A 56917-nucleotide genomic window follows, 5' to 3' on the forward strand; every position below is an offset into this window, starting at 1 on the left:
TCCATCTCCAACTGTTGAAGATAGGCGGGCAATCGCGCCAGCCGTTGTTCATAAGGCAAGACCGCGCGGGTCGGATAGCCGCAAACCTGCCGGTGCCAGATCCCCACCAGTGCCAGCATCAGGGGCATGTTTCCACGCCCCTGCGCCTGACAGAAATGTTCGTCCATCGCCCGTGCGCCCGCCAGCATCTGATCAAACCGGTCCGGGCCAATCGCGATCATCAGGGACAGCCCGATCGGCCCCCACATGGAGTAACGTCCTCCAACCCAGTCTTCGAACCCGAAAACACGCTCATCCGCGATGCCCCATTCGGTCGTCCTTTCCAGATTTGACGACAGTGCGGCGAAATGCAGCCCCACCGAAGCCTGCCCCACCTCGCGCGCCAGCCAGTCGCGCGCGGTGGCGGCGTTGGTCATGGTTTCAATGGTGGTGAAGGTCTTGGACGCCACGATCACCAGCGTTTCCGACGGGTTGAGCGGCGCCAGCACATCCGCGATCTGCGCCTCATCGACATTCGAGACGAAATGCACACGCGGCCCGTCGTGATAGGGCGACAGGGCCAGCGTCGCCATCGCCGGGCCAAGGTCCGACCCGCCGATGCCGATATTCACCACATCACGAAACCGCCCGCCCCCCGGCGCACGGATCTGGCCCGACCGCAGGCGAGAGGCGAAATCGCGCATCCGCGCCAGGGTCTCGTGCACTGCGGGGATCACATCGGTCCCGTCCACCTCGATCCGGGTGTCGCCACCGGCGCGCAGGGCCACGTGCAAGACCGCGCGATCCTCGGTCAGATTGATCTTTTCGCCCGAAAACATGGCCGACCGCCGTGTGGTCACCTGCGCTTCGTCTGCCAGCGCCAGAAGAAGGTCTACGCCTTCGTCATCAAGAGCGGTCTTGGACCAGTCGAAAACAAGTCCCAAAGCCTGTGTTGAAAACGTCCTTGCCCGATTTTCATCGTCAAACAGATCCGCGATCCGGCGCGTCCGACAGGCCGCGTGATAGGCTTTCAAATCGCTGAAACTCATGCTTTTCCTCAAAAAACTGTTGGCCCCGGATCAGGCCGCCCAATGAACCGTCATATCGGCCAGAACCGCCTTGACCGGGGCGTCAAGGGCATCGGCTGCATCCATCGCCGCCGCCAATGCGGCGCGCTTGCCTTCGCCCATGATCAGCAGATGCTTGGACATGGCGCCGTTCAGCACCGGTGCGGTCAGGGTGATGCGTGGTTCGTCCGCACCGGGGGCGCGCATGGGCAGAAGCACCGGGGCCTTCGCCGACAGGGCATCGGACAGACGATCGGCGCCGGGAAACAGGCTGGCGGTGTGCATGTCTTCGCCCATGCCCAGCAATGCAACCGCCAGCGGCAGGGCATCCTCGACCCCTTTTGTCAGCGTGTTCAGACAGTCTTCGGGCGCCGCCGAGCCACCGTAAAGCGGGATCAGGCGCGCCGCAGCGGCCTTGTCGACCAGCAGGCGGGATTTCAGAAGCGCGGTGTTTGACCGGGGATGATCCTCGGCCACCCAGCGTTCATCGGTCAGCATCACATCCACCCGCCCCCAGTCCAGATCGACGCCCGACAAGGCCTCAAAAACCGGGCCGGGCGAAGAACCGCCAGGCACCGCCAGCGCGGCGCGGTCCCCGTGGTCCAATGCCATCGCCAGTTCGGACGCGATCTTGTCGGCAAGGTCCAGCATCATCATGTCGCGATCGGCATATTCGACCAGTTTCATTCGCGGATCTCCCTCCAGCGGCGTCCATCCTTGTGCAGCAGCATAAGCGCCTCTTCCGGCCCCGTCGAGAACGGGTCATAGGGCTTGGGCTTGTCGCCCCGAACTTCCCACCCGGCGATGATCGGATCGGTCCAGGCCCAGGCGGCTTCGACCTCGTCGCCGCGCATGAACAGGGTCTGGTTGCCGCGGATCACATCCATGATCAGCCGCTCATAGGCGTCCGGGGCATCGGCGGCCTCTTCCCCCAAGGCGTCGGCGAAGGTCATGTCAAGCGGCACATCAATCAGGCGCATCCCGCCCAGTCCCGGCTCCTTGATCGTGACCTTCAGGTCCATGCCTTCATTGGGTTGCAGGCGGATAGACAATTCGTTGGCGGACTGGCCAGTGTCTTCTTCGAAAATCGAATGCGGTGGCTCCTTGAAGCGCACGACAATCTCCGACATTCGCCCCCGCATCCGTTTGCCGGTGCGCAGATAGAACGGCGTGCCATTCCAGCGCCAGTTCGAGATATGCACCTTCATTGCCACGAAACTTTCGGTCGTGCTGGCATCGGTTTCGGCATCTTCCAGATACGAGGCCACAGTGTTGCTGCCGCGATACTGCCCGCGCACGATGTCATCGGTGGCGACCGGGTCCAGCGCGCGGATGATCTTGAGCTTTTCGTCGCGCACCGCGTTGGGTTCAAACTTTGACGGCGGCTCCATCGCGGTCAGGCACAGTAGTTGCATCAGGTGGTTCTGCACCATGTCGCGCATCGCGCCCGACCTGTCATAATAACTGCCGCGCCCTTCGACGCCCACGGTTTCGGCCACGGTGATCTGGATGTGATCCACATATTGCGCGTTCCAAAGCGGTTCAAACAGCATGTTGCCAAAGCGCAGCGCCATCAGGTTCTGCACGGTTTCCTTGCCCAGATAATGGTCGATGCGATAGATCTGATGTTCGGCAAAATGCTGCGCCAAAGTATCGTTCAGCGCCTGCGCGCTGGCCTGATCGTGGCCGAAAGGTTTTTCGACGACGATCCGCGCCTCGGGCCCGGCGATGCCATGGGTGTGCAGCCGTTCGGCAATGGCCCCGAACAGACTTGGCCCGACCGAGAAATAGAAGGCCTGCACCACGTCCTGTCGCACAACAGCGTTCAGATCTGACCACCCCTGCGTCCCCGTCGCATCCAGTTGAACAAAGCTCAAACGTGCAAGAAAGCCTTTCAGATCCTTTGGATCACATTTCTTTTTGGGCACAAACTCGCGCACGGCATTTTCGACAAAAACGCGATAGCCTTCGGCGTCCATTTCCCCCCGTGCAGCCCCGATAATCCGCGCATCATCGGGCATCTGGCCATCCTGATGCCGCCGGTAGAGCCCCGGCAAGATCTTCCGGCGGGCAAGATCACCCGTGCCCCCAAAAATCACAAGATCGAACGGATCGACGGGAATGACGCGCGAGACCATGGGCTGCTCCATTTGCTGTTAGCGCTAACGGGTTCTGTCACGGCTTCTAAACATCCCGTGCCGCGAAGTCTAGCATTCATCGGCCCCACCTCAAGCGAAAGTGGTGATCGTGAGCGGTCAGACTGTCATTACGCACAGAAGTTCGAACATGATCGACGCCCCCAGATAGGCGGTCGCACCCGCGGCATCGAAGGGGGGCGAGACCTCGACCAGATCGGCCCCGACGATCGTCACCCCTTGCAACTCGCGCACCACCTCGATCGCCTGATATGAATTTGGGCCGCCCACCTCGGGCGTGCCTGTGCCGGGGGCGAAGGCGGGGTCCACAAAATCGATATCATAGCTGACATAGGTCTCGCCCGTCCCGGCAATATCGCGCGCCTCGCTCATCACATCGGCAACGCCGCGCGTGTGAAACTCCTCGATCGGGATCACCCGGATACCGACGCTTTCGGCGAAATCCCGGTCCTCGTTGTCATAGGCGGTGCCGCGAATGCCGATCATCACCACGCGCTGCGGATCCAGCAACCCCTCCTCCACCGCGCGGCGGAAAGGGGTTCCGTGCGTGTACATGGTGCCGTCGAAATAGGAATGATACAGGTCCGTATGGCTGTCGAAGTGGATCATGCCAAGGGGGCGATCCTTGGCCAACGCTCGCAGAATCGGCAGGGTGCACAGGTGGTCACCCCCGGCGGTCAACGGGCGGACATTTGCCGCCCTCACCCGCGCATAGAACGTCTCCATCCGTTGCAAACTGTCCATCAGATCAGCGGGGTTCGGGGCCACATCACCCAGATCGGCGCAGTTCGCGGCCTCGAACGGTCGCGCGCCGGTCGCCCCGTTCTGCGCACGGATCATGGTGGACATATCGCGCAATTGTCGCGGGCCGTGGCGCGGGCCTGGCCGGTTCGTCGTGCCCCCATCCCACGGCGCGCCAATCAGCCCGATCTGCACGTCGGGAAATCGGGGATGGTCAAAATCGACATGTGGCAGACGCATGAAGGTCGGCACACCGGCAAAGCGCGGCAGATCGAATCCAGAAATCGGTGTGAAGAACGGATCAGACATGGCGAAGCTCCCTTTTCATGAAGGCAGGCTATCGCCTTGCGCGGTCACCGTCACGCCTCCAGTTCCGCATCCCAATAGAGGAAGTCCATCCAGCTTTCATGCAAATGGCCGGGCGGGAACTTGCGCCCGATGTTGCGCAGCTCTTCCGCGGCAGGCTGGCGCGGCGGTTTGCGCAGGTTCAGCCCGGAAAATCGCAGGGGCTTTGACCCTTTGCGCAGGTTGCATTTCTGGCAGGCGGCCACGACATTTTCCCAACTGGTCACGCCACCTGCGGCCCGTGGCACCACATGATCAAAGGTCAGATCCCCCTTGGCCCCGCAATACTGGCAACAGAATTCGTCCCTCAAAAAAAGATTAAAGCGCGTGAAGGCCACGCGCTTTTGAGGTTTGACATAGTCTTTCAGGACAACGACCGAAGGGATCCGTATCTCAAGCGACGGGCTTCGGACCACCTCGTCATATTCGGCCAATATGTTGACCCGGTCCAGCACGGCAGCTTTCACCGCCTCCTGCCAGGGCCACAGGGACAAGGGGTAGTATGACAGGGGCCGGTAATCGGCATTGAGCACAAGGGCTGCATTGGTTCTGGCCCCGCCGCCTTCGCGCACAAACTCTGTCCTGAAATCGCCATCCATCTCGCGTCAATCCTCGCCCGTACTGGCCCTTGGTCAGGCCACCGGGGCGGGGACGCCCGCCCCATGCTCTAAGGTTGACTATATATAGGATGATCAACCTGACAAGCCCCATCATGTTGGGGTAACACGAGTATGAAGTCGCGGTATGACAACGGCATGACGACGATGTGAGGGGAAAAACTATTCCTTAGCGGCCGATTTGATGCCCAGTTTGTCCTGTATAAAGCTCAGCGCGACCGACAAGCCGTCCATCGCGATCCCGTGGCCTGTGCCTTTCATGATGAAACCATAGGTCTCGAACCCGTTGGCCTGAAGGATTTCGCCGCTTTCCGAGAAATGCCCCGGCGGCACCATGTCGTCCTGATCGCCATGCACCAAAAGCACGGGCGGCTTGGACTTGATGTGATCGGCAAACTGGTCAGGCTCCAGCATCCTTCCCGAAAACGCGACGATCCCGGCAATCGGTTCGTCCCGGCGCGGGATCACACGCAACGCCATCATGGTGCCTTGAGAGAAGCCGAAAACGATGAGTTGCTCGGGGCTTATCCCCTCATCTTCAAGCACCTGATCCAGAAAGGCGTCGATGTCCTGCGCGGCCTGATTGGCGCCTTTCATGCTGTCTTCTTCCGACGAGCCGTCAAGCCAGGGAATGGGAAACCACTGAAAGCCGAACGGATTGCCCGCGCATTTCTCGGGCGCGTCGGGGGCGATGAACACCGTATCCGGCAGATGTTCCGACAACGGGTCCGCCAGGCCCAACAGGTCGGCCCCGTCCGCGCCATAGCCATGCAGGAACACCACCACCGATTTGGTGTTGCCCGAGGCCGCCGGGCGGCGTTTCGCATCCAGTATTCGGTTCATCAGCGGATCCCTTCGCGTTGCTTTTCCAGTCGGTAATAGGCCCAGAGCAGCCGGGCCGCAACGCCTCTCCACGGAGACCACGCTTCGGCAAGCGACCGCATCTCTTTCTCCGCCGGGCGCGCGGGCAGGTTGAACAGCAGCCTTGCGGCTTCCTGGAGGGCCAGATCACCCGCCGGAAACACATCCGCCCGCGCCAGCGCGAACAGCGCATAGATCTCGGCCGTCCATGTCCCGATTCCCGGCACGGCGGTCAGCGTGGTGATCACCTGATCCGACGACATCCTGCGCAAAGCGGGATAGTCGATCCCCGCCCCCGCCAACGCATGCGCATAGCGGATCTTAGGGCGTGACAGGCCCAAGGCGGCCAAATCATCGGCGCTTGCAGAGGCAACCGCGTCCGGCGTCACCATGCCCGCGCCTTCGACCCGCGCCCAGATCGCAGTGGCTGACGCGGTCGAGACCTGTTGCCCCACGATGGCAAACATCAGGGCCCCGAACCCGTCATCGCGCAGGCGCAGCGGAATGTCGTCTATCTGATTGTGCACAAGTTGAAAGGCAGGCTCTGCCGCACAGAGCCATTTCGCCCCTTCGCGCAGGCAATCCGGCCCGTGGATCAGGCGGTCTGTTTGGTCAGCCACGCCAGCGCCTCATCCGGGGTTTCCACATGGTCACAATCTTGCATCGCCGGGCGATCCAGCAACGCAACGGGGCGCCCCAAGGCGCGGGCAGCATCCAGTTTCGCACGTGTCGGCCCGCCTGAATTACGCGCCACAACCCAATCAATTGCATAGGTTTTAAGCAGTCGCATCTCATAAGCCAGCACGAAAGGCGGCTGCCCGATGATCCAGCTGCCGTCATAGGGAAACGGATCATCGGTCCGATCCACGCGCCTGCAGAACAGCGTCCTGTCCTTGGCAAATTCGGACCATTCATCAATGGATTGCGCGCCGGTTGCCAGAAAAACACGGGCACCCTTGGGAACCAGTCTTTCCACGTCTTCCCTGGCCGCCGCCGCATGCCACAGATCGCCGTCCTGTGCCCGCCAGGCAGGGCGCAAAACGCGAAGATACCGCAGCCCGAGCCGCCGCGCGATGGACAGCGTCCGACTGGAAATCCGGGTCGCGAACGGGTGGGTTGCGTCAATCACCGTGTCGAATTTACCGTCTTTCAGATAGCGCTCCTGCGCCTCTTCACCTCCGAACCCGCCCCTGCGCGTCTGAATGGGGAACAATCTGGGTTCGTCCGTGACACCGGCCAATGACGCCATGGCGTCAATCCCCTCTGCGGCCAATCGGTCCGCGATTGCCCGCGCTTCCTGCGTCCCTGCCAGCAGAAGGAGTTTCACGACGCCCGTCCGATCACGGTGCCGCTTCGGTCAATCATCACGACATCAAGTCTTATATCGGCCTCCCGCAGCATCTTGACAGCTTCATCCCGGGCCCGTTCCACGATCACATCAGACATTCTTTTTCCATGTTTTTCATATGCTTCCAGGGCAGTATTCATGCTATCGACCTCTGGATCCCCCAACCAGTCAGAAAGCTGGTGGAAATCCACCTGACTGCGGCCTGAATGCAGGTCGCGCGCGCCTTGGGCCAGTTTCGTCAATTTACCAATGCCTCCACCGATGGTTGCGCGCCGGATCGGATGGCGCGCAAGGTATTTCAACATTCCCCCAACAAAATCCCCCATATCAAGCATGGCCCCATCCGGTAGGCTATAAAGCGCCTGCACGACCCGTTCCGAGGTCGCGCCGGTGCAGCCCGCCACATGGGTCAGCCCCTCGGCGCGGGCCACGTCGATGCCCCGATGGATCGAGGCGATCCACGCCGCACAGGAAAACGGGCGCACGATGCCCGTGGTGCCCAGGATCGACAGGCCGCCCTTGATCCCCAAACGCGGATTCCATGTCTTTTCTGCCAGTTGCGCGCCATTCCTCACAGAAATCGTCACATCCAGATCAGGGCTTTTCCCGAACGTCTCTGCCGCTTCGTGGACAACCCCTTTCATCATCTGGCGCGGCACGGGGTTGATCGCGGGCTCGCCCGGCGGGATCGGCAGGCCGGGCTTGGTCACGATACCCACGCCATCGCCTGCCAGAAAGCGGATACCCTGCCCGGCCCGGCCGGTGGCGACCCGCGCGCGGATCAGGGCGCCATGGGTCACGTCCGGGTCATCGCCCGCGTCCTTGATGATCGCGGCCTCGGCCCAGCTGTCTGCCTGCCCAGCCTCTTCGACGACAAATGTCGGTGTTTCGCCTCTGGGTAGGGTGATCGTCACGCGATCCGGCACACCGCCCCCCCACAGCCCCTCAAGCGCGGCTTTCACCGCTGCGGTCGCGCAGGCGCCCGTGGTCCAGCCGCGTCGGAGTTTTGAGGGCAAATCACTGGTCATCGCGCCGACTATAGGCCGAGGTCGCAGCGCCGCCAATCCACCGATTGAGGTCGCATCGGCGCTTTTCGTCCCTCGCGCCCCGGTGCATAAGAAGCGAATGACCGACTCGCATCAATACACCCTGCCCCGCCTGCCGGGCACAGACTGGCCGCAGATGCAGCCCGGTTGGGTATGGCTGGTGGGTGCCGGTCCCGGAGATCCCGGGCTGTTGACCATCCATGCGGTCAATGCACTGTCACAAGCGGATGTGATTGTGCATGACGCGCTGGTTGCGCCCGAAATCCTGTCCTGGGCGCGACCTGAGACCGAGGTCATCTATGCAGGCAAGCGCGGCGGGAAACCGTCGGCCAAACAGCGCGACATCTCGTTACAACTGGTCGATCTGGCGCGTGCGGGCAAGAAAGTGTTGCGCCTGAAAGGCGGCGATCCTTTTGTGTTCGGACGTGGTGGTGAGGAAGGCCAGACGCTCGTTCAACATGGCGTGCCGATCCGCATCATTCCCGGCATTTCGGCGGGGATCGGCGGGCTGGCCTATGCGGGCATCCCGGTGACTCATCGCGACGTGAACCAATCGGTGACCTTCGTGACAGGCCATGATCAGTCGGGCGACACGCCCGGTTCGCTGGACTGGGCCGCGATTGCCCGCGGCTCGCAGGTGATCGTGATCTATATGGGCATGAAGCATCTGGACCGGATTCGTGCCGCGCTGATGGAGGCTGGGCGCCCCGTGGATGAACCCGTCGCCATCACCTCAAACGCGACCACGCCCGATCAACGCGTTCTGGAAACCACCCTTGGCACCTGTGTCGAGGACGCCGCGCGTGATGGCATCGAAGCCCCTGCGATCATCTGCGTCGGCCGTGCCGTTCTGATGCGTCAGGCGCTGGACTGGCAGGCGCTGGCGGCCGGGATGGCCCCGCGCAACACCGACCCGCTGGGCCGTGGCCGCCCGGCCGAGGATCGCTGATGACCTGCTTGGGTCAGAGGGGTCTGATCCTCTCCGCGCCATCCTCGGGCAGCGGCAAGACCACACTGACGCTCGGCCTTCTGCGCGCCTTGTCGCGCCGGGGTGTGGACGTGAGCGGTGCGAAATCCGGACCCGACTATATCGACCCACGCTTCCACGTCGCCGCCTGCGGGCGCGACTGCCCCAACCTAGACGCCTGGGCGATGCAGCCGTCTCGGATCCAAAACCTCGCCACTTCTGGCGCAGACCTTTTGTTGATCGAAGGCGCGATGGGGTTGTTCGATGGAGCACCACCGGACGGGCGCGGCGCCACAGCGGATCTGGCGCGCCAGCTTGGCTTGCCCGTCGTGATGGTCGTCGATTGCGCGAGACTGGCCCATTCGGTCACGCCGCTGGTCGCGGGCTTCGCCGCCCATGACAGGGATGTGCACCTGGCGGGGGTGATCCTGAACAATGTCGGCAGTCCGCGCCATGAAACGATGCTGCGTTCTGCCTTGAAAGACAGCCGGATCCCGGTGCTGGGCACCGTGCATCGGCAAGCGGGGATGGAGCATCCGTCGCGCCATCTGGGACTGGTGCAGGCGGGCGAGCACCCTGACCTGCAGGCCTATCTGAACCGCGTGGCCGACGCGGTCGAGGCTGCGATCGACCTTGACGCTTTGACAGAACTGGCGGAACCGATCCCGGCGCTGGCACAAACCGGCCCGCAAGTATCCGCGCCCGGAAAGCGGATCGCCATCGCGTCGGACCGCGCCTTCGCCTTCGCCTATCCGCATATTCTGGCCGACTGGCAGGCAGAGGGTGCGGTGATCCTGCCGTTTTCGCCGCTTTCCGATGAAACCCCGGACCCAACCGCGGATTTCATCTTCCTGCCCGGCGGGTATCCCGAACTGCACACCGAAACACTCGCCACAGCCCGGACGTTCAGGGCCGGAATGCGCGCCGCGACCTGCCCGATCTATGGCGAATGCGGGGGCTACATGGTGCTGGGCCACGCGATCACCGACAAAGACGGAAACAAGCACGAAATGCTGGGGCTGTTGGACCTGGAAACCAGCTTTGCAACGCGCAAGCTGCATCTGGGGTATCGGTCGCTGACCGCCACGCACGGCCCGTTCGCGGGCGATTGGACGGCGCATGAGTTTCATTACGTCACCACCCTGCGGGCCGAGGGAACGCCGCTGTTCATCGCCTGTGACGCCGAAGGCAACGCCCTGCCCCCCATGGGGCTGATCCGGGGCCATGTCTCCGGCAGCTTTGCCCATCTGATTGACCGCGCCTGACCAAGGGCGATCAAATGCCGCGTCCGGCGCGGTTTTTTCCGTCTGGTCAAATCTCCCGCTCACAGATACGCATATGCGCATGAGTGACGCGACCCTGACCCCGACCGACGACGCCCGCGCCAAGCGCAATGTGACCATCCTGGTGCTGGCGCAAGCCATCCTGGGATCGCAAATGCCGATGATCTTCACCATGGCGGGGCTGGCCGGGCAATCGCTCGCGTCGAACCCCTGCTGGGCGACGCTGCCGATTTCGCTGATGGTGGGTGGCTCGATGGTGTTTGCCAACCCGGTGGCCTGGGTGATGCAGACCTTCGGGCGGCGCGTGGGCTTCTGGCTGGGCACACTGGGCGGATCGCTGGGCGCCGCGATCAGCGCCTATGCCCTGACACAGGCGGATTTCACCATCTTCCTGATCGGGTCCTTCCTGATGGGGCTGTATCAGTCGGCACAGGGGTTCTATCGCTTTGCCGCCGCCGACACGGCCTCGCCCGCCTTCCGGCCCAAGGCGATATCCTATGTGATGGCGGGGGGGCTGGCCTCGGCGATCATCGGCCCGCAATTGTTCAATGCCACCAATGACATGCTGGTGGTGCCGTTTCTGGGCGCCTATTTGACCATCATCGCGATCAACATTCTGGGTGCGTTTCTGTTCCTTGGGCTGGACATTCCCAAACCGCCCAAACCCACGGCTGACGATCCCAAGGGCCGCACAAGGCGCGAGCTTCTGCGCGACCCGGTGATTGCGGTGGCAATCATCTGCGGCATGGTCTCTTACGCGCTGATGAACCTTGTCATGACCTCGACCCCCTTGGCGGTGGTCGGCTGCGGGTTTGAGACCGACATGGCGGGCAATGTCGTCACCGCCCACGTGCTGGCGATGTTCGTGCCCAGCTTCTTCACCGGTCACCTGATCGCGCGCTTCGGCACCCGCAAGGTGATCGCCACCGGGCTGGCCATCCTTGGCTTTGCCGGCGTTGTCGCCCTGCAGGGGGTCGAGTTGGAGAACTTCTTCATCGCCCTGATCCTTCTGGGCATCGGCTGGAATTTCGGCTTCATCGGCGCCACCTCGATGCTCGCAGGCGCCCACGCGCCCGAGGAACGTGGCCGCGTGCAGGGCATGAACGACATGATCGTCTTCGGCTGCGTGACCATCGCGTCGCTGGCGTCAGGCGGGCTGATGAACTGCTCAGGCGGCTCGACGGTCGAGGGCTGGAACGCCGTCAACATCGCCATGGTGCCGTTCCTGGCGCTGGCGGGTGCGTCGCTGATCTGGCTGATGCTGCGGCCGCAGGAGGATGTGGTGTGAGGGGATGTCGGCTCAGAGCCCGAAGTACCAGATGCTGCGCCATAATCGAACGACTGCTTCCAAGTTGCAGCCACGTTGCGCTATCGAACTGCTCATAGAACGCAGAGAGCAGTTTTCGTTAATCATTTTGCAGTAAGTCTTGCTAAACCATTGCGCGGAGTGTCGATGCAACAGAAATTCAGTGACTTCCTAAGGCATGGCGGTAGTGGCCAATACGTCCTGTCGCAGCGGCATGGAAGAACCATTGGCCAAAATCTGACACTTTCTCTCAAGTCAACTATCCCGAGCTACTCTGCTCTACGGGCCGACTTTAGCAACCGTCTAGATCAAGCGGCTGCCGAAAATGCCCGGATGTTGCTGAATGCTTTGACGCCCCCAGATACAGTGCCGAACGTGATCGAGGCTGATCTAAGGGACGTGTCAGACGCCAAAGAAAAAGCGCTAATCGCATGGGACACGCGACTTGAGAACATATTCAATGAATACCAAAACCACCCACAGCGATTGAGACCGCTGCGCTCGGCCATGGAAGAACGCTTGCTGCGGGCGTTTGCTGGTCTGATCAACCAGCTCCGACAAGAAGACCTTGGTATTGAGCAGTATACTTGGCGCTCACAAGACGACACTAAAGTGCGTGATGGCCATGCAGAACATGACGACCAAGTGTTTCGTTGGGATGATCCCCCGGCGGGCGGGCATCCTGGCGAAGCACATAACTGTAGGTGCTATGCGGAACCCATTGCGCCAGCCCATCAAAGCGTTGTAGTACTAGCGGATTTTGACGACAGTGTTCCCCTACAAGATTTATTGGAGCATGAAGCTCGCGGCGGGCATACCATCGCTCAACATGTTGGAAGGAGCGACGACTTCCTGCTCAGGTCTGTCACAACCCCACGCGCTAGCTCCCCATTTCTCAGCCTTTACCGCTATCGCCACGGGTCATTTCCATCGCTTGAAGCTGCACGCAAGTTGACGAATTCCAACCTTGCTAACAATGCTGCCGTGGTCGAAGACGTTGTTAGCGGAAGAAGAAAAAGGGCGTTCTTAACAAGCGAATTCTCTTCGCCGACAGGAACGGAGGCGTTCCGAATGACCCAACGACGCTCATCTCCCGTAATTCTTCGACAGACGTTCGGCATCGGAACTGTTATTGAGCACGCCCCAGATATGCCCGATGGCTTTATCATTATCACTTCGTATCCAAGGAGAGACTGACATGAAGCCACCACAGTCCTTTTATGACTTTACGCTGCAGCTTCACCAGGACTTAGACCTTGTCTATCCGGGATGGGATTCTGACAGGTCCGGTGTGCGTTATGAGATTTATAAGGATTTTCGGCAGGGATACGGTGATCAAGCCGTCCGGGAACTGGCCAAGTATGGTAAGGAACTCTTGGCTGATAACGAGGCGGATCTAGGCACACTCTGGTTCAATGAATCCAAGGCCGACTGGGTTATTCCAGATGAGGGTGTTCGTTTCCTGCTCAAAGACTTTGTGGACTGGGCGGCTTCGCTATCTTAGGCCGCTTTTGAACGAAGGAACTCCAAATGCAGCCATTGGCGCAGTCGCAGCGAAAGCTCGCTCCGTCCCGCAAAGCAGCCTTCTGCTCACCCCACCCGTCCTTTGCGCCCCCCACGCCGCTTGGGTGCCGTCGCCTCCTCCAGCGCCAGTTTCATCACCTCGGTCATCGGGTGCTCCGGCGCGTCGGCACCAAAATGGGTCAGCAGGGTCTTGATCCGCTCGGCCTGCGGCATCTCGTGGTCGTCGAACAGCGCCCAGTCCAGGAAGATGGAGCGGCATTCCTCGATCCGGATGCCGTCAATGCGGTAGCTTTCGCGGATCAGGCCGCGCGGGTCGATGGCTTTGATGAGGTCGGTCATGTTGCCCCCCGGTGTGGCGACCCGTAATCAGTTCGGGGGTGACGCCAGCACCTCGTCTATGGCGCGGGCGGCGGCCCTTGCCCTGGTCTCCAGTTCCTTGACCAGCGCCGCCTCACTTTCGGCACCGGTCTCGCGCATAAGTAAGTCCTGACCGCCCTTCCCCAGCGCGTCAAGGTCCAATGGATCATCGGACAACAGTTTCGACACCGCCTGAAGCCGCCACATCAAATCGTGGCTGTCGGCCATCGCCTGCCCCTGTGCGGGCGTGAACCAGCCAAGCGCCACGCCCTGTTCGATCTGCGCGGCCGGGTCGCGCGCGGTGTCGTGAGACAAAAGGGCCGCCGCCTGCGCGACCAGTTCCACGTCCTGCAAATGCCCGACGCCCAGCTTGGCATCCAGCGCGCCACCGCCGGTTTTTGCCTCGGCAATGCGGCCCCGCATGTCGATCACGTCCGCCACCACCTTTGCCGGGTAGCGGTCAAAGGCCATGACCTCGGCGCGGGCCGCGTCATAGGCCCGGGCCACGCTGTCCGGGCCGGTCACGACACGCGCGCGGGTCAGCGCCAGATGTTCCCAGGTCCAGGCCTCGTCGCGCTGATAGGCACGGAAGCTGTCAATCGAGGTTGCGACCGGCCCCTGACGGCCCGAGGGGCGCAGGCGCATGTCGACCTCGTAAAGCCGCCCCTCGGCCATTGGCGCGGACAGGGCGGTCAGGAAGGCCTGTGTCAGGCGGGCATAGTAGGTGCGGGTGGCCAGGGGACGGCGGCCGTCGGACATCTCTTCGCCCTGGGGGTCGTAGATCACGATCAGGTCAAGGTCCGAGGTTGCCGTCAGGCTGCGCGCGCCCAGTGATCCCATACCGATGATCGCCGCCCCCGCGCCCGGCGGGTCGCCGTGTTTGGCCGCGAAATTCTCGACCACCACCGGCCATATCGCGCGGATCACCGCGTCCGCCAGATCGCTGTATTGCGTGCCTGACTCGCGCGCCGTGATCAGCCCGCGCAACAGATGCACACCCACGCGGAAATGCCATTCCTTCATCCAGCGCCGGGTGCCATCCAATCGTGCTTCGTAATCCGGCCAGTCCTGCAATCGGTCTTCCAGTTGTGCCTGAAGCGCTTCGGCCCCCGGCCAGTCTTCGAAAAATCCGCCGCCGATCACCGCATCCAACACCTGTGCATTGTGCCCCAGATACGCCGCCAGAGCTGGTGCCGTGGCCGCGATATCGATGATCAAGTCTACCAATGTCGGGTTGGCTTCGAACAGGGAAAACAGTTGCACACCGGCGGGCAGACGCGACAGGAAGCCGTCGAAATGGATCAGCGCGTCATGCGGCCGCGGGGCCTCGGCAAGTCGGGCCAGCAGGTCCGGTTTCAGCCGGTTGAAGATTTCGACCGCGCGGGCCGAGCGCAGGCAGGGATAACTTTCCCAGCGGCGCACAATCTCGGCTTCGGTTTCGTCCAGCTCGCGCGTGTCGGCGGCAGAGCCGTCGGGGGCAAAGAAGCTTTCCGTCACCGTATGCACTTCGGACAGGGCGTCATGAATGCGCGCTTTCAGCGCCTCGGTATCGCCTTCCCCCATCATGCGCGCCAGCCGGTCGAACCCCTCATCGGTCGATGGCAGCTTGTGCGTCTGGGCGTCCCGCATCATCTGCACCCGGTGTTCGACCTCGCGGTGGAAGCGGTAGTGATCGGTCAGGGTCCCGGCCACATCGGTGGGGATCCACCCTTTGTCCGCCAACGCCGCCAACCCATCCACGGTGCCACGAACGCGCAGGTCTTCGTCGCGCCCACCCGCGATGATCTGGCGGGTCTGGGTGAAGAACTCGATCTCGCGGATGCCGCCGCGCCCCAGCTTCATGTCATGGCTTGGCAAGGTGATGTCACCATACAGGCCTTTGTGTTCGCGGATCCGCAGGCGCATGTCATGGGCGTCCTGAATGGCGGCAAAATCCAGATGCTTGCGCCAGATGAACGGGCGCAAACGGGTCAGATAAGCCTCGCCCGCAGCAATATCCCCGCCGCACGGACGCGCCTTGATATGAGCGGCGCGCTCCCACGTGCGGCCAAGGCTTTCATAATACCGTTCGGCAGCCTCCATCGAGACGCAGACCGGCGTCACCGCCGGATCGGGGCGCAGGCGCAGATCAGTGCGGAACACATAGCCATCGGCGGTGAGCTCTGAGAGCATCGCGCTCATCTTCCGGGTGGCACGGATGTGGCTGGCGCGGGCATCGTGAAAGTCCGCCCCCTCGAATTTGCTGTCATCAAACAGCATGATCAGGTCGATATCCGAGCTGTAATTCAGCTCAAACGCGCCCATCTTGCCCATCGCCATGGCGACCATGCCACCGGCGGTGGCGATGTGGTCCTCGGTCATGCCCGGCAGCTTGCCGCGTCGGATTTCCTGCGCCACCTGAAACTGCATGGCGGTGTTGGTGGCCATGTCCGCCAGATCGGTCAGTGCGCCTGTCACGTCTTCAAGCGTGAACACCCCGGCCAGATCGGCCAGCCCGGCCAAAAGCGCGATGCGCTGCTTGGCGATGCGCAGGCTGGTCCGCAGGGCGCTGTCCTTGTCCGCAAAAGGTGACAGGTCCGCCAGAACCGTCGCGATCGCATCCTCGGGCGCGCGGGACAAGGCGTCGCGCAGCCAGTCGGCCTGTTTCTCCATCAACCCTTTCAGATACGGCGCACAGCCTGCCGCGCCAGACAGCACCGCCCGTATGTCTGACGGCTGGTCGGCAAACAGGGTGTCGATCTCGTTTGCCGGTTCGACCTCGAACGGAATCGGACAACGGGTGATGCGGGTGGCAAAGGGCGAATGCGTCATGGCCGCAAATTGCGCTGCCGACCGGGGCGGGTCAACTGGCGTCGATCCCGGTGCGGCAACAATACCCCCGGCTTGTGCTGATCGTGCATTTAGATAACGTGGCCGGACACCACATCAACACGAGGTCCAATCACATGTCAAAAAGCCTGAAGCGCGTGAAACAGGCGCTTGTCGACCTTGGGATCGACACGGACGTGCGCGAGATGTCGGACGGCACCCGCACCGCAGCCGATGCCGCCCGCGCGGTTGGCTGCGAGCTTGACCAGATTGCCAAGTCGATCATCTTTCGCGGCGAAGACAGCGGCCATGTGGTCCTGTTTTTGACCGCGGGCGGCAATCAGGTGGATGCGGCGAAAGCCTCGGCGCTGGCGGGCGAGCCGTTGGGCAAGGCAGATGCCCGTCTGATCCGCGCCGAGACCGGCTTTGCGATCGGGGGCGTGTCGCCTGTCGGGCTGATGCAAGCCGTACAGGCGTTTTATGACCCGCGACTGTTGGCCTTTGACACGGTCTGGGCGGCGGCCGGCACCCCGCGCCATGTCTTTCCCGCCCCGCCCCTTTCACTGATCGCGGCCGCCTCTGCCATCAAGGGCGATTTCGTCGCGCGCCGGGGCTGACCCCCTGCCCGTCCTGCGGCGGCAAATACAGTTACTTGCATTTGCAAGTTTTAGCTTGCCCATCGTGCACCTGTATCTATGATACGCCGCATACCTTTATGAATCGGAGGCCATCATGACCCGTTATCACCCCCTATTGGTTGCCCTGCACTGGATCCTTGCCGGGCTTGTCATCGGTGCCCTGATCATGGGCAGTCAGGTGCTGGCCGCCCTGCCCAATGACAATCCCGACAAGATGTTCAGCCTGCGCGCTCATATGACGGTCGGGCTGGTGATCGGCGCGCTGATGCTGGTGCGGTTGGTCACGCGGTTGAAAACGCCGCACCCGCCCAAGGCGGACGCAGGCAACGCCCTTTTGAACACCGGCGCACGCGCGGCGCATTGGGGGCTGTATGTGCTGGTATTGCTGATGGTGGCCAGCGGGATCGGGATCTCGATCACCGCCGGGCTGCCCGCCATCGTGTTCGGCGGATCGGGCGACCCCCTGCCCGAGACCTTCAATGACCTGGCCCCACGCGCGGTGCACGGGATCATTGCCACCCTGCTGGCCCTGACGATCCTGGCCCATATCGCAGGCTGGCTGTATCATCAGTTCGTGCTGAAAGACGGGCTGATCCGTCGCATGTGGTTCGGTCCGCGCGGCTAACTTGCTTGAAACCTCTGCAAGAAGCCGTCGATTTTCGGCGGCTTTTTTCGTTTCATCTCAATGCTTTGGTCAAATAATGTAAAAAAGTTTCACATTAACCCTTGATGGCGGGACAGAAATACCCACATCCTAGTCATGTGAAAGACATTCACATTCAACGCCAACAACGGAGACCTGACATGAACACCGCCGCTCAAACCGACTTCCCCGCCGCCCCGCGCGGCTGGTTTTCGCGAAGCGAAGCATGGCTGGACGAGCGCGGCAAAGGCGCTTGGATCGCGGTCATGGTCATCAGCTTCATCTTCTTCTGGCCCATCGGGCTGGCCCTTCTTGCCTATATGATCTGGAGCAAACGCATGTTTTCGAAATGCAGCCACAGCCGTTCCACCGACTCGACCGCCTGGAAAGACGCGCGCTATGCACGCCGCCACGGTTTCTCGTCCTCGGGCAACACCGCGTTCGATGCCTACAAGGCGGAAACCCTGCGCCGGTTGATGAGCGAGCAGGAGGCATTCGAAGCCTTCCTGGAACGCCTGCGCGCCGCCAAGGACAAATCCGAGTTCGACCAGTTCATGGAAGAACGGGCAAATGCCGCCAAGGCCACCCGCGACGAGGCATATGACGACGACTTCGCCGACGACTATGCCGACGCCGAAATGGACGATGTCGAGGTGCTGGACGAACCCGCCCGCGACAAGAAAAAGAAAAAGTCGTAAATCGACCGCTGGCACTTACATAGGTGACAACCCCGCCCGGCCCCTGAATTTGGGCCGGGTGTCTGCCGACAGACGCAAGCACACAGGACCGACCATGTCTGACTATTCTCATGCCGATCATCGCAATGACCACGGTCGCCGTCCCTATTGGGGTCTGCCCGATCCCGTCACCCAGGCCGAGTTCTACGCCGATGTCACCCTGAAGCGCCTGTTTGCCTGGCTGATCGACGTGGTGCTGATTGCCGCGCTCTGCGTGCTGATCAGCCTTCTGACCTTCGGCATCGGCTTTTTCCTCTGGGGGCTGATCTATCTGGCGGTCAGCTTCGTCTATCGCGTGACAACCTTGTCGAACGCATCGGCGACGCTGGGCATGCGCCTGACCGCGATTGAGCTGCGCACCCATCGCGGCGAACGGTTCGACCGCACCACGGCCGCGCTGCACACACTGGGCTACTTCGTGTCGATGTCGACCTTTGTCGTGCAACTGATTTCCATCGTGATGATGTGCACCACACCGCGCGGACAAAGCCTGGTCGACATGATGCTGGGCACCGCAGCCGTCAACCGCGCCGCCGGACGCTGACTCCGGGTCAGTTCTTCTGAGGCGCCCCGGCGCGTGCCATTTACCTTATGCGCGCCGGGGACTTGCCGGATCAGGTTCTCCGGGCTAACTTTTGAACACTTGAACAATCTTGAAAGTGTCATGCGACATACTTTACCGCTCGCACCCCAGTTCTACGTCACCGCGCCGCAGGAATGTCCCTACCTGGATGGCCGGATGGAACGCAAGTTGTTCACCGCCCTGCAGGGCGAACATGCAAATACCCTGAATGACACCCTGTCCAAGCAAGGCTTTCGCCGGTCGCAGAACGTGCTCTATCGCCCGTCTTGCGCCGAATGTTCGGCCTGCCTGTCGGCGCGTATCCGGGTGGCGGATTTCGTGCCCACAAAAGGCCAGCGCCGCACGATGAAGCGCAATGACGATCTGGAACGCCGCGCCCGCGCGCCCTGGGCCAGCGAAGACCAGTATGAGCTGTTCCGCCGCTATCTGGACACGCGCCATGCCGATGGCGGCATGGCCGATATGGATGTGTTCGAATTTGCCGCAATGATCGAGGAAACGCCGATCAAAAGCCGGGTGATCGAATATGCCGAGCGTGGTGCCGATCAGGCCCCGGGTGACGAACCCACCGGCCCCCTGCGCGCCGTCTGCCTGACCGATGTGCTGGATGACGGCTTGTCGATGGTCTATTCCTTTTATGACCCCGATCGCACCAGAACTTCGCTTGGTACGCATATGATCCTGGATCACATCCAGATCGCGCGCGAGGCTGGCCTGCCCTATGTCTATCTTGGCTATTGGGTGCCGGGCAGCCCCAAGATGGATTACAAGGCCCGCTTTTCGGCGCTGGAGATTTATCGCCGGGGCCAATGGACGCCGCTCAGGGGAGACGAGGATTACAGCGCGGAGCTGCATCCGCTCTCAACCGACCCGATCGCCGAACAGGTGGCCGGGATTACCCTGCCGGACACCGCAAAATCCGGCAGCGGCTGACGGACACCCCCGCCCGCGCGTCCATGCGCGCCGCCAAATCCGCAAACCAGCCGCAAACCCCGTCCGAACCCGGCCTGACGACCGCCACCTCATGCGTCGGACCGGCCACGATTTTCCAAAAGTTGCGCCACACTGATCAGAAACGTCCTAAAATTACAATTTTTTCCAACCTGCGACACTTTATTCGTCCTTTTCACGGTTGACGCCCTTCACCCCCCCTCATAATGTCGCGCCCATATTGTCAAACCGCCCCACCGCGCAACCGGGGGGCACAGCCAGGGAATATGTTGCGATGCGCAGCGTCCTCGTCCTTGTAAGAAAATGGCGCATGGGCCGGTAACGGAACCATATTGGATCCCCATGCGCCCCCGAAAATCGGGGGCTTTTTTGTGAAGAACGCACGTGGAACGGAGAGAGTGATGACACGTCAGATGACCGGAGCGAAAATGGTGGTGCAAGCCCTGAAGGATCAGGGTGTCGACACAGTATTCGGCTATCCGGGGGGCGCTGTCCTGCCGATCTATGACGAGATTTTCCAGCAAAACGACATCCGCCACATTCTGGTGCGTCACGAACAGGGCGCGGTGCACGCCGCCGAAGGCTATGCGCGGTCAACCGGCAAGCCCGGCGTGGTGCTCGTGACCTCCGGCCCCGGCGCGACCAACGCAGTGACGGGTCTGACCGATGCGCTGCTGGATTCCATTCCCATCGTGGTCCTGACCGGGCAGGTGCCGACCTTCATGATCGGCACCGACGGGTTTCAGGAGGCGGACACGGTCGGCATCACCCGCCCCTGCACCAAACACAACTGGCTGGTGAAGGAAACGGACAAACTGTCTGCCGTGATCCACGAGGCGTTCCACGTGGCGACGGCCGGTCGTCCGGGGCCGACGCTGGTGGATATTCCGAAAGACGTGCAGTTTGCGACAGGGGACTACACCCCGCCCGCGAAGGTCGAAACAAGTCACTATGCACCGCAACTGCGCGGGGATACTGACGCCATCACCGATCTGGTGGCCGCGATGGAAACCGCCAAACGGCCGATTTTCTATACCGGTGGCGGCGTCATCAACTCGGGGCCCGAGGCCTGCCAGTTGCTGCGCGAGCTTGTGGATGCCACCGGATTTCCCATCACCTCGACCCTGATGGGGTTGGGTGCCTATCCCGCTGGTGGCGAACACTGGCTGGGCATGTTGGGCATGCACGGGCTGTATGAGGCCAACATGGCGATGCATGACTGCGACCTGATGATCTGCGTCGGCGCGCGGTTTGACGACCGGATCACCGGGCGAATCGACGCCTTCAGCCCGGGGTCTAAAAAGGCCCATATCGACATTGACCCCAGCTCGATCAACAAGGTGATCCACGTGGACATCCCGATCATCGGCGATGTGGGCCATGTGCTTGAAGACATGCTGAAAATCTGGAAAGCCCGCGGCCGCAAGACCAATGGCGAAGCGCTGAAAAACTGGACCGCCAAGATCGAGGAATGGCGCGGGCGCGATTGCCTGGCCTATCAGCCGGACGACAAGGTCATCCAGCCGCAATATGCGATGGAACGGCTTGAGGCGCTGACCCGCGACAAGGACCGCTATGTCGCCACCGAAGTGGGCCAGCACCAGATGTGGGCCGCGCAGTTCCTGGGCTTCAACGACCCCAACCGCTGGCTGACCTCGGGGGGGCTTGGCACGATGGGCTATGGCCTGCCCGCATCGCTGGGCGCACAAATTGCGCATCCGGATGCGCTGGTGATCAACGTGGCGGGGGATGCAAGCTGGCTGATGAACATGCAGGAGATGGGCACCGCCGTGCAGTTCCGCGCACCGATCAAGCAGTTCATCCTGAACAATGAACGGCTGGGCATGGTGCGCCAGTGGCAGGAGCTTCTGCACGGCGAACGCTACAGCCACAGCTGGTCGGAAAGCCTGCCCGATTTCGTGAAACTGGCCGAAGCGTTTGGCTGCAAGGGCCGGCAGGTGTCCGATCCGGCCGAACTGGATGACGCCATTCAGGAAATGATCGACTACGACGGTCCTTACATTTTGGATGTTCTGGTTGAAAAACACGCCAACTGCTTCCCGATGATCCCGTCGGGCGAGCCGCATAACAAGATGCTTCTGGGCGAAGCCGAGACGCAGGGCGTCATCGGCTCCTCGGGCGCAACGCTGGTTTAAGGAGGGTCTGTAAATGTCTGCACTGAAGATCAAAAAAGGCTCGTCACGCAAATCGGCTTATGACCTGCGCGATCCCAATTCCGACGTGATCGAACGCCACACGCTGGCCATCGTGGTCGACAACGAGGCAGGCGTTCTGGCCCGCGTCATCGGGTTGTTTTCCGGCCGGGGGTACAACATCGAAAGCCTGACCGTGGCCGAGGTCGACCATCTGGGCCACCTGTCACGCATCACCATCGTGACCACCGGCACGCCCGCCGTGATCGAGCAGATCAAGGCGCAACTGGGCCGGATCGTGCCCGTTCACGACGTGCATGACCTGACCGTCGAAGGCCCCGCCGTGGAGCGTGAACTGGCTTTGTTCAAGGTGGAAGGCGCGGGCGACAGACGGGTCGAGGCGCTGCGCCTCGCCGACATTTTCCGCGCCAATGTGGTGGATTCGACGCTGGACAGTTTTGTGTTTGAAATCACCGGCACGACCGAGAAAATCTCGGCCTTTGCCGAGCTGATGCGCCCTCTGGGCCTGATCGAGGTGGCCCGCACCGGCGTGGCCGCCCTGTCGCGTGGCGCAACCGGATAGTCGCAAGCGTCACGCCAATAGCGCCCGCCACGTCGAATGGCGGGCGTTTTGTTTATTCATCAGTAAACCGGCAGGATCTGCCCTTCCCGTGCCTGATCAGGCGACGACGCGCAGGGCGGGCCGCGTCTCTGCCCCGTCGAACTCTGCCCGGTCCGGATCCTGCCCGTCCTGTTCCGACCTGCCGAAGCTGCTCAGCACCTGGGCCGGGTCGATCCCGCCCATGATCACGCCGACCGCTTCGATGCGGCTGACCATGCGAAAGCCATTTGCCTCGTCAAAATCGAACCAGATCTGCGAACCGCGTTGCAGTTTGCCAACGCCCTCTGGCGCGACAATCTCGGGACCGATGAACGCCAGCGGTCCCTGATCCTCGCACCAGACCATGCCAACGCTCTTATCGGCGTTGTACCATAGGATTATCCCCAACATTTTTCTTCTCCACTTCTGGTGGATATTTTACCGGCTGGATATGGCAGGAACAGGGCAAATCTTCGCCCATGACAAGAAAGCCTTAACTATTTTTTCCTTTTTTGGTTCTTTTAGGCCCCAATCCCGGTGCTTGACGCCGATTGGTGCCGTAACGTCAACTTTTGCACCGCCACGCCTGGACCGGGCCGGGAATCAGTGGTGCAATGCCCGGTCTTTTAAGACCCGGCGCAGGCCGGACCACAAAGAAAAAGGGGCGCCCAAGGGCACCCCAGTTTCGCTGATAAGGCTCTTGATTGATACCGCCCGGTAGTTTTTGCCTGCGGCCTTATCCGCGTCAGGGGGCGAGCGCACCCGCCCCGTGTCCGTTTGGGCTGGCGGTCGCAACCGCCCTGCCCGGTATGGTCTTAGCTACAGCCCGTGGTCGACCCGCAGGTGTTGCATTTCATGCAGGTGCCGTTGCGCACCAGCGTGTAGTTTCCGCATTCACCGCAGGGGTCGCCCTCGTAGCCCTGCATCTTGGCCTTGGTGCGCGCGTCGATCTTGTTGATCGTGCCCGCCGACACTGCGGTTTCGCTGACCAGCGTTTCGGTAACGGTGGTTTTCACCCCTGCCGTTTCTGGCACCAAAGTGTTCAGCACCCCGACCGGATCGGTTCCCGTCAACACGGACCCACCAACCTCGGCCCCGCCTTGCAGCACCACCAGCTCTTGCGGCAGGCGCTTGCGCAGGTAACCTGTGGAGCTGATTTGTTTCAACACTTCCAAGGACTTGGACGCCGCAGTTTCAGTGATTTCCTGCACGTTCGACACGCCTTCTTCTTCGCCGCGCCCCAGATCATCGAAGCTTGCGCCTTCGGGCTTCACATGGGCCAGGTCGGTGCGGTCCAGATAGGACACCGCCAGTTCGCGGAAGATATAGTCAAGGATCGAGGTCGCGTTCTTGATCGAATCGTTGCCCTGGACCATCCCCGCCGGTTCGAACTTGGTGAAGGTGAAGGCATCCACGAACTCTTCCAGCGGCACACCGTATTGCAGGCCCACGGACACCGCGATGGCGAAGTTGTTCATCATCGCGCGGAAGCCTGCCCCTTCCTTGTGCATGTCGATGAAAATCTCGCCCAGATTGCCGTCTTCGTATTCACCAGTGCGCAGGTAAACCTTGTGCCCGCCGACGATGGCTTTCTGCGTATAGCCCTTGCGGCGCTCCGGCAGCTTCTCGCGGCCGCGCGATACCTCTTTGATCACCACTTTTTCGATGATCTTCTCGGCCAGAGTGACCGCCTTTTCGTGGGTTGAACCCGACGCGAGGATTTCCTCGGCCTCTTCGTCATCTTCAACCAATGCAGCGGCCAAAGGCTGGCTGAGTTTCGAGCCGTCGCGATAGAGCGCATTGGCCTTGATGCCCAGCGACCATGACAGTTCATAGGCCTTCTGGCAGTCCTCGATCGTGGCATCATTCGCCATGTTGATGGTTTTCGAGATCGCGCCGGAAATGAAGCTCTGCGCCGCGGCCATCATGTAGATATGGCTGTCAACACTCAGGAAACGCTTGCCCTTCTTGCCGCACGGGTTGGCACAGTCGAAGACGTTGTAATGCTCTTCTTTCAGATGCGGCGCACCTTCCAGGGTCATCGTGCCGCAAACGTGATCGTTCGCCGCGTCGATATCCTTGCGGGTGAAGCCCAGATGGCTGAGCAGGCTGAAATCGGGGTTGTTCAGCTTTTCCGCCGGAATACCCAGAACATTGGTGCAGAACTCCTCGCCCAACGTCCACTGGTTGAACACGAACCGGATGTCGAAGGCCGATGGTAGTGCTGCTTCGATCTTGTCGATCTCGCTTTCGCCGAAGCCATGGCCGATCAGGGTCGTGTGGTTGATGCCCGGTGCATTACCAAGGGTGCCGTGACCGACGGCGTAGCTGATGATTTCCTCGATCTCGGACGAGGCATAGCCCAGTTTTTCGAGGGCTGCGGGAACCGAGCGGTTGATGATCTTGAAATACCCGCCCCCGGCCAGCTTCTTGAACTTCACCAGCGCGAAGTCAGGCTCGATGCCCGTGGTGTCGCAATCCATCACCAGCCCGATGGTGCCGGTGGGTGCAATCACGGACACCTGCGCGTTGCGATATCCGTGCTTTTCACCCAGCGCCAAGGCTTCGTCCCATGCGCCCATCGCCAGATCGACCAGCTTCGCGTCAGGGCAGTTGGCGTGATCCAGCGCCAGCGGTTTGATCTCAAGGTTCTCATAGCCCTCGGTCGCGCCATACGCCGCCGTCCGGTGGTTGCGGATGACGCGCAGCATGTGGTCCTTGTTGCGCTCGAACCCTTCGAACGCGCCCAACTCACCCGCCATCTCGGCCGATGTCGCATAGGACACGCCCGACAGGATCGCGGTCAGCGCGCCACACATCGCCCGGCCCTCGGCCGAGTCGTAGCCGTAGCCCATGTTCATCAGCAGGCCGCCGATATTGGCATAGCCCAGACCCAGTGTGCGGAAGACATAGCTGCGCTCGGCAATCTCTTTCGACGGGAACTGCGCCATCATCACCGAGATTTCCAGCGTGATCGTCCACAGGCGCGTGGCGTGCATATAGTCCTCGGCCTGGAACTCGCCATCCTTGAGGAAGGTCAGCAGGTTCATCGAGGCCAGGTTACAGGCGGTGTCGTCCAGGAACATGTATTCCGAGCACGGGTTCGAGCCGCGAATCTCGCCGTCTTCCGGGCAGGTGTGCCAGGCGTTGACCGTATCGTGATACTGGATGCCGGGGTCGGCACAGGCCCAGGCGGCGTGACCGATTTGGTCCCACAAGTCGCGCGCCTTGATCGTCTTGGCGACCGAGCCATCGGTACGGCGGATAAGCTCCCAGTCGGCATCGGCCTCGACCGCCTTCAGATACGCATCGGTCACGCGGACCGAGTTGTTCGAGTTCTGGCCCGATACGGTCGCGTAGGCTTCTGAGTCCCAGTCGGTGTCATAGGTCGGAAACTCGATCGAGCCGTAGCCCTGCTTGGCGTAATCCAGCACGCGCTTGACGTAAACCTCGGGGATTGCAACCTTTTTCGCGGCGCGAATGGCGTCTTTCAGGGTGTCGTTGACCTTGGGGTCAAAGGCATCTTCCTCGGCCCCGTCCCACGCGCGGATCGCGGCAAAGATGTGGTTCAGATGCTCTTCGTGCATCTTCGAACCCGCGACCAGAGAGGCGACTTTCTGTTCCTCTTTGACCTTCCAGTTGATGTATTCTTCAATGTCCGGGTGATCGCTGTCCACAATCACCATCTTGGCCGCACGGCGCGTCGTGCCGCCCGACTTGATCGCACCGGCAGCCCGGTCGCCGATCTTCAGAAAGCCCATCAGGCCCGAGGATTTGCCACCGCCCGACAGCGGCTCGTTTGCGGCACGAAGCGACGAGAAGTTGGTGCCGGTACCCGAGCCGTATTTGAACAGACGCGCCTCACGCACCCACAGGTCCATGATGCCGCCGTCACCCACCAGATCGTCGCCGATGGACTGGATGAAACACGCATGAGGCTGCGGATGCTCATAGCTCGACTTGGATTTGGTCAGTTTGCGGGTCTTGTGATCGACGTAATAGTGGCCTTGCGCCGGGCCGTCGATGCCGTAAGCCCAATGCAGGCCGGTGTTGAACCACTGGGGCGAGTTCGGCGCGGCGCGCTGGCTGGCCAGCATGTGGCGCATTTCGTCGAAATAGGCCTTGGCGTCCGCCTCGGTGGTGAAATATCCACCCTTCCAGCCCCAATATGTCCACGCGCCTGCCAAACGGTCGAACACCTGCTTGGCCGAGGTTTCACCGCCGAAGCGGTCCTTTTGCGGCATATCTGCCAAGGCTTTCTCATCGGGGACGGAACGCCACAGGAACTCCGGCACGCCTTTTTCTTTCACCCGCTTCAGCGCGGCGGGCACACCGGCCTTGCGGAAATATTTCTGCGCAATCACGTCCGAGGCGACCTGGCTCCAATCCGCGGGCACTTCGCAAGCGTCCAGTTTGAACACAACAGTGCCGTCCGGGTTGCGGATTTCGGATGTTGTGGTGACAAAATCCAGATCGGAATAAGCGTCTTTGCCTGCCTTGGTAAATTTGCGTTCGATTTTCATTGTGCCCCGTCGGTCCTTCGTGCGCTGTGGTGGTGCGTGTCTGGGCACGCCTTCACCCTTTCAAATTCCGCTGACCACAAAGGACAATCAAAGGCACAGACCCCCCGTCCCCGGGCACACATGTAATGGCCCCGGCTTGGTGCGACCGGTCGGTCAAGGTTTGGTGTTTCACTGTCCTGCTGTAACCTGCCGCCACTATATGTTGTGGCTTGTTGATCAGCACGCACAAGGTGGCGTATCGAACCCCAACAGGTCAACAAAAACTTACCGACTATCCACAACTCTTTTGCGTTGACCTTGATCGGCGATTGAGACAGCGCCGATTAACCACTTGATTCCTCGCAGGCCACGCCCTGTGGATGGTTTCCGATTTTTGCAACAGGGCGGCGGACTTAAAGCCAAAACGCAAAGCATCACCTGAATGCAACGGGCAAATCGACCCTCGGACCGGCCCGCATATGTGCGCAACCCGACGCCCCTTTTTCTCCGACATCCCGGATGACCACCACACGGGAGGCGGACGACTCCGAACAGAATCACGATGAGATCATTTGAAAGGAAAAATGGTCGGGACGGCAAGATTCGAACTTGCGACCTACGGTACCCAAAACCGTCGCGCTACCAGGCTGCGCTACGCCCCGAACGCCCCTTCCTTAACGGGGGTTCAGGACGATGAAAAGGGCAAATTGACAGCAGGAGCGATCTTCGCGCCCCGTCCGGTCAATCAGCCGGGGCGCAAGGCCATGCTGCAATCGACTGGTCCAGATCGGGATGACGCAGCACGGTGCCTTCTTCGATGCCAAATCGCTGTGCAAGACCGCCATTGATCTCAAGCACGGCCTGAATGTCCGGCCCGCCGGGGATGGGGGTCAGATCATGCGGAACGGCATTCGAATGCACGCGCGCCACCGTGCCATCAGCCTGCAAAAACAGCATGTCCAGCGGGATCAACGTGTTTTTCATCCAGAAACTGACCGATTGGGGCGTTTCGAACAGGAACAACATGCCATGCGACACTGGCAGGCTGTCACGATTCATCAGACCAAGGGCGCGTTCGCCTGGGTCGTCGGCCACCTCGACCGAGAAACGCGCCTGCCCCCAGTCGCCGCGCAGGTCCACATGGCCCGGATCGCAGGTCTGGGCCTGGACCGGGGCGCACAGAAGAAGGGCGCCCATCACGGACGCCCCGAATGTCAAAAACCGCTTCCACATGGCGCGAACGTCAGTCCCTGTCAGATGGCGTGTGATCGGTCGCCGCATCCCAGGACGAGACACTGACCGCCATGCAGCCCCGCTTGCCCGCCGCCGAGCGCAGGCCGATCGCTTCGCCCGGTTGCAAATCGGCAAGACCCGACCGGCGCAACACTTCGACATGGATGAACACGTCTTCCGAGCGTCCGAACACATTGGCAAAGCCGAACCCCTTGGCCTTGTCGAACCATTTGACCCGCGCAGGCTCCAGCGGGCCGACGCTGTCGGGATCGACGGCACCTTCGGCAAATTCTTCAAGCTGGTGTTCGGACCCGCCCACGGGCGGTTCGATGGACAACACGTTGACGGCCTGGCGCCCGCGTTCGGTCGATTGCACCGAAATCTCGATCACCGATCCGTCCGCGACAGAGCTTTGGCCGAAATTGCGCAACACATTGGCATGAAGCAGAATATCTGCCCCACCTTCATCCGCGATCACGAACCCAAACCCTTTGCTTGGATCAAACCATTTAACCTGGCCACGCAGCACGACGGGATCATGCGCGTCATTTCCTTGCGCCATAATTGTCCTCAAATCATTCTCATCCCCGCCCATACTATTGAGGCCTTTGATTTCCGGGTGCAAGTGTTTAACACTTATACTTTTAGGCAGGTATAGCACGAAAACCCAATTTTTCTAAGGGTTTAATCTTACCACTGACCACGAGTCATTTTTTTGATTCCGGCGCCAGCGGAACCGGTCGTGAAGGCGAAACGCGCCGTCGGCCCAGAACTCGATTTCGACTGGCCGGATGCGATATCCTCCCCAGAACGGGGGGCGCGGCGGGTTGGGGCCATGGGTCGCGGTCACCTTCGCCACCTCGGCCATCAGCGCGGCACGTGATGCCAGTGGCTGACTTTGATGTGACGCCCAAGCGCCCAGCCGGCTTTTCAGCGATCGGGACGCGTAATAGGCATCCGCCTGCGGTCCCTCTTCGCGTTCAATCACACCGCGCACGCGGATTTGCCGACGCAGGCTTTTCCAATGCATGACGAAGGCAGCCTTGCCGGCGCCGTCAAGCTCCTGCGCCTTGGCGGATCCGTAGTTCGTGTAAAAGACAAAGGCATCGTCTTCGATGTCCTTCAACAGCACCATGCGCGTGTTCGGAAGCCCGTCGGCATCAACCGTGGCCAGCGCGATGGCATTGGGGTCGTTGGGTTCGGATTTCTCGGCTTCGGCCAGCCAGTTGCGCGCGATCACGAAAGGGTCGTCGCCCGCAAATATCCCGCCACGTTCCGCCATCCCGGCCTCCTTTCCGTTCACGATCAACGATATGGCCAAACATATGACCTGCGCGGTTCCGTGCCAACTGTGTTACAAACCCCGCAGGGTGGCACAGCCACAGACTTGAAGAGACAGGACCAATCGCCTAAACGGGCATAACGGAGTATCTCGGGACGGGGAACCAGAATGTCGACCGAATTGATGAAGGGCAAACGCGGCCTGATTATGGGACTTGCAAATGACAAGTCCATCGCCTGGGGGATCGCGAAAGCCTGTGCCGACGCAGGGGCCAAACTGGCGTTCTCGTATCAGGGTGAAGCATTGAAAAAACGCGTCGATCCGCTGGCAGCCCAGTTGGGGTCGGATCTTGTGCTGGAATGTGACGTGGCCGATCAGGGTTCCATCGACACGTTGTTCAACACGCTGAAGGAAAAATGGGGCAAACTGGACTTTGTTGTCCATGCCATTGGTTTCTCGGACAAAAATGAACTTCGCGGACGATATGTCGATACCAGCCCAGAAAACTTCCGTGTGACGATGGATATTTCGGTCTATTCCTTCACCGCCGTCGCTCGTCGCGCAGCGGATATGATGCCGGATGGCGGATCGCTTCTAACGCTGACCTATTACGGCGCCGAACAGGTCATGCCGCATTACAACGTGATGGGCGTGGCCAAGGCTGCCCTTGAAGCCTCGGTGCGGTACATGGCCGAGGATCTGGGCAAGGACGGCATTCGCGTGAACTCGATCTCGGCCGGTCCGATCAAGACGCTCGCGGCTTCGGGCATCGGTGATTTCCGTTATATCCTGAAATGGAACGAGCTGAACTCGCCCCTGCGCCGCAACGTGACCATTCAGGATGTCGGCAACTCGGCCCTGTATCTTCTGTCCGACCTCGGCTCGGGCGTCACGGGTGAAACGCATCATGTGGACAGCGGCTATCACGTCGTCGGCATGAAGGCGGTTGACGCCCCCGATATCGACGTGACCACTGGTCGCAAATAAGGAGCATCCGACATGAGCGACCGCTTGCCCCACGAAAAAGGCTTTCACATCAGCTGGGATCAGATCCATCGCGACAGCCGGGCACTGGCCTGGCGGTTGGACGGTCAGGGCCCGAAAGACACCGGCTGGCGCGCGGTGGTTGCGATCACCCGCGGCGGTCTGGCCCCGGCAATGATCGTCGCACGCGAGCTGGACATCCGCACCGTCGACACCGTATCGGTCAAATCCTATCACCACCAGTCACAGGGCGAAGCCGAGCTTCTGAAAGCCCCGGATGCCGAGATGATGGGCGATGGCGAAGGCATTCTGATCATCGACGATCTGGTCGACACCGGCAAGACACTGGAACTGGTACGCAAAATGTATCCCAAAGCGCATTTCGCCACCGTCTACGCCAAACCCAAAGGCCGCCCGCTGGTGGACACCTTCATCACCGAGGTCAGCCAGGACACCTGGATATTCTTCCCGTGGGATATGGCGCTGCAATATGTCGAACCGTATCGCGGTACGGATTAAGCGGCACGGAGTAAGCGTCCCGACGCAACAGACACCGAAAGCCCCGCCAATTGGCGGGGCTTTTTTTGCGACATGCGTACCAAGATCATGAAAAGCCCGGCGCTGCATCACAGGCCGGGCTTTTTATCAGTGCATCAAAGCCGGATTGGCTTGTTTTATTCGGCCGCCTCGGGCGCATCCGGGGTGCCGCCGCTCTCACCACCGTTGGTGCCTTGCGCTTCAGATTTAGCAGGCTTGCGGGGTTTGCGGGTCCGGGTGGGGGCCTTCTTGGGTTTGCTTTCGGGGGTATCGACCAGCCCGCTTTCTGAATTGTCATCCACCACATCCGGCTGCGGGACGATGTCGGGCTGATCGCCCTCGCCCACAGCGGCTTGCTGTGATTTGCGTTCGGCGCGGGCGTCGCGCTCTTCTTTCTCGCGTTGCTGGCGTTCACGGTTTTGCTGTTCGGATTGCTGCCGGCGGGCTTCCATTTCGCGCTGCGCTTCGCTCAGAAGGCGGGTGTAATGTTCGGCATGCTGCTGAAAATTCTCACCTGCCACCCGGTCGTTCGACAAGAAGGCGTCGCGCGCCAACTGGGTGTATTTGTCGATGATCTGCTGAGGCGTCCCGCGCACTTTGCCTTCGGGGCCTGAACTGTCATAGACGCGGTTGATGATGTTACCCGGATTGTTCCGGTTTCGGTTCGACTTGTTATTCCGCGAACGTGATTTCGGCGATCTCATCAGCTTGTTTTTCCAGCTTTGGCTTCCATCGCACGGAAAGTTCCCGTGCTGTGTTTTCGAACCAGACACCAATCTGCGTCCCATCGTTCGAATTGTAGGGCTTACAAGCAGCGGCTGTCACAAGGACTGCAACACTGCTAAATCCTGATTGTCACGTGGGCCGTCGAAACACAAGCCTTATCTGGCAAAAACTGATCGAAACGGGGAAATTTGCCGGGTTTCGGCAGGTTTATCGGCTGAAACACACCGCTCACGCCGGTCTGATCGGCCTTGGGGGCCGCTTTCCGGTCACCACGCGGTCATGGCCGGACAGGTCTTTCAGAACCTCAACCTTGGCAAATCCGGCCTGCTGAAACAGGTCCCGCACCGCCGCGCCTTGCCCCGCGCCGATCTCGACCATCAGATGGCCGCCTTCGGTCAAGTGCTTTGGCGCGCGGGCGATGATCTGACGATATGCCCCAAGCCCGTCGCCACCGGGGGTCAGGGCTAGATGCGGCTCCCAGTGTCGGACTTCAGGGGCCAGTTCCGCCATCTCGGTTTCCGAGATATAGGGCGGGTTCGATACGATCAGGTCGAAACGTGCACCATTCGGCAGCGGGTCGAACCACGACCCTTGGTGAAACGTCGTTCGGTCGATGACCCCCAATGCGCGCGCATTGTCTTTTGCCACCGCAAGGGCTGCGGCCGAAAGATCGCCCCCCTGCCCCAGCGCATCCGGCCGTTCTGCCAGCAATGTCAAAAGGATACATCCCGATCCGGTGCCAAGATCCAGCACGGTTACAAACGGCGCTGTAAGGGCAGCATCGACCAGAAGCTCGGTGTCCGGGCGCGGGTCCAGCACATCGCCCGTCACGGTGAAGTCCCGTCCGTAAAACGCGCGCGTGCCGATGATCTGGGCGACCGGCTGGCGATGGCTGCGGGCGGCAATGGCGCGTTCATAGGCCGAGGCGTCATCCGGCGACACCTCGTCCGGCAACGCCAGCGTCAGGCGGCTGCGATCAATACCCAGAACATGGGCCAGCAGCACCCGCGCATCGCGGGCTGGGTCATCAACGCCGGCTGCCCTCAGCCGGTGCGTTGCAGCGACCAGTAACGCGGTGCCGGTGGTCATGCGTCCATATCGGCCAGTTGTGCGGCTTGATCTTCGGCAATCAGGGCGTCGATCACCTCGTCCAGATCGCCCGCGATGATCTGATCCAGCTTGTAGAGCGTCAGATTGATCCGGTGATCCGTCATGCGCCCTTGTGGGAAGTTGTAGGTGCGAATCCGCTCCGATCGGTCGCCTGATCCCACCTGCGCCTTTCGATCCGCGGCGCGCGCCTCATCGACCCGCTGGCGTTCCAGATCAAACAGCCGCGTTTTCAAGACCTGCATCGCGATCTCGCGGTTGCGGTGCTGGGATTTTTCCGAACTCGTCACGACGATCCCGGTCGGCAGGTGTGTGATCCGCACGGCACTGTCGGTGGTGTTCACATGCTGCCCACCCGCACCGGACGAACGCATTGTGTCAATGCGCAGATCGTTCGGATTAATCTGGATGTCCACATCTTCGGCCTCGGGCAGCACGGCGACGGTGGCGGCCGAGGTGTGAATGCGCCCGCCGCTTTCGGTTTCCGGCACGCGTTGCACCCGGTGCACCCCGCTTTCGTATTTCAGACGGGCAAACACGCCCTCGCCCTTTACATGGGCCACGACCTCCTTGATGCCGCCAAGTTCGGAAAGGGATTGCTCCATGATCTCGAATTTCCAGCCGTGTGCTTCGGCATAGCGTTGATACATCCGCAGAAGGTCGGCGGCGAACAGACCGGCTTCGTCCCCGCCCGTGCCGGGACGAATTTCGATCATCGCGGGGCGGGCGTCGGCCGCGTCCTTCGGCAACAGGACCAATCGCATGGCCTGTTCGACCTCGGGCAGCCGTTCTTTCAATGCGGGCAGTTCTTCCTCGGCCAGTTCGCGCATCTCCGGGTCGTCCAGCATCGCCTCAGCCTCGGCAATGTCATCCAACAGGCGGCGATAGGCGGCGATTTCCTCGACCACCGGTTTCAGTTCGGCATATTCACGCCCGACCTGCGCAATCTCGTCGCCCGACAGGCCTTGGGCCATGCGGGCTTCCAGAAACTCGAACCGTTCCGTGATCGCCGAGAGTTTTTCCATAGGAACCATCTTCGCGGTGTCCCTTATCACGGGGGTTTGGTCAAGGGGGGTTTGGTCAGGGGCTGCGTTTGTGCTAACCTAGGGTATGTTCAGGATATTACCCCTTATCTTCGTCGCGGGCGGACTGTTCGCAGACCCGGTGATGGCGGATGTCACTACGCCGGGGGGCAAGGTCATTGACTGCTATTGCACCGACACATCCGGCAGCCGGGTCGAGCTGGGCGAGAGCATTTGCCTGTTCGTCGGTGGTCGCGCCTTCATGGCCCGGTGCGAGATGAGCCTGAATGTGCCGATCTGGCGCGACACGGGCAAAGGCTGTGTCTCGGCAGAGGTGGCGCGTCCTTCGGCATTGCCCAAAAGCGATGCCCCCACCAACCTGCCCACGCCTTAAAATTCGTCGTCGATATTGTCGTCGTCAAGATGCCGTAGCTGATCAAGCCATGCGTCCACACGGGCCTCGTTCACGCCCATATCGCTTTTGCCATAAACCAGATGGGCATGAATATGCAGTGCGTCCCCGGCGACCCAGGCGACCGTGATGTCGGGAAAGCCGATCCGGCGAGACCGGGTCACAACGGCGAACAGGTCGTCTTCCTGATACTTCATGTGAGTGCGCGGGGTTTCCAGCGCGATCCAGGCCAGATGATCCAGCGCCCCTTCGGGCAAGATGCTGAGCGGGATCACATACTTGACGCCACCTGGCATCCGGTGCGTGCCGGGATTGTCCGGACCGGGGCGGGCCGAGAACCTTTCGGATGGCAGCGGGGCAAGACGCACCCAGCCAAGCGCCAGAACGGCCAGAAAAAGGACACCCAGAAATGCAGAAACGAAATAATTCACACACGCCCCCGAACCCTCCGCCCCCCAGCGGATCGTGACAAAGCAACTGACGCTAGCGATAGATCAGCGGGACAAGGGCCGCAACCCTTATCCTGCCATGGGTTTTGCGGCGGGTGGTGAACATGGTCATGTGGCAACGCAATCGGGCGTGACGCGCGGCAAGTGTGTCAGAGGTGCGCGGCGACACTTAACGGCGGTCAGCCGCGTCGCGTTGTCGCCCACAGGTTCAGGATTTCCATCGCCACATGCGCCCCCGCGATGGCGGTGGCGCCCGTCGTGTCAAAGGGTGGCGAGACTTCGACCACGTCGCCGCCCACAATGTTGATCCCCGCAAGATCGCGCAGGATGATCGACGCTTGTGCCGAGGTCAGCCCCCCCCAAACCGGCGTCCCCGTGCCCGGTGCAAAAGCCGGGTCCAGCGCATCGATGTCAAAGGTCAGATAGGTCTTGCTGTCGCCCAGGATCGACTTGATCTTATTGACCACGGCGGCGGGGCCGGTTTCATGCACCTCGCGCGCGTCAATGATGTTCACGCCCATCGTATCGGCATTATGGGTGCGGATGCCCACCTGAACCGAACGCGCGGGGTCGATCAGCCCCTCTTTCACCGCCTTGTAGAACATCGTGCCGTGATCCACGCGGGTCATGTCATCGTCGGCCCAGGTATCCGTGTGCGCATCGAACTGCAACAGGCTCAGCGGCCCGTGTTTCTTCGCATGCGCGCGCAGGATCGGGAAGGTGATGTAGTGGTCCCCGCCCAGCGTCAGACAGGCGGCACCCTGATCCAGAATGCCGCTGATATGCGCTTCCAGAGCCGCGGGGAACTGGTCGATATGCGCATAGTCAAACGGCATGTCGCCATAGTCGGCGATGGCAAATTCGCTCATCACATCGAAATCCCAGCCATAGGCCTGATCGGGTGATTGCAGGCAGGAGGCCTCGCGGATCGCGCGCGGACCAAGGCGGGTGCCGGGCCGGTTTGTGACCGCCTGGTCAAAAGGAATACCCGTGACCGCGATGTCGACGCCTGTCAGGTCTTTGGTATAGGTGCGGCGCAGAAAAGACAGCGCGCCGCCGAAGGTGTTTTCAAAGGCCAGCCCCTTGAAACCATCGCGCGTGAAGGCGGTGTCGACCTGGGTTTTTGCGTCTTCCAATGCCATCGGGACCACTCCTGTTTTCTGATCGGTTAGCACAGGTTTCCCGGCCTGGCCAGATAATTTGATCAAATCCAGGGTGGTGACGCTAGATTGGGTTCAACCGCTCGACAAGGCGGGCAAAGAAACTGGCCCCATAAGGCGCGGCCTCGTCATTGAAATCATAGGCGGGGTGATGGACGCCCGCGCCATCCTTGCCCTGACCCAGAAACAGGTAAGCACCGGGGCGTTCTTCCAGCATATAGGCGAAATCCTCGGCCCCCATCTCGCGCCCTTCATCGGCCTGAACACGGTCCGCCCCACTGACCTCGCGCGCGACAGCGGCAGCCTTTTCCACCGCCGCAGGGTCGTTCACCGTGGGGGGATAGCCCAGTTCATAGTCAATCTCGGCCGTCACACCAAAACTGGCCGCCTGCCCCTTGATCACCTCGCGCAACCGGCGCTCGACCATCTCGCGTACCTCGGGGGTGAAGGACCGGATGGTGGCGGCGAACCATGCGTCCTCGGGGATGATGTTGTCCGCCGTGCCGCCGCCGATCATCGTGACCGAGACGACCAGATTGTCCATTGGCGACAGGTTGCGGCTGACGATGGATTGCACCGCCTGCACCATCGACACGACCGCCATGATCGGATCGACTGTATCTTGTGGATAGGCTGCATGCCCGCCACGGCCCGTCACCTTGACCCGAAGCGTATCGACCGCCGCCATGATCGGGCCAGGCGTGGTGTAGAACGTGCCCACCTCATGCCCCGGCATGTTGTGCAGGGCATAGACCTCGGCAATGTCGAACCGCTCCATCATCCCTTCGTCGCACATATATTTCGCACCGCCGTCGATTTCCTCGGCGGGTTGGAAGATCAGCGCGACGCGGCCCCGAAAGTTCCGCGTTTCCGCCAGATAGCGCGCGGCCCCCAGCAACATGGTGGTGTGCCCGTCATGGCCGCAGGCATGCATTCGCCCCGGCACGGTCGAGGCATAATCCAGCCCCGTCGCCTCGTCCATCGGCAGGGCGTCCATATCGGCGCGCAATCCAACGGTCGGCCCATTCCCCTGCCCGTTGATGATTCCCACAACGCCTGAGACACCGATTTTCTCGTAGATCTCGTCCACGCCGAACCTGCGCAGGTGTTCGACGACATAAGCCGCGGTTTTATGGCATTCCAGCCCCAGCTCGGGATGGGCATGGATATACCGCCGCCATGTTTTCATGTCGTCCGCAAATTCGCCAATGCGGTTGATGATCGCCATGACTTCCTCCTATCAAGGGTGGACCGAAACAATCCTGATTTGGACCATGATGCAATGAGCAAAACGCACGATCTTTCCCCCTCGGACACTCTGGTTCACAACCCGCAAGGGGGGATGGATCGCCTGCGCGAGATCATGCGCCGCTTGCGCGATCCGCAAAACGGGTGCCCTTGGGACATCGAACAGAGCTTCGCCACAATTGCGCCTTACACGATCGAGGAAGCCTATGAAGTGGCCGATGCGATCGAGCGTCAAGCGTGGGACGAGCTGAAGGGCGAGTTGGGCGATCTGCTGTTCCAATCGGTGTTTCATGCCCAGATGGCGGAAGAGGCCGGGATGTTCACATTTGACGAGGTGGCCGACACCATGTCCGACAAGATGGTCGCGCGCCACCCGCATGTGTTCGGCGACGAATCGCGCGATAAATCCGCCGAACAGCAGACCCGCGATTGGGAGACCATAAAGGCGGCGGAACGTGCGGGCAAAGCTCAGAAGGGGATACTGGACGGTGTCGCGATCGGCCTGCCTGCCCTTCTGCGCGCGGTCAAGCTGCAAAAACGCGCGGCCCGCGTCGGGTTTGACTGGCCCGATATCGGCCCCGTTCTGGACAAGATCACCGAGGAGGCGCACGAGGTGGCCGAGGCTCGCGACACGCTGGGACCAGACGAGTTGCGAGAAGAAATCGGGGATTTGCTGTTCGTGGTCGCCAATCTGGCACGTCACCTGAATGTCGAACCGGAAGAAGCTCTGCGCCATGCCAATGCGAAGTTTGAACGTCGCTTTCGCGGGATTGAATTGCGTCTGGCCGCCGAAGGGCGCAGCCCTGAACAGGCCACGCTGGACGAAATGGACGCCCATTGGGAGGCCGAGAAACGGGCAGAGCGGGCGGGCAGCAATTAATTTCCGATTGATTTAATCAGGTATTGACCCAAGCAAAAGACTCAGGTTTAAGCGCGTCAACGAAATGAAGGAGACTCGCGTGATGAACACAGTTCGCACACTCGCCTCGGCCTCGATCCTGGCCGCAACCCTGATCCCCGCCGCAGCCAGCGCCGATGAGGTCAATGTTTATTCCTATCGTCAGCCCGAGCTGATCCAGCCGCTGACCGATGCCTTTACCGAAGAAACCGGGATTGCTGTCAATGTCGCCTTCCTGAACAAGGGCATGATCGAACGTCTGGAGGCCGAGGGCCAACGCAGCCCCGCCGACCTGATTTTCACCGTCGACATTTCGCGTCTTGCCGGTGTGGTGGATGCCGGTCTGACCCAGCCGGTGGAAAGCGAAACGCTGAACGCCAATATCCCTGCCGAATACCGCGATCCCGGCAACCAGTGGTTCGGCCTGACCACCCGCGCCCGCATCGTCTATGCCTCGAAAGAGCGCGTGGCCGAGGGCGAAGTGACCACCTATGAAGATCTGGCCGATCCCAAGTGGAAAGGCCGCATCTGCACCCGTTCGGGCACCCACGCCTACACGCTGGCGCTTGTGTCGGCCTACATTCAGCACCACGGTGCGGAAAAGGCCAAGACATGGCTGGAAGGCGTGAAAGCCAACCTTGCCCGCAAACCGCAGGGCAACGACCGCGCACAGGTCAAAGCGATCTGGGCCGGCGAATGCGACATCGCGATCGGCAACACCTATTACATGGGCAAGATGCTCAGCGATCCCGAACAGAAGGCATGGGCTGAAAGCGTGAACGTGACATTCCCTGTCTTTGAAGGCGCAGGCACCCATGTGAACGTGTCGGGTGTTGCATTGGCAAAACACGCGCCGAACAAGGACGCCGCCATCAAGCTGATGGAGTTCCTGTCGTCGCCCAAAGCGCAGGAAATCTATGCCGCTGACAACTTCGAATACCCGATTGCGCCGGGCACGGAAGCGGTGGACCTGGTCAAAAGCTGGGGCAGCTTCACACCGGATGGCGTCAACCTGATGGAAGTGGCCAGTCACCGCGCCGACGCGCTGAAGCTGGTGCAAGAGGTTGATTTTGACGGCTGATCGTCATCACGAATAAAAACGTCAAAGCCCGGCTGTTCAGCCGGGCTTTTTCGTGGCTCATTCGCCTGCCTTGCGAATCGGCGTCAGCATTTGCGCCAGATAGTGTCCTGTATAGCTCTCCGCCACCTGTGCGACCTCTTCCGGGGTGCCGGAGGCCACGATGCGCCCGCCTCCGTCGCCGCCTTCCGGGCCAATATCAATCAGATGATCGGCGGTCTTGATCACATCCAGATTGTGTTCAATCACGATGACCGTATTGCCCTGATCGACCAGTTCATGCAGCACTTCCAACAGCTTGCGCACATCTTCGAAATGTAGGCCGGTGGTCGGTTCGTCGAGGATATAGAGCGTGCGCCCGGTCGACCGTTTCGACAGCTCTTTCGACAGTTTCACCCGCTGCGCCTCGCCCCCTGACAGGGTCGTCGCCTGCTGGCCCACCTTGATATAGCCAAGACCGACCCGCATCAGCGCATCCATCTTGTCGCGGATCGAGGGCACGGCCTGAAAGAAGGTCTGTGCATCCTCGACCGTCATGTCCAGCACATCGGCGATGGACTTGCCCTTGAACTGCACCTCAAGCGTTTCGCGGTTATAGCGTTTGCCCTTGCAGGTTTCGCAGGTGACATAGACGTCGGGCAGAAAATGCATCTCAATCTTGATGACACCGTCGCCCTGACAGGCCTCGCACCGCCCGCCTTTGACGTTGAAACTGAAGCGACCGGGCTTGTAGCCGCGCGTCTTGGCTTCGGGCAGCCCGGCGAACCATTCGCGAATGGGCGTGAAGGCCCCGGTATAGGTCGCTGGGTTTGAGCGCGGGGTGCGCCCGATGGGTCGTTGGTCAATGTCGATCACCTTGTCCAGATGCTCCAGCCCTTTGATGGTTTCGCAAGGTGCTGGCGTCTGGCGCGCGCCGTTCAGACGCATGGATGCGGTTTTGAACAGCGTCTCGATCGTCAGCGTGGATTTGCCCCCGCCCGACACGCCGGTGACGCAAACGAACTTGCCCAGCGGGAAGGTGGCGGTCACGTTTTGCAGGTTGTTGCCCGTGGCTTTCACCACTTTCACCGCTTTGCCATTGCCCTTGCGCCGCCGGGCGGGCACCGCGATTTCGCGGGTGCCGGTCAGGTATTGCCCGGTGATCGACGCCTCGCAGGCGGCAATATCGGCGGGCGTGCCGTGGGCAATCACATCGCCCCCATGCACCCCGGCCCCCGGCCCCATGTCAAAGACATAATCGGCCTCGCGGATGGCCTCTTCGTCATGTTCAACGACAATCACGGTGTTGCCCTGATCGCGCAGGTTTTTCAGCGTGGTCAGAAGCCGCCCGTTGTCGCGCTGATGCAACCCGATGGATGGCTCGTCCAGCACGTATAGCACCCCTGTCAGCCCCGAGCCGATCTGGCTGGCCAGACGGATCCGTTGACTTTCGCCACCCGACAACGTGCCAGAGTTGCGGCTGAGCGTCAGGTATTCCAGACCCACATTGTTCAGAAACCCCAGACGCTCGCGAATTTCCTTCAGGATGGCGCGGGCAATCTCGTTCTTCTGAGCGGACAGATGATTGGGCGCATCCTCGACCCAGGCCAGTGCCTCGCGGATCGACATTTCGACCACCTGCCCCACATGCAACAGCGCGTCACCGGACCCGATTTTCACGGCCAAGGCTTCGTCGCGCAGCCGATACCCACCACAGGCGCCGCAAGGGCGGTTGTTCTGATAGCGTTCAAACTCCTCGCGGATCCAATTCGAATCCGTTTCGCGATAGCGGCGTTCCATATTGGGGATCACGCCTTCGAACGGTCGCGTCACCTCATAGACCCGCCCGCCTTCGTCAAAGCGAAACTTGATCTCTTCCTCGCCCGATCCATACAGGAACACCTGTTGCACATGTTTGGGCAGATCTTTCCATGGCGTGTTCTTGTCGAACTCGTAATGGCGCGCAATGCTTTCGATGGTTTGCAGGAAATAGGGCGACTTGCCCTTGCGCCACGGGGCCAAAGCGCCGTCATAGATTTGCAGCGTGGCGTCGGGCACTACGAGGCGTTCGTCAAAGAACAGCTCCTTGCCCAAACCGTCGCAGACCGGGCACGCCCCGAACGGCGCGTTGAAGGAAAACAGGCGCGGTTCAATTTCCGGAATGGTAAAACCGGACTCCGGACAGGCGAAGTTCTCCGAGAAGGTGAAAATCTCGGGTTCACCCTCTTTCGGCGCGGTTTCCAACAGTGCAATCCCGTCGGCCAGATCAAGGGCCGTGCGGAAGCTGTCGGCAAGCCGTTGCTCCATCCCTTCGCGCACCACGATCCGGTCGACCACCACGTCGATATTGTGGCGAAACTTCTTGTCCAGTGTGGGTGGGGCGTCCAGCTCATACATCTCACCATTGACCTTGACGCGCTGGAACCCTTTTTTCTGAAGCTCTTGAAATTCCTTGCGATATTCGCCCTTTCTGTCGCGCACGATGGGGGCAAGCAGATAGGCGCGGGTGCCCTCCTCCATCTGCATCACGCGGTCGACCATATCCTGAACCTGCTGGGCTTCGATCGGCTGGCCGGTGGCGGGGGAATAGGGAGTGCCCGCGCGGGCAAACAGCAGGCGCAGATAGTCGTAAATCTCGGTCACGGTGCCCACGGTTGAACGCGGGTTTTTCGAAGTCGTCTTTTGCTCGATCGAAATCGCCGGCGACAGCCCCGCGATGTGATCCACATCGGGCTTTTCCATCATGTCCAGAAATTGCCGCGCATAGGCGGACAGGCTTTCGACATACCGCCGCTGCCCTTCCGCATAGATCGTGTCAAACGCCAGCGAAGACTTGCCAGACCCGGACAGCCCGGTGATCACCACAAGCTGATCGCGCGGAATATCCACGTCGATGGATTTCAGGTTGTGTTCGCGCGCACCGCGGACCTGTATTTCTTTCAACTCGGCCATTCTGACCCCCAGTTCACAATTGCTTAACGGTTAGGCCAAACCGCGCGGCGGGACAATCGGAAAGTTAGAACATTTGCGGAACACTTGTAAACGCGCTGCGTTGCCCAGCCCGTTACATTCACTTTCTTGAATTTTAATTCTCAGACCCATTGACCTGAATACGTTGCGATCTATATCCCGGATCAAACCCTTTTCGGGACAGGAGCGAAAACATGTTTGGTTTCATGATGGGCGGCGCGAAAATGGACCCGCGCGAGGCCGTGACCAAAGCCCGCGCTGGCGAGATCACGGTGATCGACGTGCGCGACCACGGCGAGGTGCAGATGACTGGCAAGGCCAAGGGCGCTGTCGTTGTGCCGCTGACGGTGATGCCCTTTCAATGCGACCCGAAGGGGCCGGACTTCAACGCGACGATTGATCCGACTAAGCCCATCGCGCTCTATTGCGCGTCCGGCGCGCGGTCTGCCCAAGGCGCGCAAGTTCTGAAACGACTGGGCTATGACGAGGTCTATAACATCGGCGGACTAGGGCATTGGCATCAGGCAGGCGGCGAGATCGAGCGGTAAGCGCCCTACACCCCCCCCACAACGCAACCCGCGCAGGCCCAGCCCGCGCGGGTTTTTGATGGTAGAGCCAAATCGTCATTCACCTTCTTGGTTGACTGATATCTTTGATTCCGTTATTCACCCATATGGCTGAACGAAACGACATGGACCACCTCAGCGCCGTTCTCAAGGCGGCATCGGATGCCAATCGCCGTGCGATCCTGACCTTGCTGGCACAAGAAGGCCCAATGCGCGTCACAGATATCGCACATCACTTTGACATCAGCCTGAACTCGGTCTCGAAACACATCAAAGTGCTTGAGGCCTGTGGCCTGGCGACCCGGCGCACCGAATGGCGCGAGCATTTGATCGAAGTGCAGATGGGGCCGCTTTCCGACATCGATCAATGGTTTGCCGAATTGCGTTCGATCTGGGCGCTGCGGCTGGATGCCCTCGAAGCTGCCTTGAAGGAGGACGACAATGACTGATCTATCCCTCGAAATCACCCGCCACATCCCCTACCCGCCCGAACGGGTGTTCGATGCGTGGCTGGACCCGAAGATGCTGACGAAATTCATGATTGCCGGCGCAGGCGTCACCGTGCCCGACGCGACCGTCGATGCCAAAGTCGGGGGACGTTTTTGCATCATCATGCGGGTACCGAACGCGGGCGATCTGCCGCACGAAGGAGAATATAGGATCATTGATCGGGCCAAAAAGCTGCAATTCACGTGGGAATCGCATGCAAGCACGGCCGAAGAATCGATCGTCACATTGGATCTGACGCCGAAAGACGGAGGCACAGATCTGCGCCTGCATCACATCCGTTTCCCGTCCGAAGAAAGCCGCGACAACCACAAAGGCGGCTGGACCGCGATCCTTGCCAAGCTGGATGAGGCGTTGGCCTGAATGGCAGTTTGTCCTACCGAACCACCCACGCACACTGAAAAGAGGCCGGGCAATGACCCGGCCTTTCTGTCTTACATGTGAATGACGCGGTCATAGGCGTCCAGCACCGCTTCGTGCATGCTTTCCGAGATTGTCGGATGCGGGAAGACCGTGTGCATCAGCTCTTCTTCGGTGGTTTCCAGCGTCTTGCCGACCACATAACCCTGGATCATCTCGGTCACTTCCGGGCCTACCATATGGGCGCCCAGGAGCTCGCCGGTCTTGGCATCGAAAATGGTTTTGACCATGCCCTCGGGGTCGCCCATCGCAATGGCCTTGCCGTTGCCGATGAAGGGGAAACGACCCACCTTGATCTGATACCCCTGCTCTTTTGCCTTGGCTTCGGACAGGCCGACACTGGCCACCTGCGGGTGGCAATAGGTGCAGCCGGGGATGCTTTCGGGCTTCACGGGATGGGCATGCAGACCGGCGATCAGCTCGGCGACCATCACGCCTTCGTGGCTGGCCTTGTGGGCAAGCCACGGCGCGCCGGCGATGTCTCCGATCGCATAAAGGCCGTCGACGCCGGTGCGGCAATGCGCGTCCGTCACCACATGGGTGCGGTCGATCTTGACGCCCAGCTTTTCAAGCCCCAGCCCTTCCACGTTGCCGACGATGCCGACGGCAGAAATTACGGTGTCGAAATCGTGCTTTTCGACCTTGCCGCCCACTTCAATATGCGCGGTGACCTTGCCTTTCGCACGATCAAGCTGCTTGACCATGGCCTTTTCCATGATCTTCATACCTTGCTTGACGAAAGACTTCTTGGCGAAGGCCGAAATCTCGGCGTCCTCAACGGGCAACACGCGGTCCATCACCTCGACAACGGTGGTATCCGCGCCCAATGTGTTGAAGAAGCTGGCAAATTCGATGCCGATGGCGCCTGATCCGATGACCAGCAGCTTTTTCGGCATACGCGGCGGGTTCAACGCGTGTTTGTAGGTCCAGACCAGATCGCCGTCAGCCTCCAGCCCCGGCAATTCGCGGGCGCGCGCGCCGGTGGCCAGAACGATGTTCTTGGCGGTCAGATCCTCGGTCCCCTTGTCGGTCTTGACCGAGACCTTGCCCTTGGCCGGAATCGTTGCCTCACCCATCACCACGGTGACTTTGTTTTTCTTCATCAGGTGTCCAATACCACCCGACAGTTGTGCGGCCACCCCGCGCGAACGTTTCACGATGGCAGGCAGGTCATAGTCGACCTTGCCTGCGGACAGACCAAATTCCTTGGCGCGGTGCATCAGGTGAAACACCTCGGCCGAGCGCAGAAGCGCCTTGGTCGGAATACAGCCCCAGTTCAGGCAGATACCGCCCAGGTGTTCGCGTTCGACAATCGCCACTTTCTGGCCCAGTTGCGCCGCGCGGATGGCGGCAACATACCCGCCGGGACCGGCGCCGATGACCACGGTATCAAAAGCGTTTCCCGCCATGGGGTCTCCTCCTCGTCCTAAGATAGTTTGGCATTAAACTATTTTGCTCAATGGATCAATGACGTCAGGGAAACCCTGCCAGTCGCTCTGCGAAACCCTGCAACATGCAAGATTATGGGAGCACAGTTGCCAAGGTCAGGCAACACCGCATTAGGCCCGCTGCGCTTCGAGCTGTTTGCGCAGCGCCGTATAGCCTCCGTCCTTTATGAAGGCGATTTCCTCGGGTGAGCTGTCGCGGCCCAGGGCCTCGTTTCGATAGGGAAAGCGGCCGAAACGGCGTATGATCTCGCGGTGGACGCGGGCGTGCAGCGTGTCGCCCTGCCCCGGCGTCTCGGCCATGCGTTCGGCCATCAGGGCGATGCAGCGGTCCTGATCTTCCATCGCCTCGCTGTGCACGAAGGGCAGATAGAAGAACTGCCGGTCCGGCAATGGGATCTGCATATCCAGATTGCGCGCAATGGCGTGGTCCGCGCAGGCACGCGCTGCGGGGTCGGTGGCAAACGACCGGGCGTCGCCCCGGAACATGTTGCGCGGGAACTGGTCAGTCAGGATCAGAAAGGCCAGTGCCCCGTCCGGGCTGTCACGCCAGGCATCGCGCGCACCGTCGCGAGCGGCTTCATAATCGGCCATGAACCGGTCGCGGATCGTCTGATCCAGCTTGTCCGAGGCGTCATACCAGCCCTTCGGTCCGACCTCGTCGATCCAGAAACTGATGATCTCACTTGGTTCGCTCATGCGGGCACCTCCTCAGCCCCTCACTCTAGCGGGTCGGGGGAGCGGTGCAAGCGGGCACTATTCGTCCTCTTCCGCCTCGTCGGCCCAGACCTCCTGCGCCATATCAACGGCAACCGGGGAGGCCGCGGGCGACATTGTCATATAGGCCCCGGTGTCCTTCGGTGCCGGGCCGGACCGCTGCGTCATGCGCCACAGGCCATAGGCCAGGAACCCGACCAGCAGCAGCGCCATGTACCCAAAGAACCCCAACGGTCCCATGATGCCCATCACCCAGCCTGTCACCACCGGGCCGGCAATTGCCCCCACCCCGTTGATGAAGATCAACCCGGCCGAGGCTGCGGGCATGTCGTCGGGTTCCAGAAAGTCGTTCACATAGGCCAGAAGCAGCGCGTAAAGCGGGTTGGTCATGCCCCCCAGCAGGAAGGCTGCCAGCAGCAGCAGATCGTACCGGACGCCGAACAGCACCGGCAGGATCGCCCCGATGGCGGCGATTGCCGTGACGATCAGGATCAGGATGCGCCGGTCCATCCGGTCCGAGATCCAGCCAATGGGGTATTGCAGGACCAGCCCCCCGATATAGAGCGCCGACACAAAGGCCGAGATCTGCCCCACCGTCAGCCCGATCTGCTGCCCAAAGACCGAGGCCATGCCGAACTGCGCGGCAAACACGCCGCCCAGCAACATGAACCCGACACAGCCCATCGGCGAAATATCGAACAGCTCCCGCAGGCTCAGACCTTTCGTCGTCTCAAACGCCGGGGTTGGGTTGACGGACAGAAGAATGGGGGCAAAGGCAATCGATACCAGCACCGAGGGCAGGATGAACAGGATGAACCCGCCGGGATCCCCAATCACCAAAAGCCCCTGGGCGGCGATGATGCCCACCATCTGCACGAACATGTAAAGCGACAGGGCCTTGCCACGGTTTTCATTGTCGGCCGCGTTGTTCAGCCAGCTTTCCGCCGTGACATACACCCCCGAAAAACAGAAGCCGACGATCACGCGCAGCGCGGTCCAGGCCCATGGATCGGTGAACGTCGGATACAGGATCAGCACCGCCGAGATGAACGAGCCAAGCGCCGCAAACACCCGCACATGCCCCACCCGCCGGATCATGATCGGCGCCATGCGCGACCCGAACAGGAAGCCTGCGAAATAGCCGGACATGACCATCGAAAGCTGGAAGGTGGAAAACCCTTCCAACCCGCCCCTGATCCCCAGAAGCGTGCCCTGCACACCGTTGCCGACCATCAACAGCATCATGCCCAGAAGCAGCGCCCAGGAGCTTGACAAGACTTGCAGCATGGAGGTCTCCTGTTTGCGTCCCGGTCAGCTTAGCAGGCCAAACCTCCGGACCAACGACAATTCACGACATTTCAGCGCCCGGCACCGGCCCGGACCCGCGTTTCCGGTATTAGGTCCGATCCGGCAGAAGCAGGGAACTGTCACCATAGGAAAAGAAGCGATAGCGATGCGCGATGGCGTGGTCATAGACCGCGCGCATCCGGTCCGTGCCCATCAGGGCCGACACCAGCATCATCAAGGTGGATTTCGGCAGGTGGAAATTGGTCATCAGCCCATCGGTGATGTTGAACCGGAACCCGGGGGTGATGAAAATGTCGGTCTCGCCCTGCCAAGGCGCGATCCGGCCGGATGCCGTAGCCGCACTTTCGATCAGCCGCAGCGCCGTGGTGCCGACCGGAATGATGCGCCCACCAGCGGCGATGGTCGCTTCGATTTCGGCAGCGGCTTTGGCGCTGACTTGGCCCCATTCGGCGTGCATCTTGTGCTGTGCAATGTCATCGACCTTGACCGGCAGAAAGGTGCCCGCCCCCACATGAAGGGTGACATGGGTCAGCCCCACCCCCATCGCGGCGATCCGATCAAGCAGCGCATCGTCAAAGTGAAGCGACGCCGTGGGCGCTGCCACCGCGCCGGAGTGACGGGCAAAGACGGTTTGATAATCTTCGTTGTCCCGCGCATCCGCCGCGCGTTTGGCGGCGATATAGGGTGGCAGAGGCATCTTGCCCGCCTCAGCCAACGCCGCGTCGAAATCATCGCCCTCAATGTTGAAGCAAATCAGCGCCTGATCATCGTCGCGCCCCAGATAGGTCGCCCAGAGCTTTTCCGAGAAGGTGATGACATCCCCGTCGCGCAATTTGCGCAAAGGCTTGGCCATCACGTGCCACTGCCCTGCCCCGTCTGGGGACAAAAGCGTGACCTCGATCTTTGCAACACCTTCGCCGGGGGCCTGCCCGGGTCGCGTGCGGGTGCCGAACAGGCGGCCGGGAATGACCTTGGTGTCATTCAGCACCAGCCGGTCGCCGGGGCGCAGCCAATCGGTCAGGTCGCTGACCTGTGCGTCCACCATCCGATCCGGTGTGGCCACCAGCAGGCGGCTGGCCGTGCGTGGGCGCGCCGGTCGCGTTGCGATCAGGTCGTCCGGCAGGTCAAAATTGAAATCACTCAGCTTCATGGCGGCGCGTTTAGGGGGCTTGGCGTCCGGCGTCAACGGGTTCATTTTTGGCGCGTGTGGCCGGTCACTCCGGCTGGGGTCGCGTGGGCGGGTTTCGGCGGAAGATGTCACGGAAAAAGCCCGGCGTGAACAGTGACAGGGGATTGACCCCGACCTTGGGATCTGCGGCGGTGCCTTTGAGCGTATAGTTGAACCCGACCAGCCCTTCGCCCTTGCGGGCAAAGATGCGCCCGGCCGAGTTCACGACATAGAATGGCGAGATCACCCCCTGCATGTCCATTTGACCCGAGCCGAGGAAATAGTAGCCATCCATCGAAATCCCTATGGAATGCCCCGTCGCGGCCCCCTCGTAGATCGTGATCTTGTCGGGATCCAACCGAAAGCGCGCATCCACATCGGTAAACGGAATGCCTTGCCCGCCCAGTTGTTGCAGCAGGCCAACGACCGATATGGCGGACAGCAGTTCGGCCATCGCGGGGGCATCATGCACGTCGATGTTCTGTATCTTCAGGTTGCCGTCGTAAACGCCCTTCCCTCCGCCCGGGGCCAGGATCAGCTCCATCGTGCCGTTGCGGGCATTTTTCAGCACACCCGCCGCGCGCAACACGCCCCCGGCATTCTGGCTGGTCAGCCGAAAAGCCGTGCCTTTGGGCTGCGGGGCGGCGGTGCCACGAATAGCCGGGCCGCCATTGATCTGACCGCGGAACGTGCCGTTCAACCCGCCACGCGCGCGAGTGAAGTCCCCATCGAAGCCGGTGATCGTGATCCCTTTCGAAATCACCAGCCGGTCGAGCAGAAGCGAGATTGGCACCGGCGCCCCGGCCTGACCACCGCCCCGGCCCGACCCAAGCGTGGCCTTGCGCATGTCGACCGTGCCGCCCTTGACCGTGACCGCAACCGGCTGTCCCGCGCCGCGTCCCGTCAACGTCACCGGCGCGTCCAGCCAACCACCCAGAGTGACCCTGTCGAACTGGGCCGCGACCAGCCCACCGCCCTCGGCCATGATCACGCTGCCCTTGGCGTCCAGGTCCGGGGCGCGCAGCGTCAGGTCGTCGATCACCGGGGCCGATCCCAGCCTGCCCGACAAGCTGAGCGACCCCGCGCGGCCCGCAGGTTTCGACCAGCCCAGCGGCGCGATGTTCAGCCCGACCCCGGCCAGCGGTGCCTCAAGCGTGATGCGCGGGGCTTCGCCGCGCTGCAATGCGATTTCATAGCTGCCCTTGGTCGCACCGGACACGCTACCGGCGGGCAGGCCGATGGAAAACGCATCCAGAAAGGCCTGATTCAGCGTCACCTCGCCCGATACCGTGGACGTCCCGGTCGATCTTCCATCGTCGAAAACCTGTGACCACGTGCCCGACACCGGCACGCCCGACAACCGCCCCTGCCCTGCGATGCGCACGCCTTCGGTGCTGACCGACAGATCGGCGCGCGGAAGCTCCAGCAAACGCCCTTTCACGATGGTGTCGCTTTTCACCGCACTCAGCGTCCCCGCCAGACGATAGTCGATGGCACTGCGCGGCACTTTCGGCTGCATGGCAATGTCGATCCGACCACCAAGCGTCACGCGCCCGCGGGCCATATCGGGGCCAAGCGCCCCTTCGGGTGCGTTGCGAAAGATGCGAAACGGCTTGTCGTCCAGAAGGTGCAGCGCCGCTTTCATCGGACCGGAAACTGCCAGATCCACCCAGGCCGGCACCGGCGGGCGCGGCGCATCAGGATCGTCCGGCCGGCGCGCCATTTGGGGAATGACGAAGCTCGTTCCCGACGCGTCCAGCACCCCCGCCACCCGGCCCGCACGATCCTTCGGACGCAAGACACCCTGATCCGCCGTGACCACCAGCCGCCGCCCGTCGATCGTGAACTGGCCCGAGGCATTTTCGATCGGCACCATCTCTTTCACCGCGCGCACGGTCACGCCCTCGAACCCCGCGCTCAGCGCGGTGTGGGCGGGTTGGCCCTGCTGTTTGCGCCAGGCGACGGTCACATTGGTGAACTGTCCCTCTGTCACATTATCGCGCGCCCACAGACGGGTGCGCTGCCCGTTGGTCAGGGGCCAGAATGCCGTGACCTGTTCGGGGCTGACATGACCTGCGGCGGCATCAATGGCGACCGACCAGCCATCGTCGCCAATCCCGATCCGTGCCGTTCCCGTGGCAAGGGCGTCGTCATGGGTGATGGCAAACTGCCCGACATCGACACGAAACGGGGCAAGGCCGAGCCGGAAATCCGCCGATCCCTGCCCCAGCGCCAGCGGCGCTTCGAAGACATCGGGCGGGCTGATCCGTGCATGGGTCACGTTCAACTGGCCCAGCAACTCGGTCGGCCAACCGCCGGACCACCCGCGCAAATAGGAATGTCCGTCGGCCTGAACCTCGCCCCAGTCCGATTGCAGCGTCGCCTGCGCAAAATTCATCCGCTCGCGTTCGGGGTCATAGTCCAGATAGACCTTGCCACCAGTGAACTTGACCGGCCTGGCGGCGGGATCCGGAGACAGGCTGCCGGCCCCGAATTCCAGCGTCCCCGCCAAGCCAGAGACCTGCCCGGTCTCGTCAATCACCGTGCGCAGCGCCCCGGAAATCGGCGCGTCCACCAGACCCAGAAAGGTCAGAAGCGGCGTCTGCGCGGCAATGTCGCGCGCACGCGCATTCTTGAAGGTTGCGGTCAGCCGAGCCGACGAACTGCCCTTGACCGAGCGAAAGCCCAGCACTGTTTCCGCCAGCTCTTCGGTCTGGTTGAACACGTCAAAGGACAGCGTCATGTCGACCGCCTGCGCGGTTTGGCTGATCTTCAATGCCCCATCGGTCACCTGCCACAGACGCCCGGTGCGCGCGTCTTCCAGCGTGATGGTCAGGTTGGTGGCGGAAATACTGTCCGTGTGCGCCAGGATGCCCGTGTTAAACACCGCGTCGATGCGATCAAGCACGGACGCCAGGTCACCGCTGGCCCCGATGCCTTGCCCCAGACTCAAATCAAACGACCCGTCCCGGCTGCGGCGGATGGTGATCTGCGCGCCACGCAGCGACAGGCTCGCCGGCTCCACCCGCCCCGACAGGACCGGTCGCAGCAAAAGCGAGCCTTCGACGGCGTTCAGCCGCCCAATCTCAAGCCCGGTTTCATCGCGCACCCCCAGATCGACCAGTCGCAACCGGGGCAGACCCAGCCGCGTCACGCCCAGTTCAACCTGCGACAGCGACAGTTTCACCCGGTTGGTCTGGCTGTTGATCTTCTGCTCGATCCGCTCGGTCGCCCATTTCGGCAGCACAAACACATGCCCAGTGACCGACATGGACAGAAGCGCCAGGAACAGCGCCGCAAGGGCGATCATCACGAAGGACCAGATGCCGAAATGCCATTTCAGGCGCCTGCGACGGCGCGCCCGCTGCTCGGGCGGGATTTCGTGCTTTTCCAACCCCTTGGCTTTCTTCCGGCGCGAGGGTCGCGCTGTGGCGACGAGGGCGGCGGTTTCTTCTGTCGCGTCATCCTTTGACACGGCCGTGACGTCATCGACCATCACAGCCGTTCCGCCATCATCGTTCTTGGCATCGGCGTCCGAGAGGTCCGCGTCATCCTGCCGCTCATCTTGCCCGGTCTTCTCAGGGACCGGCTCAATCCCCTCTCCGGATGCCGAGGACATGTCGTCATCGCGATCGGGGCCATCGCAATCGGGGCGCCGGTCTTTTGCGTCCTCGTGTTCCGTTGGGGTGTCGTCTTTGGTCATGCAGATCGTCCAGATGCCCGTTTGGCCCTGCGGCCGCGTGCCTTTCATCCTGATACGAAACGGCATAGAAGGAAAGTTCGGGAAACACTAGTGACAGAGCACAGGGAAAGCCAAGACTATGACCGATAACATGCTGAAGACAGGCGATATTGCGCCGGATTTCACCCTGCCGCAAGACGGTGGCGCGCCCGTGACCTTGTCTGACCTGACCCCGGCGCCGGTGGTGTTGTATTTCTATCCCAAGGACAACACGCCTGGCTGCACCACCGAGGCGCTGGATTTCTCGGCCTTGTTGCCGGAGTTTCGCGCGCTGGGGGCGCATGTGTTCGGTGTCTCGAAGGACAGCCTGAAAAAGCACGAGAACTTCCGCACGAAACAAGACCTGAGCGTGCCGCTTTTGTCAGATGCGGATGGGGATGTCTGCGAACGCTACGGCGTGTGGGGCGAGAAAAAGAACTATGGCCGCACCTATATGGGCATCACGCGCACGACCTTCCTGATCGGGCCGGATGGCAAGGTTGCGCAGGCGTGGCCCAAGGTGAAGGTGAAAGGCCACGCGGACGAGGTCTTGGCTGCCACCCGCGCATTGGTCGGCGCATGACCGCCCTGTCGCGCCCGCTGGCAGAAATGGCCGATGCGGTGTTGCGCACCGCCGACGGGCGCGAGAAGACCGCCCTGGCCCGCGAATATGCCGCCGAATGGTTTGCAGCACGCGAAAGCGGCACGATCACCGCGCCGCTCACTGAACGCGAACAGATCATAGGTCATGCGACCCCGCCCGATTTCCCCGCCCGCCCGGATCGGCCCGTTTTGAAACACCCGCGCGATGTGCCGCGCCGCCGCCCCGGCTGCCGCGAAGGGCAGATCGCGCTTTTGCACGCTGTGGCACATATCGAACTGAATGCGGTGGATCTGCACTGGGATATCATCGCAAGGTTCACCGATACGCCGATGCCGCTGGGGTTTTATGACGACTGGGTCAAGGCGGCAGACGAAGAAGCCAAGCATTTCAATCTGGTAAGCGACTGTCTTGAAGAATTGGGGAGCCATTACGGCGCCCTCGCCGCCCATGCGGGTATGTGGCGCGCCGCCGAAGATACGGCGCAAGACCTTTTGGGGCGTCTGGCGGTGGTGCCGATGGTGCTTGAAGCGCGCGGGCTGGACGTGACCCCCGGTATGATCGAGGTGTTCCGCAAGGCCAGACTGGACGACACGGTGGCCGCGCTTGAGGTGATCTATGCCGAAGAGGTCGGGCATGTTGCCTATGGCTCGAAATGGTTTCATTTTCTGTGCGGGCGTCATGAACTGGACCCGAAAGACACCTTTCATAACCTCGTGCGCAGGTATTTCCACGGAGCCCTGAAGCCCCCGTTCAACGAAGAAAAACGTGCCGAAGCCGGACTGCCCCCGGATTTCTATTGGCCTTTGGCCGGTGAAACCCCGCCACAAAGCCGCGGCACACCGGACTGAGCTGCGGCGCACCACCCGGCGGCGCGTCGGCAGAATCTCGCTTGAAACCCTGACAATTGTTAAGGAAATTCAAAATTCCTTGCGTGAATGTGTCACCCACGTTAAGGACCACGGGTCTGCGGGGATCACCATCAGAAGCTGGATATCCCAAGGACACGGGATCAAAGGGATGAATTCGGGGCTTCGGACTTGCATATCAGCTGGATGAACAAGGTTAACCACCTGCTTGAACGCGTCTTTCCGGAACAGCGGCTTTTCCTGCGTTCGGAAACCGGCACGCGATTCATCCGGCTGTCTCCGCTGACGCAGGCCCTTGGCTGGACGGGCTCGGCCGCGTTCATCGCCTGGTCGATCATCGCCACCGCCGTTCTGTTGATGGATTCCATCGGCTCCGGCAACATGCGCGATCAGGCGCAGCGTGACAAACGCCTGTATGAACAGCGCCTGCAAACCCTGTCCGAAGAACGCGACGCCCGCGCCGCCGAAGCCGCCGCCGCGCAGGAGCGGTTCAACCTGGCGCTCAGCGAGATTTCCGAGATGCAAAGCGAATTGCTGGCCTCCGAGGAAAGGCGCAAGGAGTTCGAGACCGGCATCGGCGTGATCCAGGCCACGTTGCGCCGCACCATGGGCGAACGGGACAAGGCGAAAGACAGTCTTGAGACGATGTTGGCCGCCGCACAGGAAGATCAGAACGCCAGCGGATCGGGGGCGGCCCCTGCACAGACCAACGCAACCCTGGCCTTTTTGACATCAGAGCTGTCGCGCACCGCCGCCGAACGCGATCTTGTCGCGCAAAACGCGGTCGAAGCTGAACGGTTCGCACAGGACATGCTGTATGAAGCCCGTCTGCGCGACGAGCGCAACGACCAGATCTTCCGCCAGCTTGAAGACGCCGTCACGATCTCGCTTGAGCCGCTGGACAAGATGTTCGCCAAATCCGGCATGTCGGTGGATCACATTCTGGATCAGGTGCGCCGCGGCTATTCCGGTCAGGGCGGCCCGTTGACTCCGCTGATCCTGTCGACGCGCGGCCAGGGGCCCGACCCCGACGCCGAACGCGCCAACAACATTCTGAGCGAGTTGGACAGGATGAACCTGTATCGCATCGCCGCACAGAAGATGCCCTTCGGAATGCCGGTGAAATCCGGTTTCCGCTTCACCTCGGGCTTTGGCTCGCGCTGGGGCCGGATGCACAACGGCACCGATTTCGCCGCCCCGATCGGCACCCCGGTCTATGCCCCCGCCGATGGCGTCGTGATCAGCGCCTCGTGGAGCTCGGGCTATGGGCGGCTTATCAAGATCCAGCACGAATTCGGTATCGAGACGCGATACGCCCATCTTTCGCGCATGAATGTGCAAAAAGGACAAAGGGTCTCGCGCGGGGATAGAATTGGTGATATTGGAAACTCCGGGCGGTCGACCGGACCGCATCTTCACTATGAGGTGCGCGTCGGTGGCAAGCCCATCAACCCGATGGTCTATATCAAGGCAGCAAAAGATGTTCTCTAAAAGCAGGATCAATGAACCCGGCCCCAAAGCCGGTGACAAGGAAACCACAACCGAGGCAAAGTCGGACAAGCCCGCATCCTCTGCCCCGGCTGTTCCGCCCGCACCGTCGTCGGCTGCTCCAAAGGTCAAGCCGCCCGCATCCACCCTGTCGTCGGACCTTGTGATCAAGGGTGACGTCAAGTCGACCGGCGATATTCTGGTCGAAGGCACGGTGGAAGGCGACATTCGCGCCCATCAGTTGACGATTGGCGAAACCGCAACCGTCAAGGGCGAGGTCGTCGGCGATGACGTGGTGATCAATGGTCGCATCATTGGCCGCCTGCGAGGCCTGAAAGTACGCCTGACCTCGTCCGCGCGCGTCGAAGGTGACATCATCCACAAAACCATCGCCATCGAAAGCGGCGCCCATTTCGAAGGCTCGGTACAGCGTCAGGACGACCCATTGGGCGGGGCCAAACCGGCACCGCAAGCCCCTGCAGGCGCGAAACCCGACAACGGCTGATCCGAATTACAATTCCAACTGCACAAGGCCGCCCGGTGGGCGGCCTTCTATTATTTGCGGCTCCGGGTGCCTTGTCCCGCGCCGCCCGGACGCGTTCGCCTATTCCTCGAAGCTCATCACACGGCGATACAGGTGCCAGGTGGCGTGACCCAGGATCGGCAGGACCACGAACAGCCCCAGGAAAAAGGGCAGCATCCCGATCAGCATCAGCACCGAAATGATGAACCCCCAGCCCAGCATCGGCACAAGGTTCTGCAGGACCGACTGGAACGAATAGATCATCGCGGTGATGAAATCCAACTCGCGGTCCAGAAGCAGCGGCAAGCTGGTCACGGTCAGCGAAAACAGGCAAAATGACAGAACTGCCCCGACCGCCGTGCCCACCGCCAGCATCGTGATGCCATTACGGTTCAGGATCGCGTCTTGCCAGTTTGATGTGATGTTGGTCAGTGGCTCAAGCCCCATGAAGATCGCAAAGACAAGATGGGCGACAAAGACCCAGAACATAAAGATCATGATGATCACCATGGCGATGGACGGAAACTGCCGATCCTTCTGGTTGAACACGACCCCCAGCACCTGCGCCCAGTCCAGGGGTTCGCCGGCCTCAAGCCGTCGGCTCACCTCGTAAAGCCCGACCGCCAGGAACGGCGCCAGCAGCGGAAACCCCAGCGCGACGGGAATGATCCAATAGCTTTGGTCCAGCACATCGAGCTGAAGATAGATCACGATCCCCATGATCACATAGAACCCGGCAAAGAACAGGCCAAAGGCGGGCGCGCGTGTGAAATCACGCAGCCCCGCCTTCAACGCCGCGATGATGTCCTCAAAGCCGATTTGTTCGATATTTGGCGGCACCGAGGCCACGGGATGAGTAGAGTCAGACATTGCACCTCCTGGGGCGTGGGTTCATCCACTGTCGCGCGTGGCATAAGTTTTGCGGCTTCGGTGCGATCCGTCAAGATTCTGAATGTGTTAATGTGTTTCACGGCGCGTTCGCGGCACGGGATCGCCGCGTTGCGTGTTGTAATGGTGAATGCAAAGCCTTTACCCAAACTTCAAATGTCATACACTCGGCCAAGCCGAACGAAGGATTGAATTTATGTCTGTTTTCAAAACACTCTTTATTGCGGGATCCGCGCTGACACTCAGCGCCGCGATGGCCACAGGCGCCCCCTGTGGAAATAACGCCAGTGGGTTTGAACGCTGGAAGGCCGATTTTGCCAAAGACGCCAAGGCTGCCGGGGTCGGTCAGCGCGGGTTGCAGGCGCTGGCCTCGGCGCAATATTCCACCGCGACGATCC

Annotated in this window: 54 protein-coding genes and 1 tRNA gene (2 of these 55 only partly in view); 25 read left to right on the forward strand and 30 right to left on the reverse strand. The window is 61.2% G+C overall.

What is annotated here, in order from left to right; all coding sequences use genetic code 11:
- The 9 genes from pgi to MUY21_RS13135 form a co-directional block, all read right to left on the reverse strand.
- Positions 1-1028: the 5' portion of a glucose-6-phosphate isomerase gene (gene pgi, locus MUY21_RS13095; protein ID WP_248410797.1), read on the reverse strand. Its footprint begins 604 nt before the window's first position; only the first 1028 of its 1632 coding nucleotides appear in the window; the start codon lies at positions 1026-1028; its stop codon lies beyond the left edge, outside the window.
- A gap of 30 nt (positions 1029-1058) precedes the next feature.
- On the reverse strand, positions 1059-1733 hold the full coding sequence (gene pgl, locus MUY21_RS13100) for a 6-phosphogluconolactonase (protein ID WP_248410798.1): 675 nt from the start codon (positions 1731-1733) through the stop codon (positions 1059-1061).
- Entirely contained in the window at positions 1730-3184 is a 1455-nt protein-coding gene (gene zwf / locus MUY21_RS13105) for a glucose-6-phosphate dehydrogenase (protein ID WP_248410799.1), read from the reverse strand. The genes pgl and zwf overlap by 4 nt, the downstream gene beginning before the upstream one ends.
- A gap of 117 nt (positions 3185-3301) precedes the next feature.
- Positions 3302-4252 (reverse strand): agmatinase, encoded by a 951-nt coding sequence (gene speB / locus MUY21_RS13110; RefSeq protein ID WP_248410800.1) that lies wholly within the window; start codon positions 4250-4252, stop codon positions 3302-3304.
- A gap of 50 nt (positions 4253-4302) precedes the next feature.
- Positions 4303-4887 (reverse strand): HNH endonuclease, encoded by a 585-nt coding sequence (locus tag MUY21_RS13115; RefSeq protein WP_248410801.1) that lies wholly within the window; start codon positions 4885-4887, stop codon positions 4303-4305.
- A gap of 180 nt (positions 4888-5067) precedes the next feature.
- Entirely contained in the window at positions 5068-5748 is a 681-nt protein-coding gene (locus MUY21_RS13120; RefSeq protein WP_248410802.1) for an alpha/beta fold hydrolase, read from the reverse strand.
- Positions 5748-6386 carry a DNA-3-methyladenine glycosylase 2 family protein gene (locus tag MUY21_RS13125; RefSeq protein WP_248410803.1) on the reverse strand — a complete coding sequence of 213 codons (639 nt, stop codon included), beginning with the start codon at positions 6384-6386 and terminating at the stop codon, positions 5748-5750. The genes MUY21_RS13120 and MUY21_RS13125 overlap by 1 nt, the downstream gene beginning before the upstream one ends.
- On the reverse strand, positions 6362-7093 hold the full coding sequence (locus MUY21_RS13130) for a precorrin-6A/cobalt-precorrin-6A reductase (RefSeq protein WP_248410804.1): 732 nt from the start codon (positions 7091-7093) through the stop codon (positions 6362-6364). The genes MUY21_RS13125 and MUY21_RS13130 overlap by 25 nt, the downstream gene beginning before the upstream one ends.
- Entirely contained in the window at positions 7090-8142 is a 1053-nt protein-coding gene (locus tag MUY21_RS13135; RefSeq protein WP_248410805.1) for a cobalt-precorrin-5B (C(1))-methyltransferase, read from the reverse strand. The genes MUY21_RS13130 and MUY21_RS13135 overlap by 4 nt, the downstream gene beginning before the upstream one ends.
- 97 nt (positions 8143-8239) lie before the next feature.
- Between MUY21_RS13135 and cobA the strand changes: the two genes are divergently transcribed.
- From cobA to MUY21_RS13160, 5 genes are all read left to right on the forward strand, one after another.
- Positions 8240-9109: a uroporphyrinogen-III C-methyltransferase gene (gene cobA, locus MUY21_RS13140; protein WP_248410806.1), complete on the forward strand. Its 870-nt coding sequence runs from the start codon at positions 8240-8242 to the stop codon at positions 9107-9109.
- On the forward strand, positions 9109-10392 hold the full coding sequence (locus MUY21_RS13145) for a cobyrinate a,c-diamide synthase (RefSeq protein ID WP_248410807.1): 1284 nt from the start codon (positions 9109-9111) through the stop codon (positions 10390-10392). The genes cobA and MUY21_RS13145 overlap by 1 nt, the downstream gene beginning before the upstream one ends.
- Before the next feature lie 79 nt (positions 10393-10471).
- On the forward strand, positions 10472-11698 hold the full coding sequence (locus MUY21_RS13150; protein ID WP_248410808.1) for an MFS transporter: 1227 nt from the start codon (positions 10472-10474) through the stop codon (positions 11696-11698).
- Positions 11699-11863: 165 nt separating this feature from the next.
- Positions 11864-12913: a phage minor head protein gene (locus MUY21_RS13155; RefSeq protein ID WP_248410809.1), complete on the forward strand. Its 1050-nt coding sequence runs from the start codon at positions 11864-11866 to the stop codon at positions 12911-12913.
- Position 12914: 1 nt separating this feature from the next.
- Complete coding sequence (locus tag MUY21_RS13160) at positions 12915-13220, forward strand: hypothetical protein (protein ID WP_248410810.1); 306 nt, start codon at positions 12915-12917, stop codon at positions 13218-13220.
- Between the two features lie 86 nt (positions 13221-13306).
- Here the strand turns inward: MUY21_RS13160 and MUY21_RS13165 are convergent, their stop codons facing one another.
- Together MUY21_RS13165 and MUY21_RS13170 are read right to left on the reverse strand one after the other, a co-directional pair.
- Positions 13307-13579 (reverse strand): hypothetical protein, encoded by a 273-nt coding sequence (locus MUY21_RS13165; RefSeq protein ID WP_248410811.1) that lies wholly within the window; start codon positions 13577-13579, stop codon positions 13307-13309.
- Positions 13580-13606: 27 nt separating this feature from the next.
- Positions 13607-16408: a glutamine-synthetase adenylyltransferase gene (locus MUY21_RS13170; RefSeq protein WP_248410812.1), complete on the reverse strand. Its 2802-nt coding sequence runs from the start codon at positions 16406-16408 to the stop codon at positions 13607-13609.
- Between the two features lie 134 nt (positions 16409-16542).
- Here MUY21_RS13170 and MUY21_RS13175 point away from each other — a divergent pair, with 134 nt between their 5' ends.
- From MUY21_RS13175 to ilvN, 7 genes are all read left to right on the forward strand, one after another.
- Positions 16543-17022, forward strand: coding sequence for a YbaK/EbsC family protein (locus tag MUY21_RS13175; RefSeq protein ID WP_248410813.1), 480 nt, complete (start codon positions 16543-16545; stop codon positions 17020-17022).
- A 115-nt stretch (positions 17023-17137) separates the two neighbouring features.
- Positions 17138-17668, forward strand: a complete 531-nt coding sequence (locus tag MUY21_RS13180; RefSeq protein WP_248410814.1) for a cytochrome b/b6 domain-containing protein — start codon at positions 17138-17140, stop codon at positions 17666-17668.
- 179 nt (positions 17669-17847) lie between these two features.
- Positions 17848-18384, forward strand: a complete 537-nt coding sequence (locus MUY21_RS13185; protein WP_248410815.1) for a DUF2852 domain-containing protein — start codon at positions 17848-17850, stop codon at positions 18382-18384.
- 94 nt (positions 18385-18478) lie between these two features.
- Entirely contained in the window at positions 18479-18967 is a 489-nt protein-coding gene (locus MUY21_RS13190) for an RDD family protein (RefSeq protein WP_248410816.1), read from the forward strand.
- A 120-nt stretch (positions 18968-19087) separates the two neighbouring features.
- Positions 19088-19939 (forward strand): arginyltransferase, encoded by an 852-nt coding sequence (locus MUY21_RS13195; RefSeq protein WP_248410817.1) that lies wholly within the window; start codon positions 19088-19090, stop codon positions 19937-19939.
- A gap of 419 nt (positions 19940-20358) precedes the next feature.
- On the forward strand, positions 20359-22113 hold the full coding sequence (locus tag MUY21_RS13200) for an acetolactate synthase 3 large subunit (RefSeq protein WP_248410818.1): 1755 nt from the start codon (positions 20359-20361) through the stop codon (positions 22111-22113).
- Positions 22114-22126: 13 nt separating this feature from the next.
- Positions 22127-22693, forward strand: a complete 567-nt coding sequence (gene ilvN / locus MUY21_RS13205; protein ID WP_248410819.1) for an acetolactate synthase small subunit — start codon at positions 22127-22129, stop codon at positions 22691-22693.
- Positions 22694-22789: 96 nt separating this feature from the next.
- Here the strand turns inward: ilvN and MUY21_RS13210 are convergent, their stop codons facing one another.
- The 6 genes from MUY21_RS13210 to pdxH all read right to left on the reverse strand — a co-directional run bounded on the left by MUY21_RS13210 (position 22790) and on the right by pdxH (position 29728).
- Entirely contained in the window at positions 22790-23122 is a 333-nt protein-coding gene (locus tag MUY21_RS13210) for a hypothetical protein (RefSeq protein ID WP_248410820.1), read from the reverse strand.
- Between the two features lie 404 nt (positions 23123-23526).
- Positions 23527-27234 (reverse strand): vitamin B12-dependent ribonucleotide reductase, encoded by a 3708-nt coding sequence (locus MUY21_RS13215; RefSeq protein WP_248410821.1) that lies wholly within the window; start codon positions 27232-27234, stop codon positions 23527-23529.
- A gap of 564 nt (positions 27235-27798) precedes the next feature.
- Positions 27799-27875: transfer RNA gene (locus MUY21_RS13220), tRNA-Pro, on the reverse strand.
- A 79-nt stretch (positions 27876-27954) separates the two neighbouring features.
- Positions 27955-28410, reverse strand: a complete 456-nt coding sequence (locus MUY21_RS13225; RefSeq protein ID WP_248410822.1) for a DUF192 domain-containing protein — start codon at positions 28408-28410, stop codon at positions 27955-27957.
- Positions 28411-28456: 46 nt separating this feature from the next.
- Positions 28457-29008, reverse strand: coding sequence for a cold shock domain-containing protein (locus tag MUY21_RS13230; RefSeq protein WP_248410823.1), 552 nt, complete (start codon positions 29006-29008; stop codon positions 28457-28459).
- A 114-nt stretch (positions 29009-29122) separates the two neighbouring features.
- Positions 29123-29728 carry a pyridoxamine 5'-phosphate oxidase gene (gene pdxH / locus MUY21_RS13235; RefSeq protein ID WP_248410824.1) on the reverse strand — a complete coding sequence of 202 codons (606 nt, stop codon included), beginning with the start codon at positions 29726-29728 and terminating at the stop codon, positions 29123-29125.
- A gap of 168 nt (positions 29729-29896) precedes the next feature.
- On the opposite strand from pdxH, the gene fabI reads away from it, so the two are divergent.
- Positions 29897-30715 carry an enoyl-ACP reductase FabI gene (gene fabI / locus MUY21_RS13240; RefSeq protein WP_248410825.1) on the forward strand — a complete coding sequence of 273 codons (819 nt, stop codon included), beginning with the start codon at positions 29897-29899 and terminating at the stop codon, positions 30713-30715.
- Between the two features lie 12 nt (positions 30716-30727).
- Positions 30728-31231: a xanthine phosphoribosyltransferase gene (gpt, locus tag MUY21_RS13245; protein WP_191285736.1), complete on the forward strand. Its 504-nt coding sequence runs from the start codon at positions 30728-30730 to the stop codon at positions 31229-31231.
- Positions 31232-31386: 155 nt separating this feature from the next.
- Here gpt and MUY21_RS13250 read toward each other — a convergent pair whose 3' ends face one another.
- The 3 genes from MUY21_RS13250 to prfA form a co-directional block, all read right to left on the reverse strand.
- Positions 31387-31953 carry a DUF4167 domain-containing protein gene (locus MUY21_RS13250; protein WP_248410826.1) on the reverse strand — a complete coding sequence of 189 codons (567 nt, stop codon included), beginning with the start codon at positions 31951-31953 and terminating at the stop codon, positions 31387-31389.
- Between the two features lie 250 nt (positions 31954-32203).
- Positions 32204-33064, reverse strand: coding sequence for a peptide chain release factor N(5)-glutamine methyltransferase (gene prmC, locus MUY21_RS13255; protein WP_248410827.1), 861 nt, complete (start codon positions 33062-33064; stop codon positions 32204-32206).
- The gene (gene prfA, locus MUY21_RS13260; protein ID WP_248410828.1) at positions 33061-34116 is read right to left on the reverse strand and encodes a peptide chain release factor 1; all 1056 of its coding nucleotides are present in this window, start codon (positions 34114-34116) and stop codon (positions 33061-33063) included. Before prfA ends, prmC begins: the two co-directional genes overlap by 4 nt.
- 133 nt (positions 34117-34249) lie before the next feature.
- Here prfA and MUY21_RS13265 point away from each other — a divergent pair, with 133 nt between their 5' ends.
- Entirely contained in the window at positions 34250-34498 is a 249-nt protein-coding gene (locus tag MUY21_RS13265; protein ID WP_248410829.1) for a hypothetical protein, read from the forward strand.
- Here MUY21_RS13265 and MUY21_RS13270 read toward each other — a convergent pair.
- The 3 genes from MUY21_RS13270 to MUY21_RS13280 form a co-directional block, all read right to left on the reverse strand.
- A complete protein-coding gene (locus MUY21_RS13270) occupies positions 34495-34947 on the reverse strand; it encodes a DUF1499 domain-containing protein (protein WP_191285732.1) in 453 nt (150 codons plus the stop codon). The genes MUY21_RS13265 and MUY21_RS13270 overlap by 4 nt on opposite strands.
- Positions 34948-35144: 197 nt before the next feature.
- Positions 35145-36107, reverse strand: coding sequence for an agmatinase (gene speB / locus MUY21_RS13275; RefSeq protein WP_248410830.1), 963 nt, complete (start codon positions 36105-36107; stop codon positions 35145-35147).
- An 82-nt stretch (positions 36108-36189) separates the two neighbouring features.
- Positions 36190-37353 (reverse strand): M20 aminoacylase family protein, encoded by a 1164-nt coding sequence (locus MUY21_RS13280; RefSeq protein WP_248410831.1) that lies wholly within the window; start codon positions 37351-37353, stop codon positions 36190-36192.
- 54 nt (positions 37354-37407) lie between these two features.
- Between MUY21_RS13280 and mazG the strand changes: the two genes are divergently transcribed.
- On the forward strand, positions 37408-38253 hold the full coding sequence (gene mazG, locus MUY21_RS13285) for a nucleoside triphosphate pyrophosphohydrolase (RefSeq protein ID WP_248410832.1): 846 nt from the start codon (positions 37408-37410) through the stop codon (positions 38251-38253).
- Positions 38254-38335: 82 nt separating this feature from the next.
- Complete coding sequence (locus MUY21_RS13290) at positions 38336-39352, forward strand: Fe(3+) ABC transporter substrate-binding protein (RefSeq protein ID WP_248410833.1); 1017 nt, start codon at positions 38336-38338, stop codon at positions 39350-39352.
- 57 nt (positions 39353-39409) lie between these two features.
- Here the strand turns inward: MUY21_RS13290 and uvrA are convergent, their stop codons facing one another.
- The gene (uvrA, locus tag MUY21_RS13295) at positions 39410-42280 is read right to left on the reverse strand and encodes an excinuclease ABC subunit UvrA (protein ID WP_248410834.1); all 2871 of its coding nucleotides are present in this window, start codon (positions 42278-42280) and stop codon (positions 39410-39412) included.
- 212 nt (positions 42281-42492) lie between these two features.
- Here uvrA and MUY21_RS13300 point away from each other — a divergent pair, with 212 nt between their 5' ends.
- From MUY21_RS13300 to MUY21_RS13310, 3 genes are all read left to right on the forward strand, one after another.
- Positions 42493-42846 (forward strand): rhodanese-like domain-containing protein, encoded by a 354-nt coding sequence (locus MUY21_RS13300; protein ID WP_248410835.1) that lies wholly within the window; start codon positions 42493-42495, stop codon positions 42844-42846.
- A gap of 143 nt (positions 42847-42989) precedes the next feature.
- Positions 42990-43313 (forward strand): metalloregulator ArsR/SmtB family transcription factor, encoded by a 324-nt coding sequence (locus MUY21_RS13305; RefSeq protein WP_248410836.1) that lies wholly within the window; start codon positions 42990-42992, stop codon positions 43311-43313.
- Positions 43306-43734 carry an SRPBCC domain-containing protein gene (locus tag MUY21_RS13310; RefSeq protein WP_248410837.1) on the forward strand — a complete coding sequence of 143 codons (429 nt, stop codon included), beginning with the start codon at positions 43306-43308 and terminating at the stop codon, positions 43732-43734. Before MUY21_RS13305 ends, MUY21_RS13310 begins: the two co-directional genes overlap by 8 nt.
- Before the next feature lie 71 nt (positions 43735-43805).
- Here the strand turns inward: MUY21_RS13310 and lpdA are convergent, their stop codons facing one another.
- The 5 genes from lpdA to MUY21_RS13335 form a co-directional block, all read right to left on the reverse strand.
- A complete protein-coding gene (gene lpdA, locus MUY21_RS13315; protein ID WP_248410838.1) occupies positions 43806-45200 on the reverse strand; it encodes a dihydrolipoyl dehydrogenase in 1395 nt (464 codons plus the stop codon).
- 150 nt (positions 45201-45350) lie between these two features.
- Positions 45351-45935 carry a DUF924 family protein gene (locus tag MUY21_RS13320; RefSeq protein WP_248410839.1) on the reverse strand — a complete coding sequence of 195 codons (585 nt, stop codon included), beginning with the start codon at positions 45933-45935 and terminating at the stop codon, positions 45351-45353.
- A gap of 57 nt (positions 45936-45992) precedes the next feature.
- Complete coding sequence (locus MUY21_RS13325) at positions 45993-47240, reverse strand: MFS transporter (RefSeq protein ID WP_248410840.1); 1248 nt, start codon at positions 47238-47240, stop codon at positions 45993-45995.
- A 109-nt stretch (positions 47241-47349) separates the two neighbouring features.
- Positions 47350-48411, reverse strand: coding sequence for a tRNA preQ1(34) S-adenosylmethionine ribosyltransferase-isomerase QueA (gene queA, locus MUY21_RS13330; RefSeq protein WP_248410905.1), 1062 nt, complete (start codon positions 48409-48411; stop codon positions 47350-47352).
- A 64-nt stretch (positions 48412-48475) separates the two neighbouring features.
- Positions 48476-52132: an AsmA-like C-terminal region-containing protein gene (locus MUY21_RS13335; protein ID WP_248410841.1), complete on the reverse strand. Its 3657-nt coding sequence runs from the start codon at positions 52130-52132 to the stop codon at positions 48476-48478.
- A gap of 118 nt (positions 52133-52250) precedes the next feature.
- Here MUY21_RS13335 and bcp point away from each other — a divergent pair, with 118 nt between their 5' ends.
- The 4 genes from bcp to MUY21_RS13355 all read left to right on the forward strand — a co-directional run bounded on the left by bcp (position 52251) and on the right by MUY21_RS13355 (position 55613).
- Positions 52251-52733, forward strand: a complete 483-nt coding sequence (gene bcp / locus MUY21_RS13340) for a thioredoxin-dependent thiol peroxidase (RefSeq protein ID WP_248410842.1) — start codon at positions 52251-52253, stop codon at positions 52731-52733.
- Positions 52730-53602 carry a ferritin-like domain-containing protein gene (locus tag MUY21_RS13345; RefSeq protein WP_248410843.1) on the forward strand — a complete coding sequence of 291 codons (873 nt, stop codon included), beginning with the start codon at positions 52730-52732 and terminating at the stop codon, positions 53600-53602. Before bcp ends, MUY21_RS13345 begins: the two co-directional genes overlap by 4 nt.
- Positions 53603-53806: 204 nt before the next feature.
- Positions 53807-55111 carry a M23 family metallopeptidase gene (locus tag MUY21_RS13350; protein ID WP_248410844.1) on the forward strand — a complete coding sequence of 435 codons (1305 nt, stop codon included), beginning with the start codon at positions 53807-53809 and terminating at the stop codon, positions 55109-55111.
- Positions 55101-55613 (forward strand): polymer-forming cytoskeletal protein, encoded by a 513-nt coding sequence (locus MUY21_RS13355; RefSeq protein WP_191285719.1) that lies wholly within the window; start codon positions 55101-55103, stop codon positions 55611-55613. Before MUY21_RS13350 ends, MUY21_RS13355 begins: the two co-directional genes overlap by 11 nt.
- Before the next feature lie 99 nt (positions 55614-55712).
- Here MUY21_RS13355 and MUY21_RS13360 read toward each other — a convergent pair whose 3' ends face one another.
- Positions 55713-56501 carry a DUF2189 domain-containing protein gene (locus tag MUY21_RS13360; protein ID WP_248410845.1) on the reverse strand — a complete coding sequence of 263 codons (789 nt, stop codon included), beginning with the start codon at positions 56499-56501 and terminating at the stop codon, positions 55713-55715.
- 271 nt (positions 56502-56772) lie between these two features.
- Here MUY21_RS13360 and MUY21_RS13365 point away from each other — a divergent pair, with 271 nt between their 5' ends.
- Positions 56773-56917, forward strand: the 5' end (the start) of a protein-coding gene (locus MUY21_RS13365; RefSeq protein WP_248410906.1) for a lytic murein transglycosylase. Its footprint extends 602 nt past the window's final position; only the first 145 of its 747 coding nucleotides appear in the window; the start codon lies at positions 56773-56775; its stop codon lies off the right edge, out of view.

It is taken from the genome of Aliiroseovarius sp. S2029, from assembly GCF_023195575.1.
GTDB classification, from domain to species: domain Bacteria; phylum Pseudomonadota; class Alphaproteobacteria; order Rhodobacterales; family Rhodobacteraceae; genus Aliiroseovarius; species Aliiroseovarius zhejiangensis.

Excerpts from the sequence above, each read along its gene's own strand:
- pgl (WP_248410798.1), bottom strand. The coding sequence starts at position 1,733 with ATGAAACTGGTCGAATATGCCGATCGCGACATGATGATGCTGGACCTT.
- zwf (WP_248410799.1), bottom strand. The coding sequence starts at position 3,184 with ATGGTCTCGCGCGTCATTCCCGTCGATCCGTTCGATCTTGTGATTTTT.
- speB (WP_248410800.1), bottom strand. The coding sequence starts at position 4,252 with ATGTCTGATCCGTTCTTCACACCGATTTCTGGATTCGATCTGCCGCGC.
- MUY21_RS13115 (WP_248410801.1), bottom strand. The coding sequence starts at position 4,887 with ATGGATGGCGATTTCAGGACAGAGTTTGTGCGCGAAGGCGGCGGGGCC.
- MUY21_RS13120 (WP_248410802.1), bottom strand. The coding sequence starts at position 5,748 with ATGAACCGAATACTGGATGCGAAACGCCGCCCGGCGGCCTCGGGCAAC.
- MUY21_RS13135 (WP_248410805.1), bottom strand. The coding sequence starts at position 8,142 with ATGACCAGTGATTTGCCCTCAAAACTCCGACGCGGCTGGACCACGGGC.
- cobA (WP_248410806.1), top strand. The coding sequence starts at position 8,240 with ATGACCGACTCGCATCAATACACCCTGCCCCGCCTGCCGGGCACAGAC.
- MUY21_RS13145 (WP_248410807.1), top strand. The coding sequence starts at position 9,109 with ATGACCTGCTTGGGTCAGAGGGGTCTGATCCTCTCCGCGCCATCCTCG.
- MUY21_RS13150 (WP_248410808.1), top strand. The coding sequence starts at position 10,472 with ATGAGTGACGCGACCCTGACCCCGACCGACGACGCCCGCGCCAAGCGC.
- MUY21_RS13155 (WP_248410809.1), top strand. The coding sequence starts at position 11,864 with ATGCAACAGAAATTCAGTGACTTCCTAAGGCATGGCGGTAGTGGCCAA.
- MUY21_RS13160 (WP_248410810.1), top strand. The coding sequence starts at position 12,915 with ATGAAGCCACCACAGTCCTTTTATGACTTTACGCTGCAGCTTCACCAG.
- MUY21_RS13165 (WP_248410811.1), bottom strand. The coding sequence starts at position 13,579 with ATGACCGACCTCATCAAAGCCATCGACCCGCGCGGCCTGATCCGCGAA.
- MUY21_RS13170 (WP_248410812.1), bottom strand. The coding sequence starts at position 16,408 with ATGACGCATTCGCCCTTTGCCACCCGCATCACCCGTTGTCCGATTCCG.
- MUY21_RS13175 (WP_248410813.1), top strand. The coding sequence starts at position 16,543 with ATGTCAAAAAGCCTGAAGCGCGTGAAACAGGCGCTTGTCGACCTTGGG.
- MUY21_RS13180 (WP_248410814.1), top strand. The coding sequence starts at position 17,138 with ATGACCCGTTATCACCCCCTATTGGTTGCCCTGCACTGGATCCTTGCC.
- MUY21_RS13185 (WP_248410815.1), top strand. The coding sequence starts at position 17,848 with ATGAACACCGCCGCTCAAACCGACTTCCCCGCCGCCCCGCGCGGCTGG.
- MUY21_RS13190 (WP_248410816.1), top strand. The coding sequence starts at position 18,479 with ATGTCTGACTATTCTCATGCCGATCATCGCAATGACCACGGTCGCCGT.
- MUY21_RS13195 (WP_248410817.1), top strand. The coding sequence starts at position 19,088 with ATGCGACATACTTTACCGCTCGCACCCCAGTTCTACGTCACCGCGCCG.
- MUY21_RS13200 (WP_248410818.1), top strand. The coding sequence starts at position 20,359 with ATGACACGTCAGATGACCGGAGCGAAAATGGTGGTGCAAGCCCTGAAG.
- ilvN (WP_248410819.1), top strand. The coding sequence starts at position 22,127 with ATGTCTGCACTGAAGATCAAAAAAGGCTCGTCACGCAAATCGGCTTAT.
- MUY21_RS13210 (WP_248410820.1), bottom strand. The coding sequence starts at position 23,122 with ATGTTGGGGATAATCCTATGGTACAACGCCGATAAGAGCGTTGGCATG.
- MUY21_RS13215 (WP_248410821.1), bottom strand. The coding sequence starts at position 27,234 with ATGAAAATCGAACGCAAATTTACCAAGGCAGGCAAAGACGCTTATTCC.
- MUY21_RS13225 (WP_248410822.1), bottom strand. The coding sequence starts at position 28,410 with ATGGGCGCCCTTCTTCTGTGCGCCCCGGTCCAGGCCCAGACCTGCGAT.
- MUY21_RS13230 (WP_248410823.1), bottom strand. The coding sequence starts at position 29,008 with ATGGCGCAAGGAAATGACGCGCATGATCCCGTCGTGCTGCGTGGCCAG.
- pdxH (WP_248410824.1), bottom strand. The coding sequence starts at position 29,728 with ATGGCGGAACGTGGCGGGATATTTGCGGGCGACGACCCTTTCGTGATC.
- fabI (WP_248410825.1), top strand. The coding sequence starts at position 29,897 with ATGTCGACCGAATTGATGAAGGGCAAACGCGGCCTGATTATGGGACTT.
- gpt (WP_191285736.1), top strand. The coding sequence starts at position 30,728 with ATGAGCGACCGCTTGCCCCACGAAAAAGGCTTTCACATCAGCTGGGAT.
- MUY21_RS13250 (WP_248410826.1), bottom strand. The coding sequence starts at position 31,953 with ATGAGATCGCCGAAATCACGTTCGCGGAATAACAAGTCGAACCGAAAC.
- prmC (WP_248410827.1), bottom strand. The coding sequence starts at position 33,064 with ATGACCACCGGCACCGCGTTACTGGTCGCTGCAACGCACCGGCTGAGG.
- prfA (WP_248410828.1), bottom strand. The coding sequence starts at position 34,116 with ATGGTTCCTATGGAAAAACTCTCGGCGATCACGGAACGGTTCGAGTTT.
- MUY21_RS13265 (WP_248410829.1), top strand. The coding sequence starts at position 34,250 with ATGGCGGATGTCACTACGCCGGGGGGCAAGGTCATTGACTGCTATTGC.
- speB (WP_248410830.1), bottom strand. The coding sequence starts at position 36,107 with ATGGCATTGGAAGACGCAAAAACCCAGGTCGACACCGCCTTCACGCGC.
- MUY21_RS13280 (WP_248410831.1), bottom strand. The coding sequence starts at position 37,353 with ATGGCGATCATCAACCGCATTGGCGAATTTGCGGACGACATGAAAACA.
- mazG (WP_248410832.1), top strand. The coding sequence starts at position 37,408 with ATGAGCAAAACGCACGATCTTTCCCCCTCGGACACTCTGGTTCACAAC.
- MUY21_RS13290 (WP_248410833.1), top strand. The coding sequence starts at position 38,336 with ATGAACACAGTTCGCACACTCGCCTCGGCCTCGATCCTGGCCGCAACC.
- uvrA (WP_248410834.1), bottom strand. The coding sequence starts at position 42,280 with ATGGCCGAGTTGAAAGAAATACAGGTCCGCGGTGCGCGCGAACACAAC.
- MUY21_RS13300 (WP_248410835.1), top strand. The coding sequence starts at position 42,493 with ATGTTTGGTTTCATGATGGGCGGCGCGAAAATGGACCCGCGCGAGGCC.
- MUY21_RS13305 (WP_248410836.1), top strand. The coding sequence starts at position 42,990 with ATGGACCACCTCAGCGCCGTTCTCAAGGCGGCATCGGATGCCAATCGC.
- MUY21_RS13310 (WP_248410837.1), top strand. The coding sequence starts at position 43,306 with ATGACTGATCTATCCCTCGAAATCACCCGCCACATCCCCTACCCGCCC.
- lpdA (WP_248410838.1), bottom strand. The coding sequence starts at position 45,200 with ATGGCGGGAAACGCTTTTGATACCGTGGTCATCGGCGCCGGTCCCGGC.
- MUY21_RS13320 (WP_248410839.1), bottom strand. The coding sequence starts at position 45,935 with ATGAGCGAACCAAGTGAGATCATCAGTTTCTGGATCGACGAGGTCGGA.
- MUY21_RS13325 (WP_248410840.1), bottom strand. The coding sequence starts at position 47,240 with ATGCTGCAAGTCTTGTCAAGCTCCTGGGCGCTGCTTCTGGGCATGATG.
- queA (WP_248410905.1), bottom strand. The coding sequence starts at position 48,411 with ATGAAGCTGAGTGATTTCAATTTTGACCTGCCGGACGACCTGATCGCA.
- MUY21_RS13335 (WP_248410841.1), bottom strand. The coding sequence starts at position 52,132 with ATGACCAAAGACGACACCCCAACGGAACACGAGGACGCAAAAGACCGG.
- bcp (WP_248410842.1), top strand. The coding sequence starts at position 52,251 with ATGACCGATAACATGCTGAAGACAGGCGATATTGCGCCGGATTTCACC.
- MUY21_RS13345 (WP_248410843.1), top strand. The coding sequence starts at position 52,730 with ATGACCGCCCTGTCGCGCCCGCTGGCAGAAATGGCCGATGCGGTGTTG.
- MUY21_RS13350 (WP_248410844.1), top strand. The coding sequence starts at position 53,807 with ATGAACAAGGTTAACCACCTGCTTGAACGCGTCTTTCCGGAACAGCGG.
- MUY21_RS13355 (WP_191285719.1), top strand. The coding sequence starts at position 55,101 with ATGTTCTCTAAAAGCAGGATCAATGAACCCGGCCCCAAAGCCGGTGAC.
- MUY21_RS13360 (WP_248410845.1), bottom strand. The coding sequence starts at position 56,501 with ATGTCTGACTCTACTCATCCCGTGGCCTCGGTGCCGCCAAATATCGAA.